Below are 57671 nucleotides of genomic sequence, written 5' to 3' on the forward strand. Positions count from 1 at the left end.
ATCCGGTTGTTCTGCAACGGCGTGCCCACCGTAACCGGTTTGCCAAGATCGTCGGCGCGCAGCACACCCAGAATATTGATGTCGCTGATCTCGGTCAGGCCATAGATGTTGACGACCTGGACCTGCGGCCCAAGCTGGCCGAAGACGGATTGCAGGAGCCGCTGCTCGATCTTCTCGCCGCCGATCAGCAGATAGCGCAGCGCGTTCGGTGGTTGCTGCGGCGCGACCTCGTTCAGCACCGCGTGCATGTAGGAGGGCACCGCGTCGAGCAGATGCACCTGCTGCTCGTGCAAGTAGCGCAGCAGGGCGCGGCTGTCGAACTTGACCGCATCAGGAATAATGTGCAGCGTGCGGCCAAAAAAGAGCGTCGGGAAGATCTGGTTGACCGAGATGTCGAAGCTGATCGAGGTGATCAGGCCGGTTGTTTGGACGGCGGGATCGGCGAAGTAGGCGCGCAGGCCATAGACCAGATTGACCAGCCCGCGCTGTGTGACCATCACGCCCTTTGGTCGGCCCGTCGAGCCGGAGGTGAAGATGATATAGGCCAGGTGCTCCGGCAGCACCGTGCGCGGCGGGTTGGTCGTCGGCTGCTGCGCCAGGGTGTGCCAATCGGCATCCAGGCAGAAGACCTGCGCCTGATGTTCCGGTAAACGTTCGACGAGCACGGCCTGGGTCAGGAGCACTGGCGCGCGACTGTGACTGAGCATGTAGTGCAAGCGCTCGGCGGGATAGGTGGGATCGAGCGGCAGGTACGCGCCGCCCGCCTTGAGGATGGCGAGGATGCCGACGATCATCTCCAGCGAGCGCTCGACGCACAGCGCCACCAGCACATCCGGGCCGACGCCCTGGCCTCGGAGGTGGTGCGCCAGTTGATTGGCGCGGGCGTTCAGCTCCGCGTACGTCAGCGCTTGCCCCGCGAAGACGATCGCGGAAGCATTGGGCGTGCGCGCGGCCTGGGCCTCGATCAGCGCATGCACAGCGGCAGCGCGCGGATACTCCGCCTCGGAGCGGTTCCAGTCGACAAGCATCTGCTGCTGTTCGGCCTCCGTCAGCAGCGGCAGCTCGGCGATCGGCACATCGGGATTCGTCACCATCCTCTCAAGCAATGCCTGAAAGTGTCCAGCCAGGCGCGCGATCGTCGCGGCCTCGAACAGGTCGGTGTTGTACTCAAGCAGACCGACTAGCTCGTTCTGACGCGGGATGAGATCCAGCTTCAGATCGAACTGCGCTGCCGCCCGATCGATGTCTAATATCTGTAGCGCCAGGCCGCGCGGCTGTTCGTCGGGCAACGGCATATTCTGCAAAACGAATGCGACCTGGAACAACGGATGTCGGCTCGGATCGCGCTGGGGCTGAAGCACTTCTACCAGCCGCTCGAACGGAAGCGTGTGGTGCTCATACGCGCCGAGCACGACGCTCCACAGCCGCCTGAGCACGGTGCGGACGCTGGGATTACCTGAGAGATCGCCACGGAACACCAGCACATTGGCGAACGACCCGACCAATCGCTCCAGCTCGGCGTGGTTGCGCTGAGCGATGGGGCTGCCGACAACGATGTCGGTCTGGCCGGTATACCGCGCCAGCAAGACCTGAAATGCCGCCAGCAGCGTCGTGAAGAGCGTCACGCCCTCCCGCTGGCCGAGCGCTTCTAACGCTTGACGCAGCCTGTCCGGCACCGTAAACCTGTGCCGTGCGCCCTGAAAGGTCTGAACTGCCGGGCGCGGTCGGTCGGTGGGCAGTTCGAGAACCGGCAGTGGAGTATTCTCTGGCTGAAGCTGCTGCTTCCAGTAGGCTAGCTCTGCGCTGGCCGCCTCCGATTGGAGCCACTGCCGCTGCCAGGCCGCGAAGTCGACGTACTGGACGGTGAGATCGGGCAGCGGGCTTGGAAGCTGCTGGCTGAAGGCATTGTAGAGCGCCAGCAGCTCACGGAAGATCACGCCCATCGACCAGCCATCGGCAACGCTGTGATGCACGACCAGCAGCAGCACATGGCTATGTACATCCAGTTGCAGCAGCGTCGCGCGGATCAACGGGCCGCGCGCGAGATCGAATGCCTGCCGCGCTACTTGTTGCAGCCGCCGCTCGACCTCGATCATCCGCTCGGCCTCAGGCGTGGCGCGCAGGTCGTCGCTCGACAATGGGATGTGCAGCGTCGGCAAGATTCGTTGGTGCGGCACGCCATCGATCAGCATGAAGATCGTCCGCAGCGCCTCGTGCCGCCTGACGATCTCATCGAGGCTTTGCTCCAGCGCCGCAGCATCGAGCTGACCGGACAGATCAGCGGCGGCGGCGATCACATGTGCCGGATTTCCCGGCGTGATCTGCTCCAGAAACCAGAACTGCGCCTGCGCTGACGAGAGCGGATAGTGATCGGTCGGCTGTCGATCGGCGATCAGCGGAAGCGCTGAGGCGTGGCGTCCCGCCGCAACCTGATCGAGGATCGCGGTTGCAAGGTCCGCGATCCTCTGGTCTTTCAGAAACGCCGTCAGCGGCAGATCGATGCCCAGGTCGACCTCGAAGCGATGCTTTAGCTCGATCGCCATCACCGAGTCGAAGCCCAGGCTATTGATTGGCGTTGTGTCTGCGACCAGCGCCGGCGCTTGTCGCAGCACCTCGGCGGTCGATCGCCGTAGATACGCTGCCAGCATCTCGTATCGCGCTTCAGGCTCGACCGCCAGCAATGCCGCGCGGGTTAGAGCCGTCTCGGCGTCGAGTGCCTGGGCTTCGTCGAGTACGCTGCTGGCGAGGGCATCGAGCGTTCCCGCCAGGAACGCCTGACGGCACTGCTGCCGCTGGATCTTGCCGCTTGAGGTCTTCGGAATGCGCGCGGGCTTGAGCAGAACAACCGCATAGACCTGAAGCTCGTGCTGCTCGATCACCGCTTGGCGGATTGCCCCGGCAATCGCAGCGACATCGGGCTGCCGCTCCTGCCGCTCGATCTCTTGCACGACGACCAGGCGCTCTTCGTCGGCAACCTCGACCGAAAATGCCGCGCCACAGCCAGGCCGTAGGGCGGCATGGCTCTGCTCCACAGTTAGCTCGATGTCTTGCGGGTAGTGATTACGCCCCCGGATGATGATCACATCTTTGAGGCGGCCCGTGATAAAGACCTCGCCATCCTGCACAAAGCCGAGATCGCCGGTGCGGAGGAATGGCCCGGCATCTGAGTCTGCCAGATACGCCCGAAAGGTCTGGCGCGTCTCGTCTGGCCGATCCCAATATCCTTGTGCAACACTCGGCCCGGCGATCCAGACTTCGCCGACCTGCCCAGGGCCGCACTGCGTCAGATCGACCGGATCGGCGATCACAAGCTGCTGATCGCCAAGTGGCTGCCCGCATCCAGCGAGCGTCCGGCTATCTCCACGCGCTTCCGGCACCTCGACCACCTGATGATACTCAAGGGCGGCGCTGGCAAATGTGCGGATGACCGGCGGTGCGGAGGCAGCGCTGCCCGAAACCATCAGCGTTGCCTCCGCCAGGCCGTAGCACGGATGCCAGGCTTCGCGGCGAAATCCACACGGCCCAAAGGTCGTCTCGAAGCGCGTCAGCGTCTCGGCACGGATCGGCTCCGCGCCAGTGAACGCGACCGTCCAACTGCTGAGGTCGAGCGCGGCACGCTGCTCTGGCGTGATTTTGCGGGTACAAAGATCATAGGCGAAGTTCGGGCCGCCGCTGGTCGTGGCCTTCGTTCTTGAGATCGCCTCCAGCCAGCGGATAGGACGCTGTAAGAAATGCACGGGCGACATCAGCGTCACTGGAAAGCCGCCATAGAGCGGCTGCAAAATGCCGCCGATCAAGCCCATATCATGGTATGGAGGCAGCCAGATCACGCCGCGACTGGTAGAAGTATGCGCAAAGGCGTTGTGGATCACTCCGAGATTATGCAGCAGATTGCCGTGAGTCAGCATCACCCCTTTGGGTGCGGCGGTCGATCCCGACGTGTATTGCAAGAAGGCCAGCGTCGTGCTGTCGAGCTCCGGTGGCCGCCATGCGCCTGCTGTCGCGCGAGCGATCGTATCCGTCTCGATCCAGCGCAGCGCATGAAACGCCGATTCCTGCGCGTCGAGCCGATCGATTGCGGAGCGCAGCGTCGCCGGGATCAAGGCTACCGTAGGACGTGCATCTCGGATGATCGCTTGCAGCCGCGCAAACGTCTGATTCGGTCGGGTGAGGTTGGGCAGATAGGTGGGGACGGCAATCACACGAGCGTACAGGCAGCCAAAGAATGCTGCAATATAGTCAAGGCCGGGCGGGAACATGAGCAAGGCGCGCTCGCCGGGAGCCACCAGGCTTTGGAGATGCGCGCCGATCGCGCGCGCCCTGTCATCGATCTCCTGATACGTCAGCGTTGCTTCGGTCGTCTCTCCATCTATCAGAAAGGTGTAGGCCGTACGATCGGGTGTCTCCGCTGATCTCAGGCGTAGCACTTCAACTAAGGTTGTGATCTCGTGAGGAGAACTCTCTACCCTATCACTCATGAGCGCCCTGCATCTAATCGGCTGGTCGGAGGAGGTTAAGCGAGGCTACGACAACGGTTGTGACATATGCTGATTCGTCGACCAACGATTTAGAAGTCGCATATGTAAATTTTTGTAAACTTGTGAGGTATGTTAGACGACGGTCGGAGGAATGTCAAGTAACGCGAGTACCATCTTCCGCATCGCCAGGGTAGCGCAGCCGCGTCGTCCGACACGAGCAGGAGGGCTGGCGCGGTGGTGGCTACTCGTGGGCTGACCGTCGATGACATCTGGCCGTCGACCGTCTTGGTCTGGCGTGCGCCGGTCGTGTAGTTAATGCAATTTTTTGTACGGTGGTCATAGCAACCGGGCAGACTTCCTCGCCTGGATATGCCGATTGGATCAAAAAGCCGCCGTGTCATCCGCCCTTAGACGTATGCGGAAACGCCGCGGCATTGGCTATACTCACCCTACAGCTCTGCATTCCTTCTAAAAGAAGCCACGAGACACAAACCCGGCAGCGTTGAGCAATGGTTGAGCGGCGCTTAGGCTGGCACCTGGATAGGGTTGCCTCCTATTCTTGCTGCTCACAACAGGATCGAAGGAGGTTCCGATGCAACGGATCGGTCGACATGCGGTGGTGATTGGCGCGAGCATGGGCGGTCTGCTTGCCGCGCGTGTGCTGGCAGACTACTACGAGGCCGTTACAGTAGTCGAGCGAGACACATTTCCAGCGGCGGGCGAGTCGCGCAAGGGCGTGCCGCAGGGCAGCCATGCGCATGGCCTGCACGCGCGCGGGCGCGCTGTCATCGAGCAGTTGATGCCCGGCTTCACGCAGGAGATGGTGTCGCAGGGCGGGATCGTCCTCGACATCAGCCGCGATTTCCGCTGGTACGCCAACGGCGGCTTTCATCAGCCCACGGCCTGTGGCCTGGAAGGGCTGCTGGTGAGTCGTCCACAGCTCGAAGCCGGGGTACAAGCGCGCGTGCTGGCGCTGCCCAACGTCCACGCTATCGAGCAGTGCTCCGTGCCGGGCCTGGCGACATCCGAGGATCGCGCCCGCGTGACCGGTGTTCGGCTGGTGCGCCACGCCAGCGGCGGCGCTGAGGACGTGCTGGTGGCTGATCTGGTCGTGGATGCGACCGGTCGCGGCTCGCGCACGCCTGCCTGGCTGGCCGAGATGGGCTACGAGCAGCCAGAGGAGGAGCGGGTACGTGTTGATCTGGGCTACGCAACCCGACAGTATCGCCGCACGCCGGACCAACTGCCGGGCCGCAGGGGCATGGCTATCGCGGGCGCGCCGCCCGATGGTCGCAACGGGGTTGTGCTTGCGCAGGAAAAGGACCGCTGGATCGTGACGCTCGGCGGCTATAACGGCGATTTCGCGTCCCTCGATCCGGCAGGCTTTGTAGATTTTGCCCGGCGCTTGCCCACGCAGGAGATCTATAACCTGATCAAAGATGCCGAGCCGCTCACCGACCCGGTGCCCTACCGCTTTCCCGCAAACCAGCGCCGCCGCTACGAGCGTCTCACACGTTTCCCGGAGGGCTATCTGGTGTTCGGCGACGCGATCTGTAGCTTCAATCCGGTCTATGGGCAGGGCATGACGGTCGCGGCGAACGAAGCGATGGTCCTCAATGATTGCCTCGCTCAGGGCAGCGCGAATCTTGCGCGGCGCTTCTTCGCCGGAGTGCGTCCGGTTGTGGATGCGCCCTGGAGCGTGGCGGTCGGCAACGATTTGCAGCTTCCGCATGTCGAAGGGCGGCGCACGCGGATGGACAACTTCGTCAACTGGTATATCGGCAAGCTGCACACTGCTGCGCGACATGACGCCGCGCTCTCGGTGGCGTTCCTGCGGGTGGTGAACATGATGGCCCCCGCTACGAGCCTCCTGCATCCGGGCATGGCCCTGCGGGTGCTGCGCGGCAACCTCGCGCGCGGCCTTGGCCGAACGGCGGATGCGCTGCCCGCTGCTCCGGTCCCGCTCGACGCATAGCGCCGGGCTTGTGCTCCGTCGCACAGTCTCAGCCCCACGGCTGCGATGTGGGCAGCATGTGTGGTTGCAACCAGATCGATCCGGTGCTATCCTCGCTGTGCTGCCCTTTGCTACGTCGAAAGGAGAGACTCGTGCCCTCGTTTGATCTGCACGACAAAGTCGCAATTATCACGGGCGGATCGCGCGGCATAGGCGAGGCAATCGCCCATGCCTTTGCGGAAGCTGGCGCAAAGGTCGTTGTCGCAAGCCGCAAGCTGGAAAACGTGCAGCCGGTCGCCGATGCGATCAGCGCGGCGGGCGGCCACGCGCTGGCGCTGGCCTGTCACACGGGCGATCGGGCGCAGGTGCAGGATCTCGTGCGGCGTACCGTGGAGCGGTTCGGCACCGTCGATATTGCCGTCAACAACGCGGCGACTAACCCGCACTTTGGCTCGCTGCTGGAAGCGACCGACGAAATGTGGGACAAGACGCTCCAGGTCAATATCAAGGGCTACTTTGCCCTGTGCCAGGCGGTCGCGCCGATCATGCTGGCGCGCGGATCGGGCAAAATCATCAACGTCGCCTCGGTGGCGGGGCTGACGCCGGGGGCGGGCATGGGCCTGTACAGCGTCACCAAGGCCGCCGTGCTGATGCTCACACAATCGCTGGCGCAGGAGCTTGGCCCGCGCGGCATCCAGGTCAACGCCATCGCGCCGGGCGTGATCAAGACCAAATTCAGCACGGCGCTGTGGAGCAACGAGCGGCTTGTCAGCGGCATCGAGCGACGCGCCGGGCGGCTGGGCGAGCCCGATGATGTTGCTGGCAGCGCGCTGTTCCTGGCATCGTCCGCGTCCGACTATGTGAACGGCGCGGTGCTGGTAGTCGATGGCGGCCTTCAAGCTTCCAGCACGATCTGATCGTCGTGGATAGCCCAATCATTTCGAGGCGATCCCGAACTGCTAGCGTAGGTGTCGAAGGAGGCTATCATGGCGGCTGAGGCCGAAGAGCGCATCGGCGTGCTGCTGGATCGGATTCGCGGCTTCATGCGCGACGAAGTGTATCCGCTTGAGTCGCGGCTGCTGCGCGAAGGCTTTGGCGCGCTGCTGCCGACGCTGCGCGAACAACGGCAATCGGTCAAAGCGCGGGGGCTGTGGGCGCCGCATCTGCCGCCGGAGTATGGCGGCCTGGGATTGACGCTATCCCAGTTCGGGCGAGTCAGCGAGGTGCTGGGCACCAGCCCGCTCGGACACTACCTCTTCAACTGTCAGGCTCCCGACATCGGCAACATGGAGATCCTGATCGAGCACGGCACGGCCCGGCAGAAGGCGCACTACCTTGAGCCGCTGGCTCGCGGCGATATTCGTAGCTGCTTCGCCATGACCGAGCCGGAGCATCCGGGCTCTAATCCGGTCTGGCTGAGCACCGCCGCCGTCAAGGATGGCGACGACTATGTCATCAGCGGCCACAAGTGGTTTGCCTCATCGGCGGACGGCGCGGCCTTTGCGATCGTGATGGCCGTGACGAACCCCGACGCTCCCCGCCACGAGCGCGCCAGCCAGATTATCGTGCCGACGGACACGCCCGGCTTTCGGATCGTCCGCAACATCTCCGTCATGGGCGACGCCGGGCAAGACCACGCGAGTCACGCCGAGATTCTGCTGGAGAGCTGCCGCGTGCCGCAATCCAACCGGATCGGCGCGGAAGGCCACGGCTTTGCGCTGGCCCAGATGCGCCTCGGCCCTGGCCGGATTCATCATTGTATGCGCTGGATCGGCATCTGTGAGCGCGCCTTCGACCTGCTGTGTCGGCGGGCTGCGACGCGCGAGCTAGCGCCGGGCAAGCCCCTGGCGACGCGCCAGGCGATCCAGCACTGGATCGCCGAAAGCCGCGCCGAGATTAATGCATCGCGGCTGATGGTGCTGGATGCCGCAGCCAGGATCGATCGTGAGGGAGCGTCGGCGGCGCGCGTCGATATTTCCTTGATCAAGTTCTTTGTGGCGAACGTGCTGCAACGTGTGCTGGATCGGGCGATCCAGGTGCATGGCGCGCTCGGCATGACCGACGACACGCTGCTCTCGTTCTGGTATCGCCACGAGCGCGGCGCGCGCATCTATGACGGCGCTGACGAAGTTCACAAATCGGTTGTGGCGCGGCAGATTTTGAAGCAGTATGGTGTTGATATATCGCTGTAGCCTTCGACCATCCAGCTACGACTCCGGAGGGGTAGATCTATGCCGAATGGCACATCAGAGAGCGCGTTGCCCAACGATCAGGCGATCGATCAGCCCGCAGCGGTGCGTCCCGGCGAGATGCTGGATACCGAGCGGCTTTATGCGTTTCTGCGCGACCATCTGCCGGATGCGCGAGCGCCGCTACACGTCGAGCAGTTTCCCAGCGGCTTCTCCAATCTGACCTACCTGCTGCGGCTCGGCGAGCGCGAGCTGGTGCTGCGGCGGCCACCGTTCGGCGCGAATATCAAGTCCGGCCACGACATGGGCCGCGAGTATCGCATCCTGAGCGCTTTGAGCAAGACCTATCCCAAGGTGCCCCGTCCGCTCGTCTACGCCGAAGACCCGGCGATCATTGGCGCGCCATTCTACATCATGGAGCGGGTCAGTGGCGTGATTCTGCGCGCGCGGCTGCCGCAGGGCTTGAAGCTGGAGCCTGAGCTGATGCGCCGCATCTGCCACTCGCTGATCGATACGCTGGTCGAGCTGCATCGCCTCGATTACGCGGCGGCGGGACTCGCTGATCTGGGCAGGCCGGAGGGCTATGTCGAGCGGCAGGTCGGCGGCTGGGCGGCCCGCTACGCCAACGCGCGCACCGACGACGTACCGGCGATGGAGCATGCGGCGGCCTGGCTCCAGGGTCATCTTCCGCCCACCTCCGGCGCGGCGCTGATCCACAACGATTACAAGTACGACAACGTGGTGCTCGACCCGACCGATCCGACGCGGATCAAGGCGATTCTCGACTGGGAGATGGCGACGCTTGGCGATCCGCTGACCGATGTCGGAACGACGCTCGCGTACTGGGCCGAGCCGGATGATCCGCTCGCGCTCAGGCAGTTTGGCCTGACCACGCTGCCCGGCAACCTTGATCGGCAGCAGTGGGTCGAGCGCTACGCCGCGCGGAGCGGTCGCGATGTCGGGAATATCCTGTTCTACTATGTGTATGGCCTGTTCAAGAATGGCGTGATCGTCCAGCAGATCTACTACCGTTATCGCCAGGGCCACACCCACGACGAGCGCTTCGCCAGGCTGATCGATCTGGTACGATTGCATGGCGACATGGCAATGCGCGCGATCGAGCAGGAGCGCATCCATCACCTGTTTGCTTGACGGAAGAAGCTACGCAGGTCGATGCAGAGATTCGCGGACTGGGCTGTAGTATCCGGCTCGGCCCGCGCTCCACCTGCGTTCAATCAGCCGCGATCAGGGCTTTTCAGCGGTCAGGATGCTGAACAGGCGCATATACGGGCGTCTGCGGATGTTGAGCATGCCGTTCTTGCGCAACACGTCTTCGGATTCGCCTAGCACCGCCGTCAGGTCGCAAATGGCAATGCTGCCGCCGGGCTTCAGGATGCGAATGATCTCCGAGGTCGCGCGCTGGCGATCCTGCGCCGCGCCGACATGGTGCATCGCCAGACTCGACACCACCACGTCGAACATCTCGTCTGTGAAAGTCATCCGGCGTGCATCGACGTTCAGCAGCTCGACGCGGTCGGCGATGCCTTCGGCGCGCGCGTTGCGCCAGAAGATCTCCGCCGAGCCGCCGCCCGCGTTCGGATCGTAGATATCGATGCCGGTGGCCGTGCCGGTGCGCAGATGTTTGGCGCAGGCAAACAGCAGAATCCCGCTGCCCGTACCCACGTCGAGCACGCGCTCGTCGCCGCGCCAGCTCACCCCCTCGACGATGGTGTCGCGCAGACGATCACGGGCGGTCTGGAGGAGGTGGACGAAGCCGACGAGGGCAAGCGTCGGGACGAGGACGGCGGACCCGGCTCCGATGAGCGAGCCGGTGATCTTGCGATTGGCCGATGTGCCCACACGGGAGCCGACGCCCAGCGCGACCGCCGCGCCGCCTGCGGCAAGCGTGTAGTGAACGGAGCGCGGCATGCGCAGCCGGTAATCGGCGATCCACGGCTGGCGATGAACGTGTACCATAGCGCTGTATCCTTTCTACCTGAGCAACAGCGATCGTGTGCTGCCTCGCAGAAGATGAACCGATTATTCGATTTGGAACACACTGTTCGTTTTCTGTTATACTGTTCGTCAGCGCGGAGGTCAACAACCAATCACCGGTCGATTGTTCAAAATCGAACAGTCACGCGCAAACTGTGCTGAACAAGGAGGGCTGCCGATGGCGACGAAGGCACCAGACCGGCGGATACAACGCACGCGCAAGCTATTGCAGGAGGCGCTCTTTGCTCTGATTCTGGAGAAGGGCTACGAGGCGGTGACGGTTCAGGACATCATCGACCGGGCCAATGTCGGGCGCTCGACCTTCTACGCCCACTTTCTGGACAAGCAGCAGCTATTTCTCAGCGGATTCGAGCAACTGCATAGTTTTCTGGCGCAGCAGCGTGCGGCGGCAACGGCGTCGGGCGCGCGCAAGCTGAGCTTCAGCCTGGGAATGTTCGAGCACGTGCAGGGCCATCTGCCCCTGTATCGGGCGCTGGTCGGCAAGCAGAGCGGCGCGGTGATGGTGCAGCGCATGCAGCAGATGATCACCGACCTCGTACGCGACGAGCTGAACATGCTGGCAGCGGACAATGCCGCGCCGATCCCGCGCGAGCTGGTGGTGCAGTACACGGTGGGCGCGTTCATGGGCCTGCTGATCTGGTGGGCTGATCACGAGGCTCCGTACACTGCTGAGCAGATGGATGCGATCTTTCAGCAGTTGGCACTGCCGGGGGCGTTCGCCGCGCTAGAGGGCTAGGGGTAGCGGCGGGCTGGGGCAGCCACAAGGGCTGCCCGAACCATATGCAGGAGGCCAGGCGGGTCATCCTTTCCAGCGGGCGGGATGGTCGGCGATGTCTTGCCTGATGCGGTTGAGAGCGGTTTCGTTGCGGATGATGCGCTCATAATCATTTCGTTGCCACAATCGTCCCGAAAATAGCGTCCATCCGCGTGTTTTTACGCCGTGGATGTAATCCACGGTGATCCGTGATTTGAGCGCGCCGACCATATCGTGCCGAGTCACGGTGGGTGCGCATCGCGCCACCTCGCCCGAAACCTCGCGCGCGGGCACCCTGCGCACATACAAATTGCGGAGCACGTCAGCGGCAACGTCGCGGATAAAGCTCGCGATCCAATGGATCTGTGCTGATTGGCGGTACTCACGGATTCGATCAGGGCGTTTCAAAGATATACGTGTCCAGAAACGCATTGCGGAACTTGCCATCAGGATCGTAGGAGCGGAGGAGCTGCTGAAAGTCGGGCAGCTTCGGGTAAAGTGATAGCAACTGTCGCGACGACATCGTAAACAGCTTACCCCAGTGAGGGCGGGCATCGAGCGGCGCCAGGCGCGCCTCGATCAGCGGAAGCACCTGACTGACCGCATGCCAGTTCTTTTGCCAGGTAAAGTGAATTGCGACACAGTCCTGCTGGTAGCAGGGACTCATCCACAGGTTGTCGGCGGCAATCGTGCGTACCTCGGAAATCTGCACCAGGGGAGCGACGTATTCCCGCAAGCCGTGGATCGCCCGAAGTGCCGCGCATGCGTGCCGCCGTGGGACAAGATACTCGGCTTGCAGCTCCTCGCCGCTGCTGGGCGTGTAGTTCATGCGAAAGTGCGGCAAGCGCTCATGCCACGGGCCTGGAAGGCCCATCTGCTCGGTGCAATGTTCCGGTGGAAGCCCGGCGATGGGATGCAACTGGCGTCGTGCGAGCGTCGCCTCGAACAGCTTCGGCTCAGCCTCGTAAGCGGTGTCGTCCGTCACGCGCCGCTTTAGCCAGACCTGGCTAAACTGCGCGCTGCGCCAGTCGGTGAATAAGCTGACGCTATAGGCACTCCCCACGATCTCATCGAAGCGGTCTTCAAGGCGTGCCAGCGGCAGGTCTTCGTAAATATCCTGGCGCATCGCAAAGGCCGGAACGATGTCGAGCGTAAGCTTTGTGACCACGCCAAGACTGCCGAGTCCGACGACCGCTCCCGGAAACTGCTCGTCCTGGTCATCACGCGATATGACGACTATCGCGCCGTCGGCTGTCACCAGCTCCATTGCGGCGATAGCCGTAGCCAGATTTCCATGGCTATCGCCCGATCCGTGCGTCGCCGTTGCACACGCGCCCGCGACCGAAATATGCGGTAGCGAGGCCAGGTTATGCAGCGCGTATCCTGCGCGGTAAAGCTCCTGGCAGAGCTGACCATACTTAATGCCCGCCTCGACTGTCACCCTTCGGCGCTCATGGTCGATTGCAATCACGCGATTGAAATGCTCAAGCGAGATCAGATCTTCGGACGAGTCCGCGATGCCATTGAATGAGTGACGTGTTCCCAGTGCCTTGAGCTTGCGGCAGCCGACGACTAGCTCCTGAACCTGCTCCACGGTTGCGGGTTGGTGTAATCTGGCGGCGCTGTAGGTGTAGTTGCCCGCCCAATTGTGTTGACGCGCGATCATCAGTTTGCTCCTCTCGAGTCGAGTATAAACCGACTGGCAAGCCGATCCAGGAGGCTGAGCTATAGCGAGACGAGCGTAGTCTGGCGGGATGGCGATGCCGCATTGCCCACAGACGAGCTTGTAGGAGATTGTCGTCTGTCTCGCCGCTCCTCGTAGTGACAGGAGCGTCCTGGGACACGCGCATGTTGCAAGGTATCTGATAGATCGCTGTGCTACCCTCTAACATATGGCTTTCTATGGTTGCGTAGCTGCTCCCCGTGAACCACGGCGGTCAGCGGCACGTCGCCCTGGTGGATAATCAGCGGCAGCACCGCAAAGGAGGGGCATATGCCCAACCAGCTCGAATGGCGCTTTTGCAACAAATGCAACGCGATGTTCTTCAACGGGTTTCCCAACAAAGGGCGCTGCCCGGCGGGCGGCGGTCATCGCGCCCAGGGCCACAACTTCTTCCTGCCGCACGATGTTCCTGAATCGGCTCATACCCAGGGAGCCTGGCGTTTCTGCAACAAATGCAGCGCGATGTTCTTCGACGGGTTTCCCAGCAAAGGCCGCTGCGCTGCCGGAGCCGAACATGTAGCACAAGGCTTTAACTTTGTTCTGCCGCATGATACCCAGGTAGCGGGACCGGCCCAGAGGGACTGGCGCTTCTGCAACAAATGCAACGCGATGTTCTTCGACGGGTTTCCCAGCAAAGGCCGCTGCGCTGCGGGGGGCGGACATGTGGCACAAGGCTTCAATTTCGCCCTGCGATTTCGGGGAAACCTGGAGGATGATGTCGAACTCAATCCGGTCAGCGACTAACGCTCGCCGGTGAGCAGGTCGCTGTAGCTTGATCACTCGGTAGGAGCAGGACCGTCACACCAGCGTGACGGTCCTGCTGGTGTGTCTGGCAGGCGACGGCACCCAGCCGACCCGATCCACCGCTTCCAGACAGCGCCTCATTTGACAATCGAGATTGGTAATGGCAAAGTGTGAGACATGACGCAGCGCCAGTAGCCAGCCTTTGGGAGGAGCTATGATTCACACACCTCTCTGCGATCTACTCAAGATTGATCATCCGATCCTCAATGCGCCGATGGGCGGCACCGCTACCGCCAGACTAGCTGCGGCAGTTTCAGCGGCAGGCGGGTTTGGCATGATCGGCGGCACGAGCGGCGCGGGGCCGGACTGGCTGCGGGCACAGATTCGGGCCGTTCGCGAGCACACGACGCGCCCCTTCGGCGTCGGATTCATCTCTTCGTTTCCCAGCATCGACGATCTCGTTCAGGTCGCGCTTGATGAGAAGGTTACGGCGATCAACCACTCGTTCGCCGACCCAACACCGTATGTTGCCGCCGCGCACGCGCTGGGAGTCAAGGTCTTTGCACAGGTCCAGACGGTTGCCCAGGCAGCCGCAGCGGCACAGGCGGGCGTTGATCTGATTGTGGCGCAGGGAACCGAGGCAGGAGGCCATACCGGCAGCGCCGGTACGCTGGCGCTGCTGCCTGCCGTCGTCGATGCAGTGGGCGAGATCCCAGTCGTGGCTGCGGGCGGCATCGCCGACGGGCGTGGCCTCGCGGCGGTCTTGATGCTTGGGGCGGTCGGGGCATGGCTGGGAACGCGCTTCGTCGCCAGCCACGAGTGGGGCGGCCAGCCCTGGGAGCAGCGCGCAGTTGTCGCGGCGACGGCAGACGACACGATGCGCACGAGCGTCTACGATGAGGTGCGTGAGGCTCCATTCCCCGCCGGGATTGCGGATCGCGTGCTGCGCAACAGGTTCGTCGAAGAATGGCAGGGACGCGACGCCGAGATCCGCCAGCACCGCCGCGATCTTCAGCGGCAGCTCGAAGAAGCTGCTCAACGCGGAGATGCCCAGGTGATGGACATCAGCGCAGGCGTAGCCAGCGGCTTGATCCGCTCAGTAGAATCGGCTGGCGACATCATTCAGCGGCTCGTGCAGGAGGCCGAGCGTACCATGCGCGAACGGCTCAGGACAACGCTAGGAACAAACGAATAAAGGAACAAAGAACAAAGAACGGGTGCCATGCCCAGAGGGCACCCGGCACACAAAGGATAATCAAGAACCGAGAACCCAAGCTTCCCCTCGCCTATGCCGCGAAGGCGGAAGCCCGCCTGAGCGTAGGGAAGGGGGTGGCGCGCCAGCGCCGGGGGTGAGGGCCTTGAAACTCAGAACTCGAAACCCGTAACAAGGAGTTGATCACGATGTACACACGCCTGCAACCAGTGCTCAACGTGCAAGATGTCGATGCGGAGAAAGCGTTTTACACCGCATTAGGCTTCCGTATCGACTACGAGGCGGATGATTTTAAAGCGCTGGCGTATGGCGAGGCCATCTTATTTGGTCTGCAAGCTGCGCCACAGAGCGATCCGGCGCAGCTCGATCAGCAGTTGATCTGGCAAATTGGAACGTCGAGCGTGCAGGCCGTGGCGCAGCGATGCGCTGAGCATGCAATCCCAGTTATTCAGCCAGCCACCCTGCAAGAGTGGGGCGAGTGGACGTTGATTGTTCGCTCGCCCAATGGGTATCGCGTGATATTTGAAGGCCCGCTTGATGGATAGCCCGTCGCCAGGCTGGGCCGATTCGGCATCGCGCGGCATGTTCTTTGAAAGAGCGCAATCCAGAAGAAGATTTCTGGAAATAGCAATTCAGGATAAGCAATCGACGACTGGCTCCATTATCATTCTCTCATCAGTCAAAACATCTTAACCAACGTCCAGGCACGTACGACTGCTTCATTCAGCGAATACTGGCGGTAATTGGAATACTGCTCTGTGGAAGGCGATGGTACTGTCCACGTGGCTAGGAAAGGACTGAAACCACATGTCACAAGAGGCCCCCAAATTTACGGGCGGCGCGAACATTGCGCTCAAAATTCCGAAATTCCGCTTCGAGGAAACCCTACGATTTTACAGAGATACCTTGCGGCTTCCCTACCTGGGAGAGCATCGCGGAGCGCATATGTTTCAGTTCGGACCGATGTGCCTCTGGCTGGATCTGGTTGAAAACTATAGCCAGGCCGACGTGTGGCTGGAGCTGTACACCGACGACCCGGAGGGCGCGGCTGCCTACCTGGCCGACACCGGGGTCCCAATTCGGGACGAGATCGAGCCACTGAATGGCCTCACGGCTCATTGGATCTCAGACCCGGCTGGCATCATCCACCTCATCTCCAAGACCGGGGAATAATATCTAGCCTGCGTAGCTGCTGTCTAGGACTATCACGCACGCGGTTGCTCGGTTCGATCCAGGCGGTCGCTTATCGATCGCCTGCCGAACGGCAGCCTATAAGAACCTGCATCTTTTCCTAATGACCGACGGTCATTTAGTGAAGGGGGAGCACATGACACCTCTGGAATTGATTCGAGCGATCCGAGACACGAAAGCGCGCGCAGGGTCGCAGGCAGAAAGTCTGGCAGTACTATCGCAGGCATTGGTCGCTTTTGTGTCGGAGCCAGCCAACCAGCACGTGAACTTCGCCACGACGACCACGGGGCTCTACACGCGGATTCTGCTCAACGCCTTCGAGGACGATTTTCAAATCGTGGTGGTGCTCTGGGGTCCGCACAGCCGCAGCCCGATCCACGACCACAGCGGAACCGTAGGGGCGGTCGCGGCGCTGGTAGGCAGCACCAAAGAAACAAAATACCAGGTGATGCACACCAAGTCAGGCACGGCCTACCTCAAGAAGCTGAAGACGACCAGCTTGAGTGGCAACCAGGTCACGCCGATCCTGCCCGACGAGGCCACTCAGCTTCACGATATGGTCAATGATACCGACGAGTGGGCGGCGACGGTGCATACCTACCTCACGCCAGTCAACCAATTTTACATCTACGAGCCGCAGCAGGACGGCTCATTCGAGATGATCACCAAGGATCTCTGGTTCGATGTCGACAATGCCTGGAAATCCTGGTATTCGCCTGCGGTACCTGCCAGCGAGGTCGTGCCTCAGCCGCAAGATTTAGCCTACGAGTACGGCCAGTCCTTGAACGTATAGTCGCGATCAGGCTCACACCCCCCACCAAACCCCATAAGCCGAGAGGTGCTATGAATCACGGTGGGATCGCTACTCTATCCCCGGTGGATAGCTTACGAACATCGACAACCACCGCGCAGCGCGAGGCTGTCCGAGAGGTCATCGAGGTGATGCGGCAGAACTTATCGGCTTCTATCTCGCTCAACGACATGGCCGAGATCGCCCATTTCAGTCCCTGCTACTTCAACCAGTTGTTTTGCTCGATTACAGGTATCCCCCCTAGCCGATTCTTGACGGCCCTGCGCCTGGAAGCCGCCAAGCGCCTACTCCTCGATACCAACCTGCGGATCGTCGATGTCTGCTACGAAGTAGGCTATAACAGCCTGGGCACGTTTAGCTCTCGCTTTACGCAACTGGTGGGCGTGTCTCCGCACGGCTTCCGCGAGCTGGCCCGCCCGGATAACTGGCGGCACCTGGATGCGTTCCTGGGCGCGATGGATCGCCCGTTTCCACCGGTATTTCGCTCGCATAAGCAGACGGCGGTCGGCAGAATCCATGTTCCATCATCGCTGCCGACAGATACAGCGTTCGGCTTTCCTGCACGGCGGCGCTCGCTATCGCCGGTCTTTATCGGCCTCTACACGCTGCCGATGCCGCAGGGCAAGCCCGTCGCGTACACCGTGGCGCTCGAATCGCCGATCTACATGCTGCCCCGCGTGCCGGATGGCCGCTACTACGTCTTTGCCACGTCCTTCCAGTGGTCGGAAGATCCGAAGTCCTATTTGCTGCTGGATGGCAAACGGGATGACCTGCTGGTTGGTAGAGGCGATCGGCCCTTAGTCGTGCGCAATGGCCGCTACCAGAACCACAGCGATCTCCACATGCGCTCGCTTCAGCCGACTGATCCGCCGCTCCTGACGACGCTGTTCTATTTCATGCTGCAATCACGTCAGATGATCAATCTTTTAGCCCAAAGGAGTTAACCGATGAGCCGCCCAGCAACCAACGGCACTACACCGGAACGGAACGGCACCCAGCGCCAGCTTCAAGAGCCTGAGCAGCCAACCACGTTCCAGGGATTACCGACGGTGCAGCAAAACCAGTACGCGATCTCAGTCCTGACCGCCGACTCGTCGGCAAACGCGCTGTCCACGATTCAGAAGCAGATTGTGTCGGCGATCCATGTTCATGGACTAGCCAGTCTGCCGACGCTCCACAACATTGTGGACACGCTGTTCATCGTGACGGCCCATAGCCCGACCGCCCTCGAATCAGGCGATCTGCTCGTCACCGATCAGTCCAGCAACCGGATCATGCTGGTCCGTGAGGGCCAGAGTCGGCCCTATCTGGACGTGTCGAGCTGGTGCAACGCGCACCTGTGGGACACCGCCACCAACTCCGATCGCAGCCGCCTCTACGTCTCGATGAGCGGCATGCGCGGTCCCACGGCGAACCATATCGGCGTGGCGGGTACCGCAGCGGTTCTCGAAATCGATACTACGACCGGCAATCTGCTGCGCGCGTTCACCGCCTACGATGCCGTCTCCGGTCTGCCGTATCAAGATCGGATGCTCGACCTGGCCGGCCTGGTCGTTACGCCTGACGACAAGCGGGTGCTGGTCTGCGATTTCAACAACTGGCAGGGCAACGGCAAAGTGATCGCGATCGATCTGGGCAGCGGCGATATTTCGATCCTGACCGATGGCCTCGATCAGCCCTCAACGCTCAGCGTAGACGGGCCGGATCATGTGCTCGTCGCCAACACGCGCCAGCCGCACGGCAAGGCCAGCGGCGGCCAGATCATCCGCGTCAACATCCACACCGGCGAGAAAGAAGAGATCGCGGAGATCACCGGCGTCGATGCCTCGCTGATCGGCGTTGTGCGCCTGCCCGACGGCTCGTTTGCCGGTACGATGAGCGAGGGCACGCAGGAGAAGTGCGTCGTCGTCCACGTGGATAGCCAGGGCAATCATCGCACCATCTGGCATCCGCAGCCTGGCTTCCTGGGCTCCGGCATCTCCAGCGACGGCAGCTCGCTGTGGGTGGCCGAAACGCTGCGCAGCCGGGTCTATCAGCTCAACTTCGACGGCTCGATCAAGCAGCATTTCCAGGTGTACGACGGCATCGATCAGAATAATCTGGAGTTTATGTTCCGTGGCTTCGACACGCTGGAGAGCGTGAAAGTCGTCGCCTGAGGCAGATCGGCATACGCACAGCGCTTGTCCGAGAGTCGTGGTGTGCGTGAGCCGTTTAGCGCCTACGCTGACCTGAACCGCTACCCGGCGCGCGGCACGTTGAGCCAGGCGCGGTCCAACAGGTTAGCATGGCCGACCCGGTGGCGGGTAAGCTGGCGAACACAGAGATCTACGTCGCGTTCTGCGGAAAACCGGGCGACATAAGCGACGATGGCGTCGCCGACACCGATCCGGGCATCCCGCAGGCCCAAATCCAGCCAAGGGAGAGGCCGCTGCTGAAGTAGCGCGGCGGCCTCTCACCCGCCGTGCTGCAATGATACTGGGGTACACAGACTATGATGGACGATCCATTTGAACGTCTCAACCCAAAGGCACAGCACATCCTTCTGCTCGCGCAAGAGGAAGCACGTAGCCTCAAGCATAGCTTCTTGGGACCCGAACATCTGCTGTTGGGATTGCTGCGGCAGGAGAATGGCATAGGAGCCAGGGCGCTGCAAGAGCTGGGATTTTTTCACTCCCAGGCCCGGCAGATCGTTCAGACGATGATGACGCCGCACGCGCGGGATGACGATCGTCTGACGCCCGCGTACCTGCCTCTGGCGCCGCATACCAAAAAGCTGCTGCAAGCGGCAGCCAGGGAGGCCGATCAGCTCAAGGATCAGCAGGTTGGGCCAGAGCATCTGCTCTTAGCGCTGGCTCACGAGGAAAAAGGCTTTGTGCCCTACATTCTGGCACGGGCCGGAATCAACGGTAGCATCGTCTGTGAGGCCGTACACGAAACCTTGAAAAGCACAACCGGCCCCGCGAAGCAGGGCAATCCGTCGGGCGATTCACTGCTCGCGCAGCTTGGGATCAACCTGACCCAGGAGGCGCGCGATGGACATCTCGATCCGGTGATCGGTCGCTACCAGGAGATCGAGCGCACGATCCAGATTCTACGCCGCCGGACGAAAAACAATGTGGTGCTGATCGGCGAGCCCGGCGTGGGTAAGACCGCGATCGTCGAGGGGCTGGCGCAGCAGCTGGCGAAGGGCGAGATCCCATCGTTCAAGGACACGGCGGTCTGGTCGCTGGATGTCGGCTCGCTGCTGGCAGGCGCGATCTACCGTGGGCAGTTCGAGGAGCGCCTGAAAAACGTGATCGATGAGATCACGCGCGAAGACGCGATCCTTTTCATCGACGAGCTGCACATGATCGTCGGGGCGGGCGCGACAGAAAATACCGTCGACGCGGCCAACATTCTGAAACCGGCTCTGGCGCGCGGCAAGCTCAAAGTGATCGGCGCGACCACCTTCGAGGAGTACAGCCAGCACATCGAAAAAGACAGCGCGCTCAAACGTCGCTTCCAGCCGATCATCGTCGAGGAGCCGAGCATCGAGGACAGCGTGCATATCCTGCGCGGGATTCGCTCACGGTATGAGGAGCATCACGAGCTGCGCCTGAGCGACGAGGCGCTGCACTGCGCGGCTCGCCTGGCCGCCCAGTATATCCCGGACTTGTACCTGCCCGGCAAAGCGATCGACCTGCTGGACGAGGCCGCCAGCCGCGTCTGGTATCGCCAGCAGAAGAGCAAAGCTGGCAACGAGCAGACCAGTCAGCCCGGCCCGGCTGAGGCCGAAGCCGCTGTCACCGGCAGAGATGTCGCGCAGGTTCTATCGATGCAGACCGGCATTCCCATCTCGCAGATGCTGGCCGAGGAGCCGAAGCGCGTGCAGGACGTGGAGCAGGTCTTGAGCAAGCGCATCATCGGCCAGCGCCAGGCGATCCAGGCCGTGAGCAAAGCCATTCAGCGCGCATTTGCCGGCCTGAAGGCAAAGAAGCAGCCGATCGGCGCGCTGCTCCTGGCAGGCCCTCCGGGTGTGGGCAAGACCGAGCTGGGCCGCGTGTTGGCCGAATACCTGCTTGGCAGCGACAAAGCGCTGGTGCGGCTGGATATGAGCGAGTACATGGAGGCGCATAGTATCAGCCGACTGATTGGCGCGCCGCCAGGCTACATCGGCTACGATCGCGGCGGGCAACTGACCGAGGCAATCCGCCGTCGGCCCTACTGCGTCGTGCTGCTCGACAATATCGATAAAGCCCATCCTGACGTGCTGAACATCTTCGTCCAGATCCTTGAAGAGGGCTATGTGACGGATGCGCGAGGCCGCTACGTCGATTTCCGCAACACCATTATTTTGATGACGGCCAGCTTTGGAGGCGAACTGTTCAAGCGCCAGTCCGTCCTGGGCTTCAAGGTGGGCGCGGACGGCGCTGAGCTGCCCGACCAGTACGAGCAGCTGAAGCAGCGCTACCTGGATAAGCTTAAGCTCTTCTTAAGCCCTGAGTTTATCCATCGTCTCAACGACATCATCGTCTTCCAGCCGCTCCAGCAGGCCCATGTCGAGCAGTTGGTCGATCTCGCGCTCCAAGATCTGCGTCAGCTCCTAGCCGATCAACAGATTGGGCTGGAGGTGACAGAGGCCGCCCGGTCGTACCTGGCCGAGAAAGGTTACGACATCGAGCGCGGTGTGCGGCTGCTGCGCCAGATCATCCAAGAGCACGTGGTCGACCCGATCAGCGATGGGCTGGTGCGCGGTCGCTACTGGGCAGGCGACATCATCCAGATCGAAAAAGCGGCTGCCGGAGGCATCAGCCTGCGGATAGCTCATCGTAACCTTGTGTCGATCTCTGCCACATAGCGGCTGATGGTGCAGGTTGGCACGCCCGGCGATTGTTGCAGCGGCGCGCGCGGACAGGCCGTGCGCGCTGCGATACGCAGCGACATACACTCCCCCTGCGGTATGGTTCGCCCGGATAACACGGTGGTTGCCTGGCTAGCGCATATCTGTTTCGTTGGATGCAACCGATCGAAGAATATCCATGGGTCCATACGCCGTTCTCGTAGAAACAATCGACGCTCATGCTCACCCCCCTCTCTACGAGCGGTCATCATCATGTACAAGGTTCGATAGCGGCTCGTGAGCCATCCTTATAGAGATGCGCTCAGGAGCGAGTGTGCGTGGAGCACCGATCTAGGCAGCGCCTTGCGTCATCCAAGGCGGGATGCATGCAGGCGCGGCGTGTTTGGTCAGCGGGCGTCTTGCACTGCTGCCATTCTCGCTGTCTGCTCATGCGTGCTCTGCGGGGCGGGTGCGTCCGGAATCGCTGCTATCACGATCGTTTGCTTTGTAGCTAAAGGATCATCGTTATGGGAGCCATCGGGAGTTCGATGCGCACGATCGTCTTCGGCATTTCGCCTCGTGAAGTCACCTGCCTGCGGCGTGGCTTCCAGCCCAAGACATCAATGGTCTGTGCTCGGCTGGAGCAGATCGGCACCACCTTTCTAGCGGGCTACCATACCGTCCTGCGTGATCCGCGTGTGATCGAGGTCGAGCGCCAGCTCAACCGCATCGACCTCGAAGTACGCGGCTTTGCCTTTGAAGGAGCGGCGATGGCGTTCACGCTGCTGGATGTTTTGATGCCCCAGCGGTCATCGCGCTTCCTTCAATTTGTTCAGGGACCGGCGGCGGATCACGTCTATATGAGCTACGTCGGCGCTGGCTGGGCGCATGCCCGTCTTCACCGGCGTTTCGATCGTCTGCGCAGCGCGGGCGATCCCCTGCTGGGCTGGCTCGCCGTCGACGGCTACGGCTTTCACGAGGGGTACTTTCATGGTCGACGCTACCTCACGACTCAGCACTGGCCGCGACGGCTGGCGGGCTACGAGCGGCGGGTTTTCGACCAGGGCTTTGGACGCAGCCTGTGGTTCGTCAAGGCGATGGACGTTGAGGTGATCGCACAGACGATCGCCGCGTTTGCGCCTGGGCGTCACTCCGATCTATGGAGCGGCGTTGGCCTGGCCTGTGCCTACGCTGGCGGCGTCGACCAGTCGACGCTAATCGCGCTGCGCGACGCGGCTGGCCCGTGCGTGCCGCAGGTTGCGCAGGGAGTGGCCTTCGCCGCCAAAACACGCAAGCGCGCCGGGCATCTGCCGGAGCATACCGAGAGCGCCGCGCGCATCCTGTGCGGCATGTCGGCTCACCAGGCGGCTGCCATCACCGATCAATCCCTCAAAGACCTTGCTGCCGAGCGCGATACTCCCGCTTATGAGATATGGCGTCAACGTATTCAATCATGCTTTGGAGGTGCTATCGCCTACGAACGTTGAAGCTGCAATGAGCAAACGCATAGCGGAAGGAGGACTCTCACATGGCGCTGTTGTTCAATTTCCTCACAGGACAGGCGAGTCGCATCGTCGCGATCGTGCTTATCTTTTTCAGCTACCAGATGGCTCGTCTGCCTGAGCTGCCCGACGCTGAGCGAGCAGCGCTACGCAGCCGGTTTGCGTTTAAGACCAGCACGCTGCCTGAATTGAGCGGCTATCCCTCGCGCACGCTGCGCAGCGTCCATCCCGGCCTTGCGCGCAATGTCGCCTGGATCTCGACGGTCGGGGCGGCGGTAGCGCTGCATGATCTGGATGGCGATGGCCTGCCCAACGATGTGTGCTACGTCGATACACGGATCAATCAGGTGGTGATTGCCGCAGCGCCAGGTACGCCGCCCCGCTATCAGCCTTTCGCGCTCGATCCCGCGCCCTTAGCGTATGACGCCGCAACGACCGCGCCGATGGGCTGCTTACCCGGCGATTTCAACGAGGATAGCGCCGCCGATCTGCTCGTCTATTACTGGGGCCGCACGCCGATCCTGTTCCTCAAGCAGGGCCAGGCGACCGGCGACGCGCTCAGCAGCGCCAGCTACGCCCGCCGCGAGCTGACGACCAGCAGAGAGATCTGGAATACCAACGCCGCCTCGCTGGCCGATGTCGACGGCGACGGACATGTCGATATTCTGATCGGCAACTACTTCCCCGACGGCATGCGCGTGCTCGATCACAGCGCGACCGACGGCGCGGAGATGCAGCGCTCGATGTCGCGCGCCTACAACGGCGGTCGTAATCGGCTGTTCCTGTGGGCTGGCGCGACCGCCACGGAGCAGCCCGATGCGCGCTTCAAGGAGCAGGTCGGCGCGTTCGACGACTACGGCGGCTCCGGCTGGACGCTGGCGCTGGGCGCTGCCGATCTCGACGGCGATCTGCTGCCGGAGATCTATATCGCCAACGACTTCGGCCCCGATCGGCTGCTGCATAACCGCTCGCAGCCGGGCGCGCCCGCCTTCGCCTTGCTTGAGGGCAAGCGCACCTTGACCACACCTCACTCCAAGGTGCTTGGCCGCGACTCGTTCAAAGGCATGGGTGTTGATTTCGGCGATATGAACGGCGATGGCTTGCTCGATATTTATGTCAGCAATATCGCCGCCGAGTTCGCGCTGGAAGAAAGCCATTTTCTCTACGCCAGCACCGGCAAGCTCGATCAGATGAAGCAGGGGATCGCGCCCTACGAGGATCAGAGCGAGCCGCTGGGACTGTCGCGGAGCGGCTGGGGCTGGGATTCGCGGCTGGACGACTTCGACAACGACGGCACGCTTGAGGCGCTCCAGGCGACCGGCTTCCTCAAAGGAACGGTCAACCGCTGGCCGGAGCTGCACGAGCTGGCAATGTCGAACGATACGCTGCTGGACAAGACGCGGCACTGGCCGGAGTTCCATCCCGGCGACGATCTGAGCGGACACCAGCATGATCCGTTCTTTGTGCGCGCCTCCGATGGCCGCTACTACGATCTGGCCGAAGATATTGGCATCGCTCGTCCGGTCGTCAGTCGCGGCATCGCGACCGCCGATGTGGACGGCGACGGCAGGCAAGATTACGCCGTCGCGCACCAGTGGGCCGCCTCATCGTTCTACCACAATCGAAGTGCAAGCGGCGATCAGTTCCTTGGGCTGCATCTGCGCCTGCCCGTCGAGCCTATGAGCACAACCGTCACACCGGGGCACCTTCAGGCGGCGGGACGCCCGGCGATCGGCGCGGAGGCAACCGTGTATCTGCCGGACGGGCGCACGCTCGTGGAGCAGGTCGACGGCGGCAACGGTCACTCCGGCAAGCGCAGCCCGGATCTGCACTTCGGCCTGGGACAGCTCACGCCCGATACGCCCGTGCGCGTCGATCTGCGCTGGCGCACGCCGCGCGGCGAGACGCGCAGCGAGACGCTGACGCTCACGCCGGGCTGGCATACCGTGCAACTTGGTTGGTAGCGTATGTTGTAGAACAAAGGAACACACGGAGAACCAAAGACTCCCCCTCGCCTATCGAGGGTGCCCTCTGGGCTTGGAGAGGGGTGGCCCGGCAGGGCCGGGGTGAGGGCCAGAACTCGAAACTTGTTCCTTTGATTCTGCACTAGGAGGATTCAGATCATGATGCAACAGAGTCAGGCCAAGCGCTTAGGTGGCCTTCGCCGCTTTGCGATCTCGATCACGGTCTTTAATATCATTGGTCGTCTACTGCTCGGCTTCGAGCAATCCTGGGCACAGATGGTCGCGGCGGTGCTCACCGCCTATTTCGTCGAGCTTCTGCTGGAGACGATCACCGCCTGGTGTGTCGGACGAGCGCCCAGCTACAGCGGCGGCTTCCGCAAGCTGGTTGATTTCCTGCTGCCCGCGCATATCGCGGCGATGGCGATCTCGATGCTGCTCTACAGCAACGATCGCGTCGCCCCGATCGTCTTTGCCGTCGTCGTCGCGATTGCCTCCAAGAGCGTGCTGCGGCTGCGGATCAATGGAACAAGCCGTCACTTCTTCAATCCGTCGAACCTGGGCATCGCAACGACGCTGATCGTCTTTCCGTGGGTTGGCATCGCGCCGCCCTACCACTTCACCGAGAATCTCAGCGGCATCGGCGACTGGATCTTACCCGTGCTGATCACGCTGGCGGGAACGATGCTCAACGCCAAGTTTACCAACAAGATCCCGCTGATCACCGCCTGGCTTGGCACCTTCGCCCTGCAAGCGATTGGCCGCAGCCTGGTGCTCGACACGCCGATCGTGCCTGCGCTGGGACCCATGACCGGCGTGGCCTTTATTCTATTTACGTTTTATATGATCACCGACCCCAGCACCAGCCCGGTCGCGCCACGCGCGCAGGTGCTCTTCGGCGCGGCCATCGCGCTCACCTATATGCTCCTGGTGCTGTCGCATATCGTGTTCGGCCTCTTTTTCGCTCTGACGATCGTTTGTGGTCTGCGCGGCCTTGGCCTGTACCTGCAAGCACAGCTCGCACGCTTTGCCCGCCGTAAAGTTGTCGTCGCGCCGCAAACCGTTCTTGAGACGGGGAACACGTTATGACGAACACGATTGCGATCGTCGGGATGGCCTGCCAGTATCCCGATGCTGCGACACCCCATGAGCTATGGGAGAATGTGCTGTCACAGCGCCGCGCGTTTCGCCGCATGCCAGCGGAGCGCCTGAATCTGGACGATTATTGGTCGCCTGATCGCGCCACGCCTGATCGCACCTACGCGCATCAGGCAGCGGTGATCGAGGGCTACGATTTCGATCGGGTCAAGTTCCGCGTCGTCGGCTCGACCTTTCGATCGGCGGATCTGGCCCACTGGCTCGCGCTCGATGTCGCCAGCCGCGCATTGACCGACGCGGGCTTTCCCGATGGCTCAGGCTTGCCGTGCTCCACGACGGGCGTGCTCCTGGGCAACACGCTGACCGGCGAGTTTTCGCGCGCTAATGTGCTGCGGCTGCGCTGGCCCTACGTCCAGCGGGTGCTCGACGCGGCGCTGCGTGACGAGGGCTGGACAGCAGAGCAGCGACAGAGCTTCTACGCGCGGCTGGAGCAGCTTTACAAAGCGCCGTTCCCGCCGATCGGCGAGGAAAGTCTGTCGGGCGGCCTGTCCAACACGATCGCGGGCCGCATCTGCAACTACTTCGATCTGCACGGCGGCGGCTATACGATCGACGGCGCGTGCTCCTCGTCGCTGCTGGCGATCTCGTCAAGCTGCTCCGCGCTGGTAGCCGGGGATCTGGATGTGGCGCTGGCCGGTGGCGTCGATCTGAGCCTCGATCCGTTCGAGCTGATCGGCTTTGCCAAGACTGGCGCGCTGGCAAGCGATATGATGCGCGTCTACAGCGCACAGTCGGCTGGCTTCTGGCCCGGTGAGGGCTGCGGCATCGTGGTGCTGATGCGCGAAGAGGACGCCATCGCTCAGCAGCGGCGGATCTATGCCACGATTCGCGGCTGGGGCATCTCGTCCGACGGCAACGGCGGCATTACGCGGCCTGAGGTCGACGGGCAACTGCTGGCGATTCGCCGCGCCTACAGCCGCGCCAGGATCGGCATCGAGACGGTGGCCTACTTCGAGGGCCACGGCACCGGCACCGCTGTCGGCGATGCGACCGAGCTGCGCGCGCTGAGCCAGGCCCGCCGCGAGGCGGCTAACGATCGGCAGCCCGCCTTCATCGGCTCGATCAAGGCCAATATCGGCCATACCAAGGCCGCTGCTGGCGTCGCCGGTCTGATCAAAGCGACCATGGCGCTCTACACGCAGACGATCCCGCCGAGCGTCGGCTGCGAGCCGCCACATCCTGAGCTGATGGGCGACGCGCCCGCGCTGCGGGTGAGTACCAGCGGTCAGCTCTGGCCTGAGGGGCAGCCGCTGCGCGCTGGCGTTAGCTCGATGGGCTTCGGCGGGATCAACACCCATCTGGTGCTTGAGGGCAGCAGCGCCGAGCGCCGTACCACGCTTACGCCGACCGAGCGGATGGCGCTGATGACGGCGCAAGATGCCGAGCTATTTGTGTTTAGCGCATCCGATCCTCAATCGCTGCGGCAGCAGGTGGAGCGCGTGCTGCAACGAGCGCCGCAGATCTCGTACGCCGAGATGGCCGATCTGGCCGCCGAGCTGGCGCGCTCGCTCACGCTCGGTATCCTGCGCGCCTCGGTGATCGCCGCGTCGCCTGCGGAGCTGACAGCGCGCCTGGAAACGCTCCAATCCTGGCTGGCTGCCGACCGCACCAGCGCCACCGACGCCGATGGACATGTCTGGCTCGACGCTCCCACCCGGCCACCTCGGATCGGGTTTTTGTTCCCCGGCCAGGGCTCGCCGTCGTACCTGGATGGCGGCGCGCTGCGTCGGCGGTTTGCGCTCGTCGATGAGCTGTACGCCAACCTCCCGCCGCCGAGCGGCGATGCCGTGAATACTGCTGTGGCGCAGCCCGCGATCGTGCGATCCTCGATTGCCGCGCTGCGCGTGCTTCGTCAGCTTGACATAAGCGCACAGATGGCGGTCGGCCATAGCCTGGGAGAGCTGACCGCGCTGTACTGGGCGGGCGCGCTGGATGCCCAGGCGCTCCTGCGCGTGGCGACTGTGCGCGGCCAGGCGATGGCCGAGCTGGGCGCTCCGACCGGCGCGATGGCGAGCATCGGCGCTGATCGGCAGACGATCGCCGCGCTGATCGGCGACGCGCCCGTGGTGATCGCGGGGCTGAACTCGCCAGCGCAGACGGTGATCGCGGGCGATGCCCAGGCCGTGCAGGCGGTCGTCGAGCGGGCGCGCGCGCAGCAGGTGCGAGCCACGCTGCTGCCGGTTTCCCATGCCTTTCACTCGCCGCTGGTCGAGGCTGCGGCCACACCGCTGGCGGCGCATCTGGCGACCGAGCAATTTCGTCCGCCTCAGCGCACAGTGGTTTCGACGGTGACAGGCGCGGCGCTTGACCATAATGCCGATCTGCGCGACCTGCTCTACCGGCAGGTGACGCAGCCGGTACGCTTCATGGAGGCCAGCGCGGCGGCGAGCCATCTCTGCGATCTGTTCGTCGAGGTTGGTCCGGGCCAGGTATTAAGCTATCTGGTCGGCGATTTTCTGCCGGTGCCCGCGCTGCCGATCGATGCAGGCGGGCCGTCGCTCCAGGGCTTGCTGCGCGTGGTCGGCGCTGCCTTCGTCAAGGGCGCGCCCGTTCGCGTCCGCGAGCTTTTCGCTGATCGGCTGATCCGTCCGTTCGATCTCGATCAGCAGCCGCGCTTCTTCACCAATCCCTGCGAGCTTGCGCCACGCATGGATCAGGCGCTGCCACTGCTTGAGCTTGCCGCTCCCGGCCAGGCAACGATCCCGCCGACCAGCGCGATCACCGAAGGCGCGAGCGGCTCCTCCACGCTGGAGGTGCTGAGCCGACTGATCGCGCAGCGGGCCGAGCTTCCGCCTAAGGCGATTCGCCAGGAGCATCATCTGCTCAACGATCTGCACCTCAACTCGATCTCGGCCAGCCAGATCGTCGTCGAAGCTGCCCGCGCGCTGGGATGCCAGCCGCCGGTCGCGCCCACCGACTACGCCAACGCTACAGTCGGGCAGGTCGCGGAGGCATTGGACGAGCTACGCGCGACGAATGGCGCGTCATCCACGGCGACCGATCACACGCCGGAGGGCGTCGATCTGTGGATTCGGCCCTTCCAGGTGGCGCTCGCCGAACGACCGCGCCGGGCCGCGACGTCCCAGGCGGCGGGAAGCTGGACGATCCTGGCACCGAGCGGGTATCCGCTGGCGGAGGCGCTTGAGCAGGCATTCGCTCAGGCGCGACACGGCCAGGGTATTGTCGTCTGCCTGCCGCCCGATCCAGAGGAGTGGCATATCGGGCTGCTGCTCAAGGGCGCGCAGAAGATGCTGGCCGAGCGCTCCGGTACCTTTGTGGTCGTGCAGCACGGCGGCGGCGCTGCTCCGCTGGCCCGCACGCTGCACCTGGAAGCGCCTGCGATCGATACCTGCGTCGTCGATGTGCCTGTCGATCAGCCGACGGCCTGCGACTGGATCGTCGCCGAGGCGCTGGCTGCCAGCGGCTACACCGAAGCCCACTACGACACGGATGGTCGCCGGAGAGAGCCGCTGTTGCAGCTCCTCCCACTGCCGACGACGCCTGAGGTGCTGCCGCTCGATCCGAGCGATGTGCTGCTAGTGACCGGCGGTGGCAAGGGCATTACCGCCGAGTGCGCGCTGGCGCTGGCGCAGGAGACGGGCGCGAAGCTAGCGCTGCTGGGACGCTCGAAGCCGGATAGCGATCATGAGCTGATGATCAACATCCAGCGCATGCGCGAGGCCGGGCTTGAGGTTCACTATGTCGCCGTCGATATTACCGACGCCGAGGCCGTGGCTGCGGCAGTGCGCGAGTGCGAGGCTGCACTGGGACCGATCAGCGGTATTCTGCACGGCGCGGCCCGCAACGAGCCGCAGCTTATTCATCAGCTTGACCAGACGATGATCCGGCGGACGTTCGCGCCCAAAGTGGACGGCCTGCACCATCTGCTGGCGTCGGTCGATGCCGATCGGCTGCGGGTGCTGATCACCTTCGGCTCGATCATTGCCCGCACTGGTCTGCGCGGCGAGGCCGATTACGCGCTGGCGAACGATTGGCTGGTACGTCTCACCGAGCGCTTCGCGGCGGAGCATCCCGCCTGCCGCTGCCTGGCCGTCGAGTGGTCGGTCTGGTCCGGCGTTGGCATGGGCGAGCGTCTGGGACGTGTGGCGGCGCTGCGCCGCGATGGGATCACGCCGATCCCGCCCGATGTGGGCATCGATCTGCTGCTGCGCCTGCTGGCACGGCCACTGCCGACGGTCGCGGTGGTTGTCACCGGGCGCTTCGGCGAGCTGCCGACGCTCCAGGTCGAGCAGCCGGAGCTGCCACTCCTGCGCTTCCTAGAGCAGCCGCAGGTCGTGATCGGCGGTGTGGAGCTGATCGTTGACGCCACGCTTTCCAGCCAGACCGATCCCTACCTGGAAGATCACGTGTTCCGTGGCGAGCGGCTGCTGCCTGCCGTGATGGGCATGGAAGCGATGGCCCAGGCTGTCGCCGCGCTGACAGGCTCCCACCGACCGCCGCTGTTTGAAGATGTCGAGCTTGAGCGCCCGATCGTGGTTCCGGCGCACGGCAGCTCGACGATCAGAATCGCCGCCCTGGTCCGCCAGGCCGGACTGGTCGATGTGGCGATTCGCAGCGAGGAGACGGGCTTCCGCGTCGATCATTTCCGCGCGCGCTGCCACGTCGTCGATGAGCTACCGGCGGATCATGGCTTCAATCCGCTGCTGACGGGCCAATCGGGGCTAACGCCCGTGCCGCTCGATCCCGATCGCGATCTGTATGGCGGCCTGTTCTTCCATAGCGGTCGCTTCCAGCGGCTTCGAGCCTATCGGCAGCTCAGCGCCAAGACCTGTGTCGCGGATATTGGCGTGGATCGTCGCATGCCGTGGTTTGGGCGCTACCTGCCCCAGACGACCTTGCTCGGCGACGCGGGCGCGCGCGACGCGACGCTCCATACGATCCAGGGATGTATTCCCCACGCGGTGATCCTGCCGATCGGCGTCGATCGTCTGGTGGTATACCCGGACGTGATCGCGGATAGCTGGATCTCCACGGCGCGCGAGCGCTCCCGCGATGATCTGACCTTCACCTACGATGTCGAGGTGCGTACCGCAGACGGCGTGCTGCGCGAGCGCTGGGAGGGTCTGCGGCTGCGGATCGTGGACGAGACGCGGCAGGGCGATGAATGGCTGCCTGCGCTGTTCGGGCCATATCTTGAGCGGCGGCTCGAAGAGCTTGGGCTGCATCCGACTCCGGCGGTCGCGCTTGAGCTGAACGCGGCGATCGATCGGCGGCAGCGTGGCGAGCAGGCGATCCAGCGGTTGTTGGGACGGCCCATCACGATCCATCGCCGTCGGGACGGCAAGCCGCTGCTGATCGACGGGCCAGCCGTCTCCTTCGCGCATGGCGAGCCGCTGACCCTTGCCGTTGTTGGAGCGGCACCGCTGGCCTGCGATCTTGAGCCCGTGCAGCAGCGCGGCCTGGATCTGTGGCAATCGCTGCTCGGCGTGGATCGCTTTGCCCTGATTCAGCAGCTTGTCCACGCCACGGTCGACGACGAGTCTACGGCGGCAACCCGGCTCTGGGCCGCTGGCGAATGTTTGATCAAGGCTGGCCTGCCGGTTGAAACACGGCTGCGCTTCGCAAAGCAAACCGCCGACGGCTGGGTTCTGTTTGCGTCAGAGACGCTGACGATCGCGACGGTGGTGGTGACGCTCAGGGGCTACAGCGCTCCGGTTGTCCTGGCTGTGCTGCGCGATCGGCAGGACGTGCGCGAGCGCGGTGCGGCTCTGGCAGGCGCGCTCACCGCCGCGCCCTCCGTCCGTGGCGGGCGGCCTTTGGGTCCGGGCGTTCCCCAATAATTCGCGTGCTAGTGCAGAATCGGCTGCTTCACGCCGATGCGGCTGATTCTGCACAGCATACCTGGTATGAGGATCGACGATGCGGATATTCGAGTATCATCATGTGGTCGGCTTTGAAGAGACGAATCTTGTCGGCAATGTCTATTACGCCAACCATGTGCGCTGGCAGGGCCGCTGCCGTGAGATGTTTCTCCGCGAGCACGCGCCCGATGTGCTGGAAGAACTTCAGCGCGGCCTGGCGCTGGTGACGACCAGAGTGTCCTGTGAGTATTTTGGCGAACTCTTCGCCTTTGATGAGGTGATCATTCGCATGGCACTGCGCGCAATTCAGCAGAATCGGGTGACGATGAGCTTTGAGTATTGGCGCAACAACGGCGGAGCGGAGGAGCTGGTCGCGCGCGGCGAGCAGCAGATCGCGTGTATGCGCCACAGCGAGGGACAGTTAGTGCCGACGCCCGTACCGGCCTCGCTGAGAGAAGCGCTGCACGCCTATGTGCAGGCGTCAGCCGGAGGAATCGGGATCCGGGAAGCGCGCCGACAACCTCCGGCGCGTGCTTGACGTTAGTAAAAATACGGAGTACAACCGTTCTGTACGGCAGATGTATTCCGAGCGCTCTTGGTAGCGCTCGCGGTCATCGACGTGAGCGCGGAACTTTGAGGTTATCGCAGATTATATCATGCTGAAGCGCACCCCCCAATCGTTCAAGGAGTACTTCATCATGAGCCTGGCACAGAACACTCAATCACGGCCAACGCACCCCTCGGCGAAGCTGCTCGATCGCCTGAACGGAGCATGGCATCGGCGGGCGCTTCTGATGTATATGGTGGTGGTTCTCGCCCACTGGGCGGAACACATCCTCCAGGCGATGCAGGTCTATCTGCTCGGATGGCCGAGGCCCACCGCGCATGGAGCGCTCGGCCTGGCGATGCCCTGGCTGATAACATCGGAATGGCTGCACTACAGCTACGCGCTGGTCATGCTGATCGGGCTGATCGTCCTGCGGCGATCGTTCGTGGGGCGCGCTGGCGCGTGGTGGTCGCTCGCGCTCTGGCTTCAGGTCTGGCACCACTTTGAGCACGGGCTGCTCCTGAGCCAGGCGTTGCTCCAGACGAACCTGTTTGGTTTCGCAGCACCCGTCAGCATTCTTCAGCTTGTCTTCCCCCGTATGGAACTTCACCTGTTTTACAATGCGGTCGTCTTCGTGCCGATGATCATCGCGATGTGGCTGCATCTCCATCCTCTGGAAGCCGAGGCGCGTCATGCTTCCTGTACCTGCGCTCGGCGGCAGCGGCTCGAACCGCTGGAAATCTAAGACCTGGTTCGCGCGTCTTGGAGTTTTCATGGCGGTGTCCGGCAGCTATGAGGTAGCCAAGGAGTTGCTATGTCCACGAATATTCGATCATATCCTGTGATGAGCCAAGCCCAGACATTTCCTCGATTCTTGCGACTCTCGGAGCCAGCAGAGGCGGCGGTAGCGCGGCGCGATAGCACGATCGCAACCTACTACCATGCTGTCGAGCGCGTGATCGCGGCGATGCATCAGCGATTGGAGGAGCCGCTCACGCTGCCGGATATGGCCGAGATTGCCCTGCTCAGCCCGTATCATTTCAACAGAATCTTTCGGTATATCACCGGCATTCCGCCGCTGAAATTTCAGGCCGCCCTGCGCCTGCAAGCGGCCAAGCGGCTGCTCGTGACAACCGATCTGAGCGTCACCGAAATCTGCTTTGCGGTCGGGTACAACAGCCTGGCCTCGTTTACCAGGAACTTTACCGAGCTGGTCGGGCTGTCACCGCGTCAGCTTCGCTGCCTGGCCGATGAGCTGCACGTCGACGATCTCCAGTCGCTCGACGTTTCGACGGATCTCAGCGATGAGCAGCCATCTGCCTGCGCCGGGTGGACGCTCCGGGGAGCCGTGACGACCGTGGTTCCATTCAGCGGGCTGATCATGATCGGTCTGTTTGCCGCGCCAATCCCTGAGAGTCTACCGGTCGGGTGTGCGGTGCTGTCGGAGCCAGGCTCCTTTCAGATCCATGATGTGCCCGGCGGCGAGTACTACCTGCTCGCCGCCGCCTTCGATCGATCGGAGCAGGGCCTTGCCGGGCTGCTTCAGGATACGCCGACGTTGGTCGGCATGGCGCACACGGCGATTGAGGTGCCCGCGTCGGGTCCTGTGGTCGACGCCGATGTCCTGCTGCGGCCTGTCCATCCCACCGACCCGCCGATCCTGGTCGCGCTGCCGTTTCTGCTCAACGAGCGAATCAAAACATGTATTGTCGACGACGACGAGCTTGATAGGCTGAGCTGACACGACGTACACAGTCGGGCTGCCACGGGCGCACATCAAGGCTGCGGCAGCTCACGCTGATCCAACGCCAAACGCGGGGCTCAGAGCCCCGCGTTTGATATGTTGGGCGCGACCCCGGATATTGCTTCGGGTCGCGCCATAGGTTATGAGCAAGAGTCGAGTTCAGCAGATGACGAGCAGGAGCCGAGTTTAACTGGATGCAAGCTGCTGCTCAGGTGCGCGGCGCACCGCGAGGGCCACGGCCAGCCAGGTCGTCAAGAAGCCACACACCCCGACGAGCAGCATCGCAAGCCGCAGCGAGGTGAACTCAGCGGCCCAGCCATAGACCGGCGGGGCAACCAGCAGCGCGGCATAGGCCGACATCATCACCGCTGCGGCGACCGCGCCGCTGTTGCGCGCAAGCGGCGCCGACGCGCTGAGCACGGTCGGCTGCACGCCCGCCACGGCCAGGCCCAGCAGCACGAAGGCGACCACGGCCACCGATATGCTGCTGAACAGCAGCAGGAGCGCCGCCGCTACGGTGATGCCGATCCCGGAGATCAGCAGCGAAACCCGCGTTCCCAGGCGGGCGACGAGCGGCGCGTTCAAGAAACGTCCGATCAGCATGGCGGCGTTGAACAGCGCAAACGTGGCACCGCTGATCGCGATCGGCGCTTCCAGGCCGCGCAGATAGATCACCGCCCATACGGTGGCAATCGCTTCGGCGGCACTGCCCATGAAGCAGATCGCGGCCAGCATGATGAAGAGCGCCTGTCGCAGGAACGAGCCTCCCGCTGCATCGGCGCTCTCGCTCTCGCCCTGACCGGCAGGCGGGTAGCGTACCGGCAGCGTGAGCAGGATGAACGGCACGCAGATCAGCGCTGAGAGCAGCAGGATCAAGCTGTAGGTCCAGCCAGCCTCCAGCAGAATGCCCGTGAGGAACGCGCCGAGCATGACGCCGCCGCTTGAAATGCCGTGCAGCACATTCATTACATGCTGCCCGGTCGCCTGTTCCAGATCGATGCCAGCGCTGTTGGTCGCCGCGTCGAGCATGGCGAAGCCCGCTCCGGCCAGCATCAGCGAGACGACCAGGCCCCAGAGATGATCGGCAGCGGCGAGCACCAGCATCGCGCTAGCCAGGAGGAGCAGGCTGAGGATCGACTGGCGCTTGTTGCCGAGCCGAAGGTAGAGCTGTCCGTTGAACAGGAGCACCACGAAGCCGACGAGCGGCAGCGTGAACTGCGCCGTCCCGAAGACGCCCTCGCTCAACGAAAGCGCTACCATCACTTCCGCCCACACGACGCCCTGCACCCCCAGCACCAGCCCGAAGATCGCGAACTGCCCTACGAGCAACAGTTTAAGCGCCCCAGGGCGCCACTCACCTACAGCGGATGGAGTTGTTTCGCTCACGAGTGGTTGACTCATAGTTCCTCACTTCTGGATGGAGACGTTCAAACGGATCGGCGGTCCTCTGGCTGTGTCCGCGACACACCAGAGGATCTTTCTTGCTGATGCAGGCGAAACGCGCTGCAAGAATTGCTGACGGTGTAGCTCCTGTGAATGAGTAACCTGAAAGGCGGACGAGGCGGCTCTTGCACCATAGAGCCGCCTCCGCTCCGCATTGGTCTTGTTCGTCGAGCTTACGCCTGCGGGATGCGCGGATCGCTGTCGGCGATGCCGTCGAGGTTCAGGTCAAGCTCGCCGTCCAGCGTGCCGTGGCACGGGATCAGGTTGACGTCCAGGGTGCCGTCGCCGTTCAGGTCGCCCAGCTTGCCACGGAACGTGCCGTAGATCACGGTGTTCGCCATCTTGCCGACGACCGGGTCCGCCGTGCTGACCAGCTGGACCGTGCCGGGCTCGATCGTGCCGCTCGCCAGGTAGCGGTTGAGGTCGGTGTAGGCCCAGCCCCAGAACCGGCCACGAACGCTGCGAACGATACCGCCCTCGCGCAGCCGCTGTCCACGCGCGCCTTCCTCGCCGTCCGCTGCCGAGATGTCGATGTTCGCCAGGTTCTTCGGTCGCAGCCGCTCGGTTCCCGCCGCGCGGGCCAGCGCCACAGGCGTCATCACCGGAACGCCCTCTTTGACCTTGCCGGAGTGATAGAACGGGCGCATCGTGTTCGACTCGTAGATGTGCTGCGTGACCGTCTCGCTCACGGGGTAGGAAGCGCCACGGAACATGAACGTCTCGTAGTGCGGGGTGCCGTCCTCGTGATAGTTCACGATCTCTTTCTCGATGACGAGGTCGGTCATGAAGCTTTCGACGTTCGTGCATGCCATGACCCGACCGAGGATCGAGGCAAACCACTGCGGCGAGAGCCGTGCCTGGACCCAGCCCATGCCGGGTAGGCGCACGTCGGCGAAGCCGGCGATCTGAAGCGGCAGAGTCTGGTCGAAGTTGCCGCTGTTGTGGTACTGGAGGCTGTTGTAGATCGTCGGGTACTGCTCGCCCGTCAGCTCTTCCAGGAACAGGGTCGCCCAGTCGCGGACTTCGCGGTCGGGATCGTTCAGCGCGTCGTGGAGCACGGGCACCACGGCGGCGGCGTCAGCCGACTTGACCATCAGCCAGAGCAGGTTCCAGCGGACCGAGGCATCAGTCTCGATCTTGAAGTGCTGGGCCAGGACGGGCAGCGCCGCTGCCTGGTTGCGGTGGGCGTACTCCCAAAGGGCGCGCTCGCGCTCCAGGGCGGAGGTGTGCTCGGCAGCCGTCTGCAACAACTGGGCGTCGCTGCGCTGGTCGAAGTTGGCAAGCTGGGCGCTCGCGGGGGCGCCAAAGCGGAAGCGCTCGGCAATATCCTGGAATGCCTGGTTGCCGATCAGGTTGTTGAGGTTGGAAGCGCCGCTGTCGGTGATGACGTTCGGATCGATCAACATGGTCGGTCTCCTTAGAGTGGGGTCCCGAACGGTGGGACCGATGAACCAATCCCTTCGTGTAGCTCGAGCTACGCATAGTATGCCCTGTCGCAGCAGACGAGGTTTCTTTGAAATTTCGATCTCCGCGACGAATGTTTTGCAGACTCGATGCTCGGTATCGCAAAGCAGCCCGGCAACCGCGCCTGCCGTGGTCTTAAAGGCATGATGTGGGGCACGTCCTCTACGATTCGATCCCGATCATGTTGGACAGGTTCATTCGATCCGATCGCGATTATGTCTGAGGCCGACAATGGCTCGTATTATGCTCGGCGATTGGCAAGCTGCGAACGATCTGATCAGCGCTTGCAGGAGCGCTCATCCGTCCGCCGCTTCAACCCGTGGACGCCGCGCTCCAGGCCCGGCGACGTCTACCCGCACCGCGAAAGGAGTTTGTGATGCCTAAGATCACGTTCATTGGTGCCGGAAGTACCGTCTTTGCCAGAAACTTACTCAGTGACATTTTTCTGTTTCCTGAGCTATCCGATGCGACGATCACGCTCTTCGACATCGATGCTGCCCGGCTGGAAACATCCGAGATCGTCGCGCGGAGAGTGGCCCAGGCGCGTGGCGCTCAGCCGGTGATCGAATCGACGACCGATCGCCGCCGCGCGCTTGAGGGTGCCGATTATGCGATCTGTATGATCCAGGTGGCTGGTTACAAGCCCGGCACGGTCATCGATTTTGAGATCCCCAAGAAGTACGGCCTGCGCCAGACCATCGCCGATACGCTAGGCATCGGCGGGATTATGCGCGGCCTGCGGACGGTTCCCGTGCTGCTCGATATGTGCCGCGATATGGAGGAGCTGTGTCCCGACGTGACCTTTCTCAACTACGTCAATCCGATGGCGATCAACTGCTGGGCGCTCAGCCGTGCAAGCTCGATCAAGACAGTTGGCCTGTGTCACAGCGTGCAGCATACCGCCTCGGAGCTTGCCCGCGACATCGATGTGCCGGTGGAAGAGATCAACTATCTGTGTGCCGGGATTAATCATGTGGCCTTTTACCTGCGGTTCGAGCGCGCAGGGCAGGATCTCTATCCGCTGATCCATCAGGTTGCCGCCGAGGGACGAGTGCCCGCCGGGAATCGCGTGCGCTATGAGATGCTCAGGCGAACCGGCTATTTCGTGACCGAGTCGAGCGAGCATTTCAGCGAGTATGTGCCCTGGTTCATTAAGCGCGACCGGCCCGATCTGATCGAGCGCTTCAATATTCCGCTCGACGAATACATCACCCGCTGTGAGGTGCAGATCGCCGACTGGGACGGGATGCGGGCCGCGCTCGAAGATCCCGATCCTCACGCTATCGCGCGCTATGAGCGGGCGAAGCTGGAGGAGCAGATGAAGCGTCGTGCGCAGCACGATCCGCGTGCGGCTGAGCAGGCCCGCGCGCTGCTGGAGACGCCACAGCAGATCCCAGCGGCGCGGCACTCAGGCGAGTACGGCTCGCTGATTATCCACTCGCTCGAAACCAACCAGCCGCGTGTGATCTATGGAAACGTGCCCAATCACGGCCTGATTGACAATCTGCCGCAGGGCTGCTGCGTGGAAGTGCCGTGTCTGGTCGATAAGAACGGCGTGCAGCCGACCAGGATCGGCACGATCCCGCCGCATCTGGCGGCGATCATGCAGACCAATATCAATGTTCAGTCGCTCACGGTTGAGGCCGCACTGACGGGCAGGCGCGAGCACATCTACCATGCTGCTATGCTCGATCCGCACACGGCGGCAGAGCTGGACCTGGATCAGATTTGGAGCCTGGTGGATGAGCTGCTCGAAGCGCATGGCGAGTGGCTGCCAGCCTACGCATCATCGAGCAGGTGAGGTCCACCAATGTGGTGCCGCGCCAAGGCCGCCCGACGAGACGGCTGATGCGCGGCACCGGTCACTCAAATTGACAAACAGAAGATGTTACCATAGTATACGACCGCTCTATTTCCTAGAATAATCAAGATAGAAGGTATCTTTCATGACAACCATATTAATTACCGGTGTTGCGGGATTTATTGGTAGTAATTTTGCACATTACATTGCAGAAAACTATCCTAATTACCGGATTATTGGTATTGATAAACTCAGCGCGTATTCTAATCGTGCAAACGTTGCAAGCCTGGAGTCGCTTGAAAAGATGAGGTTTTTTCAGGCGGATATTACCAGTCGCGATCAAATGGAACATATTTATCAGGAGTATCATCCTGATTATATTGTTAATTTTGCTGCCGAAAGCCACAACGATCGCGCGATTAAGCATCCTACGGTTTTCGTTGAGTCAAACACGCTTGGCGCACAGGTGCTTCTGGAGCTTTCGCGCGAGTATGGCATGCGGCGTCATATTCATATTTCGACGATCGAGGTCTATGGTGAGCAAGCGCCGGATGTGCCCTACTTCACCGAGTCGAGCCCGCTGAATGCGAAGACGCCCTACTCCGCTGCCAAAGCGGCCGGCGACCTGATCGTCCGCGCGTATATGCAGACGTACACTGCTATGGATATTTGCATCACGCACTGCGCAAATAACTATGGCCCGTATCAGTTTCCGGAGAAGCTCATTCCGCTGGCGATCACGAATGTATTGCGCGGCAAGAAAGTGCCGCTGTACGGCGACGGCGCGCAGCGGCGAGACTGGCTGCATGTGCTCGATCACTGCCGGGGCATCGATCTCGTGCTGCATCAGCCCAACAAGCCCTCCTTCAATCCGTCGGAGGCGGCGATTGATTCGGGCAAGCTGCCGATCTACGATTTTTCGGCGCGGCAGGAGATGTCAAATATCGAGATCATCAGCCGAGTGCTTGAGGAGCTTAAGCTGAATCCTGAGGAGTGGATTGAGTTTGTCGCCGACCGGCCCAATCACGACCGCAGGTATCTGATCAATCCGGAAAAAGTCGAGCGCGAGCTGGGCTTCAAGCCCTCGATCAAAATCGAGGACGGCATTGCCCAGACGGTGCGCTGGTATGTCGACAACCGCTCGTGGTGGGAGGATATTCTCGCCCGTGCGGGCTCGCTCCAGATCGACTGGAGCAAGCGGTAGATCGGTGCGTGTGCGTAGAGAGGCGATCAGCGAGTGCTGATCGTCTCTCTACCCGTTAATGCTTCCACGAATCCCGCCGGGCAGCCTCGCCACTGGGGATCGTGCCGCGCACGTCACGCAGCAGCGAGGATTCCTGCACGCGCTATCTGCCCCTTGCCGATCGGTCGTGCGCTGTGCTATGATGGCTGTGTCACAGTGTTAGCTTACCTAGAAAGTCGTTACCTGATGCACACCAGCGCGACGCATCCGGCTCGTCCGCCCTGTTGATCGCGAGCCGCTTCCGCAAGCCTTTCCTCTAGCAGCCTCCAGGTCCTTGCACCTGCGGGGCATGTTTTGATTCCTCCCGGTTTTTCGCAGCACAAGCCAGCTCCCGATGATCTCGACGGCACCTGACGCCGGCGGACGGGCACTATGTCCGTCCGCCAATCGAGCCGTGCGCCGCCTGTGCCTTTCTTTGTTGCGCCATCAAGTTAGCCCTCAAAGAAAGGACACGGCATATGGAGCTTATACACGGCAAACAGACATCGAGAATCGATCCGGCTACATTCGCCGCGCGGCTGGTCGGCTATCGTGAGGTGACGATCGACATCGGCACGGGCGACGGGCTCTACGTCGCGTATCTGGCGAAGACTCATCCGGCGCGGCTGGTGATCGGCATTGATGCGTGCCGCGAGCAACTGCGCACGATCTCGCGGCGCGCGCCGCAGAACGTGCTGTTCGTGGTCGCGAATGCGCTGGCACTGCCCGACGAGCTTGCAGGTAGGGCCAGCGCGCTGGCGATTAACTTCCCGTGGGGCAGCCTGCTGGTCGGCTTGCTCAACGGCGATCCGGCGCTGCTTGACGGGCTGTACCGCATCGCCCAGCCGGGTGCCACGCTTGAGCTGCGCCTGAACGCGGGCGCGTGTATCGAGGCGGGCACGTCGTTGCTGGAAGGCGGCGCGCTGGTGCGACAGGCGTTGTGCGATCGAGGATTTCGCGCCGGTTCGCTTCAGCAGATGGACGCAGACGCGCTGCGCGCCTGCCCGACCACGTGGTCCAGGCGTCTGGCATTTGGCCGAGATCCGCACGCGCTCTACCTGCGCGCCAGCGTACCGATCAGCAGGCAGCTCCATTCAGCGCAGCCACCTGACCAGCCGCCGGTTTAGTGGGGTGTGCAGAACGCGCGCTACGAGAGCGCAAGACCATACGTACTGCCCGCGTACGGCCCATTGCGCTCGCATGCATCCCCTCTGCTACGACAGCAGGGGGGATGATCTAATCCCGTTGGAGCAGGCGTCGATAGCCATGGGGACTATCCACAAAAGGACCTCTGACCTGTTTCTCCGATCCGCTTCCAGTCCTATATTTATTTTTACGAATTGGAGAAGGAATCTTGACCGTACCCTACCCATCCGCGCATCTCGTTCGCTCTCCGTGCCCCGCCGCGCGCTGGCTGTGAGCCGAGTTCTCAGGCTGTTCCACGGCATCGCCAGCATCCTCCTCCTCGCGATCCGCCTGTGCCGACACCACATCTATTCATGCGTCTAACCCTTGGCGTCTCGATGCCTGTTCTCCACCTGCGAAAGAGTATGAGGTAATCCGTCAGCTATGCGCCACCACACCTCGCGTCGCTTTGCCGCCGTCCTGCTTGCGCTGTACGTTCTGAGCGCCCTCCCGTTTGTCACGTCGGGCTCTGCCCAAACCCTGGATGACGCCGAAGCTCGCTTCTGGCAGCAGCGACAGAATATCCCAGGCCGCCGCGAGCTGCCAGCGTCAGTCGGGCAGAATCCCGTCAGCGCCGCTTCCGTCACCGTCGATCAGGCCAAGCGCCTCGATCAGCTTCGTGCGCGCTGGGCCAGCCAGCAGACGCGCGATCTGCCGCCGCCGCGCACGACGGAGCCAAGCCAGATCTTTCTTCCCGGCGTGGTGCAGAACACCTCGGTCGCGACGGTCGAGGAGCCTGCCGTGCCCGTCGAAGTCGCCGCGTATCGCACCGCCACCAGCAAGGTTTACAGCCTGCCCAACGGCACGTGGCAGGCGCAGATCTATGCCCAGCCGGTCCACTACCGCGATGCACTGGGACAGTGGTTGGCGTACGCGCCGACGCTCCAGCCGCTCACCCGCACCGATGCGGCGCTGCCGGGCTATCGCGTCGCCGGAACCGACCTTGACCTCCGCTTTGCCACGCCAACCGACGCGCATCCGCTGCCATCGGGAGCGCATCTGGTCGAGCTTCGTCAGGAGCAGCTAAGGCTCGGATTTACGCCGCAGCACGCCGATCTGACCCAGGCCCGCACCGATGGCCCGTCGATCACCTACGCCGATGCGTTTCCCGGCGCCGATCTACGCTACACCGCGACCGGGCCAGGCGTGAAAGAAGAGCTGATCTTCCGCCGCCCACCCCCCGCCGATGCCGCCCTGCGCTTCGCGGTGCAGGTCCAGGGCGGCACGCTCGATCAGCGCGGCTCGGCGATCGTGGTCCGTGACGCCGCCGGTCGGACCACCTGGACGATCACGCCGCCGTTCATGGTCGATCGGCAGGGCACGACGAGCCACGCGGTGGAGGTGCGCCTTGATCGCGCCGCCGACGGATCGTACACGCTGAGCTACACGCCCGACGCCGCCTGGCTGGCCGATCCGGCGCGCGTCTATCCCATTGTGCTCGATCCGACACTCACCGCCACGGTCAGCGGCGATACCTATGCCGCATCCAGCGACAGCGCCACCGACCAGCATCACGGCGAGAATGGCATGCTGCTCGGCAACGCGCCGACGAGCACCGAGCGACGCCGCCTCTATATTCAGTTCACGCTGCCCTGGCTGCCCGCGGGAGTGACCGCCGCCGATATTACCAATGCGACGCTGCGCCTGTACCAGTATCAGGACGATCATGGCGGCAGCTACTCCACGCGGCTGCATCGCACCGTCGATCCCTGGATCGAGGCCAACGTGAACTGGCCGAATCAGCCCGGCTGGGAAGCAACGCCCAGCCCGATCGGCGCGACGGTCAGCGCGGGCCGTGGCTTTAAGTCGTTCAATGTGACGACGATCGCGCGGGCCTGGTATGCCAATCCCCAGCCGAGCGGGGAAAAGGGTCTGGCCGTAGTTATGGCCGACGAGACGCAGGCGGGCGGTCGCTTTGCCACCGCGCAATGTGCGCCCGGCGACTCGCCCTGCCACGACGGGACGACCGGCGAGGTCCGACCGCAGCTCACGATCGACTATGAGGCCGTGGCGCGGCGCAACGAACTGTACCTGACCCAGAGCTTGCAGTTCGCGCCCAGCCCACGCTCCGCGCGCGGCACCGATGTCACGGCGACGTTCAGCGTGAAAAACACCGGCAGCCGTCAGATCTTCGTTCCGGCCTTCCGCGTTAACCTGACCAGGCTCTCGACGGGCGCGGCCTATCCTTTCCCGACGGCGGCTGGCATTCGCCTCGCGCCGGGCGAAAGCTACAGCTACAGCCAGACCCAAACGCTCACCGAGGCCGGACGGTATAAAGGCGAGGCGCAGTTTTTCAACGGTACGACGTGGTATCGCATCTATATTCCATCCGGCAGCACGCTGACCAACGTCCGCGAGCACATTGTCCAGGCACCAAAGCCGCCCCGCCACGCGCGGACGCTCGGCACGCGCGGCAAGAATGGTCGTGCGGGCGAGCCCGTCAACACCTCGACCGGCAACTTCTCGTCGACGGCGATCGACGCGACGCTGCCCGATGTTGGCCTCTCGCTGAGCTTTGGCCGGACCTTCAACAGCCTGGATACCGCGACGATCGGCAGCTTCGGGCCGGGCTGGGCCGCGACCTACGACGAGCGCCTGCTCTGGTACGAGGATGAGTCAGTGGTCTACGTCGGCGACGACGGCCAGCAGGTCTACTTCGAGGCCGGCTTTGACGAGGTCGTCTCGACCGAGCCCGAAGACCCGGATGGCGACATCGGCACGATCGAGTATCGGCCAAACGGCACCTACATCGCCGAGGACGGCTTCGATCTGACGCTGGCCCGCGATCTCAGCACCGGGGCCTGGACGCTCACCGACGCCGACTTTACGACGACGACCTTCGACGCGAGCGGACGCTGGCAGACGATCGCCGACCGCTACAGCGCGACGCTGACCGCCAGCTACACCGGCGCGCAGCTTGCCTCAGTCCGCTCCGCGAATCACACCTGCGCCGTTGCGTGGACCAATGGCCGGATCACGACGATCGCCTGCCCGACCGGCACGCTGCGCTACAGCTACAGCGCCGAAAACGATCTCCAGAGCGTGACCGATCTCAACGGCGCGACGATCACCTACGCCTACGATGCGCTGCACCGGCTGACGCGCATCACCGACGGCGACGGACGCCTGGTGGTCGAGAACGTCTATGACGCCGAGGGGCGCGTCGTGACCCAGCGCGAGGGCATTACCACCTGGACGACCTTCAACTACGATACCGGGACGCGCGTCACGACCTACGTCGACGCCAACGGTCGCACGCTGACCGACACCTACGACGAGCGCGACCGGCTGCTTCAGCGGGTGGATGCGCTGGGCAATACCGAGCGCTACACCTACGACGCCGACGATCGGCTGCTGAGCTACACCAACCCGCTCGGCGCGACCTGGCGCTCCACCTACGATGAGCGCGGCAATCTGCTGACCGAAGCCGATCCGCTGAATGCCACCTGGACCTACACCTACAACGAGCGCAACCAGCGCCTCACCGCAACCGACCCGCTGGGCCATACCACGCGCTATGAGTACGCGGGAGAGCTGCTTCAGCGCAGGCAGAACGCGCTCGGCGGCCAGCAGAGCTATAGCTCAACGCCGGAGGGCCTGATCCTGGCCGAAACCGACGAGCTGGGCCGGACCAGGCGCCGCACCTACACCGGCAGCGGCCAGATCGCCACCGAAACCGATCCGAGCGGCGCGACGACGACCTATGAGTACGACGCGGCGGGCGATCAGACGGCGGTGATCGACGCGCTCGGCCAGCGCACGCGCTATCAGTACGACGCGCAGCACCGGCTGACGCGCATCGACCACGCCGACGGCAGCGTCGAGCGGCTGGCCTACGATACGCTCGGCAATCTGATCAGCCAGACCAACGGCCTGGGCGCGACCCGGCAGATGTTCTACGACGGCAATAACCGGCTGATCGGCGAGACGGATTTTACCGGAGCCGTCACCGAGTATTTCTATGACGGCGTTGGCAACCGCGTGCGCGTGGTCGATGCGCTCGGCCAGGAGACGACCTTCGCCTACGATGCGATCGGGCAGTTGATCGCCCAGACCGACCGCACCGGCGCGACCTGGCGCTACACCTACGATCCGGCGGGTCGGCTGCTGACCGAGACGGACCCGCTGGGCCGCGTGATCACGCACGAGTACGACGCGGCGGGCCGTGAGATTCGCACCGTGGACGCGCGCGGCAATGCCGTGCGCCGCAGCTATGACGCACTCGACCGCCCGACCGCCGAGACGGACCTCCTGGGCGCGACGACGACCGTGAGCTACGACGCGCTGGGCCGCCTGAGCAGCCGCACTGACCCGCTGGGCCGGGTCACGCGCTACGAGTACGATGCCGTCGGCAATCTGCTCGCGACGATCGATGCGCTCGGCCAGCGCGCGACGGTCACGTACGACGCCAGCAATCGGCCTGTCACGCTCACCGATCGCACCGGCGCGGTCAGCCGCTCCCGCTACGATGCGCTCGGACGCTTGATCGCGCGCACCGATCAGCGCGGCGCGACGACGACCACCGAGTACGATCCGCGCGACCGCCCGATTCGTGTCACCGATGGCCTCGGCAATCGCACCGCGACGACCTACGATGCCGCTGGTCGCATGCTGCGCCAGATCGACGCGCGCGGCTTTTCCCAGACCTGGACCTACGACGCCGAAGGCCGCGAGCGCACCGCGACCGATCGCGTGGGCGCGACGACGACGACCGCGTACGATGCGCTCGGACGTGTGGCGCGGGTGATCGATGCGCTGGGCGGCGTGCAGACCACGCAGTACGACGCCGAGGGCCGCGTGATCGCCGAGACGAACGCGCTCGGCCAGACCCGACGCATCACCTACGACGCGGTCGGCAATCCGATCCGCGTCACCGACGCGCGCGGCTTTGTGACGACCACCGAGTACGACGCCAACGATAATCCGGTGCGCATGATCGATCCGCTCGGCAACGTCAGCCGCTTCGTCTATAACGCGGCCAACCAGCCGACGCAGGAGATCGACGCGCGCGGCAACGTCCATACCACCCAGTACGACAGCCTGGGCCGCGTGGTCGCCACCCGCGATCCCTACGGCGCGACAACGACCACAGCCTACGATCCGCTCGACCGGGTGGCGCGCACCACCGATCCACGCGGCGCGACGACGACATTCGCGTACGACGCCGAGGGCCGCGCGATCACCACCACCGATGCGCTCGGCAGCGTGACCACCACGAGCTACGACGCCGCTGGCGCTCCGCTGATCGTCACCAATCCCAAGGGCCATCGCACGCGCACGCAGTACGATCCGCTGGGCCGTCCGGTCAAAGCGATCGATGCGCTGGGCAGCGTGACGACCACGAGCTACGACGCCGCCGGAAATGTTGCCGCGATCACCGATCCGCGCGGCGCGACGACCACGTTCGCGTACGACGCCGAGGGTCGCCAGACCGCGCGCATTGATGCGCTGGGGCATGCCTGGCGCACCGAGTACGACCTGCTGGGCCGCGCCGTCCGCACGATCGATCCGCTCGGCAACGCGACGACAACGGCCTACGATGCGCTCGGCAATGTCACGCGCATCGTCCGGCCCGGCGGAGAGACTCAAAAGCGGATCTACGACGCGGCCAATAATCTGATCGCGCAGGCCGACGCGCGCGGCTTTGTGACGACCACCGAGTACGACGCGCTCAATCGTCCGATCGCGACCAAAGATCCGCTCGGTTACACGACGCGCCAGCAGTACGACGCAGCGGGGAATCTGGTGGCGACGATCGACGGCAAGGGCCAGATCACGCGCATGGTCTACGATAAGGCCGATCGGCTGAGCAGCGTCGTCGATCCGCTGGGCCAGACGGTCCAGCTACGCTACGATCCGGCGGGCTCGCCGATCGAGGTGCTCGACGGCAACGGCCATCGCACCCGCGCCGAGTACGATCTGCTGGGCCGCCAGACGGCGCGGATCGATGCGCTCGGCCATCGTACCGCCACCAGCTACGACGCGACGGATAATCCGACGATCGAGCAGCGGCCCAATGGCACGCGCGTCACTACCAAGTACGACGCGCTCGATCGTCCGGTCACGGTGAGGCTGTCGACGGGCGAGACGGAGACGACGGCCTATGATCGCGGCGGCAAGATCATCGCCCGTACCGCCGCCGCCGGGCAGCAGACGATCGCCTACGATCTGCTGGGGCGGCCCGTGCGCTCCACCGATAGCGCCGGACAGACCGTGAGCTGGCAGTACGATGCCGCCGGTCGCCGCACGGCCACGATCTATCCTGATGGGCGCTCCGTGGCGACGAGCTACAACAGCAACGGCTTGCCGACGCGGATCACGGATCGGCTGGGCAATCCGATCGATGTCGCCTACGACGCCGACGGTCGGCTGCTCGATCTCACGTATCCGGCCTCGGCGCAGCGCTGGGCCTACGATAGCGCGGGCCGACTGACGGCGGTGCTCAACGAGGGCAATAACGGCGCGTTCGCGGCCTACGAGTACACGCTCGACGCCAACGCCAATCGCGTCCAAGAACGGATCTCGGCGCTGACGCTGGGCGGTCTGATCACGCTTGAGGAGACGGCCTACAGCTACGATGCCGCCGATCGCATGATCCGTAGCCAGCGCTCCGGCCCGACCAGCACCGCGCTCGATCAGCGCATCACCTACGACGCGGCGGGCAATCGCACCTTGGTCAGCGCGACCGAGGCGGGCGTGAGCTGGACGCAGCAGATGCGCTACGATGCCGCCGACCGGCTGCTTGAGCTGAGCGACTCGCGCACAGGCACGACGACCCTCAGCTACGACGCCGCAGGGCAGCGCGTCAGCGCCACGAGCGGCCAGCGCCAGCAGCGCTACGCCTACGATGCGCGGGGCAGGCTCACGACCGTGACGCTGCTCGACACGGCGGGCACGACGATCAGCACGCAGACCGCGACCTACGACGCGCTGAGCCGCCGGATCGTGCAGCAGGAGCGCGCCGCCGACGGCACGCTGCTCGGCAGCGAGCGCACGCTCTACGACGGCGACGAGTGGAACGTGCTCGGCCATACGAGCGCCGACGGCGCGCAGACCTGGCTCGTGACGCAGCCGCAGGGCCTCGATCATCTGAGCGTCGAGGCGGGCGGTGTTGCGCGCTTCGCCCACGCCGACGGCCTCGGCAGCTACGTCGCCTACACCGATAGTCGCGGCGCTCCGCAGGGCGGCACGCCAGCACGCTACGGCGATTGGGGCGCGATCGAAAGCAGCGCGGCGAACCTGTCGAGCGGCTACGGCTACACCGGCCATCGTCAGGATGCGAGCGGCCTGCTCTATGCGCGCCACCGCTTCTACGATCCGATCACCGCAACCTGGCTGACGTCCGATCCGTTTCCGGCGGACGAAACCGCGCCGGGCAGCCTGAACCGCTACAGCTACGTGCGCGGCAATCCAATCTCGCGGACCGATCCGCTCGGCCTCTACGACACCGATCTGGACGTTGCCGACGGCAGCGCCAGCAGCGCGGAGGCCATGAGCATGGCGATCGAAGGGGACGTGCCGGAGACGGAGATTACCTCGGCGGCCACGCATGCGCAGCAGCAGCACGACAGCGCGGTAGCGCATGGGACCAGCGGCGCGCGCTGTGCCTCGCGCTGCGGCACGACCTACACCGTCAAGCGCGGCGACACGCTGAGCCGGATCGCGGCCCGCTTCCAGGTGCCGTGGAAGCGCATCGCCAGGGCCAACCGCCAGGTGATCGGCGCGAACCCGCATCTGATCCGATCCGGTCAAAGGTTGAAGATCCCCTGTGATGATTCGCGGGGGAGTAGTGGCGGGCGTCATGCGCAAGGCAGCGAGCCGGTTGCTGCGATAAGTGCCGCCAGGTGGAGGAAAGCCAACGCTTCGTCATATGGCCCTGGGCTGTGGGGCAACCGTACCGCCTGCGGCCAGACTCTCACCCGCAGCACGGTTGGCGTTGCGCACAAGACGATGCGCTGCGGCACGCTCCTTAAGTTCAAGGGCAAAAATGGCGTGATCGTCAAGGCGAGAGTCATCGATCGCGGGCCGTACGCCCACGGGCGCACGTTTGACCTGACCGAGGCGACGGTGCGGAAGATGGGCTATGCCAGTGCCGCCGCGTTCGGTGTGCGTACCGTCTATTGGAACTATGCCTCCAGCAGCGGCAGCAGCGCCACCGCGTACGCCGCTGGCGATGGTGGCACCGGCGGCGCCGAATACCCTGGCAGCGGCGGCAGCGGCACCAAGGGCTACTCCCTGCCCCTACCCAGGAGCGCCGCGCGCCGTAGCGCGTACACGAAACCGCACCATGATTATCCAGCCATCGACGTGCTCGTCGGAACGGGTACGCGGATCTACGCCGTCCGGGGTGGCAGCGTGACCCGCTTCAGCCAGCCCGGCGGCTGCGGCAACGGGTACCAGATTGACGCCAGCGACGGTGGCTCCTATGTCTACTGCCACCTGAGCAGATTCTCGGCAAAGAACGGCTCCATTAAGACCGGGCAGCTCCTGGGCTACTCCGGCAACACTGGTCGGTCGACCGCCCCGCATCTGCACCTCCAGATTAAATACGGCGGTGTCAAGCGCTGTCCGCAGCGATTACTCCTGGCGATCTATGACGGTAAGAAAGCCCCATCGTTGTCACGCCTGCCGACGAGCGGCTGCTCCTACTAATACTCCTGGAAATAAAGGAACTCTCATGCGTCGAATCATCTCGTTCATCCTGCCGCTCCTCGCCGTCGCCACGGCGGGAGCGGCAACACCGCCGCGCGGCCCGCTCCACCACAAAAGCACCGATGGCCTGATGCCCGCCGCCTATCTCGCGTCCGACTCCTCGGCGCGGCTCTCTGCCTCCGCTAACAGCGGCGTGCTGGAGCCCTACGCGGTGCTCCCACTTGAAAAATCTGCCGCTGCTTCGGCTGGTCGCGCCGGTCTTGCGGCGATCGGTGCCGACTCCAGCTTGCTCCGTCTTGGCTGGAATGATGGCCTGACCGTCGCCCAAACGCTGCCCGCGCTCGCCAGCCCTTCGGCGCTCGCCGTCGGCGATCTTACCGGCGATCTGCGCCCCGACCTGGCCGCGTTGCAGCGTCCCGCTAACCGGCTGGCGCTGGCGACCGCCTCGGCAAACGGCTCGCTCGCATCGCCAGGCCAGCGCGCACTGAGCGCTGACGCCGAGGCGCTGCTGGCCGATGATCTGAACGCCGATTGTTTGACCGACCTGGCCTACACGACGCTGGATGGAACCGTGAGCGTGCTGCCGCAGCTCGCCGACCATGCGCTAGGCGCGGCGCGGGCGGCGCTCTTTCCCAACGGCGGCGCGACCGATCTGACGACCGGCGATCTCAACCACGACGGCCAGCTCGATCTCGCGGCGCTGCGCGGCACCGGCAATCCCAGCAATCACGTCAGCCTCTACACCCTCGCCGCCGATACGCTGATCTCAACGGGGCATCGGCGCGCGCAGGACGGCGACTTCGCGGCCCATGCGGTCGCCAGCGGCGATGTCACCGGCGATGGACGCGCGGATCTGGTCGTCGGCGCGGGCGGCAACGATCCCGACGCCTATATCAATATCTTTCCGCAGCAGGCCGATCGGCTGCTGGCCTCGGTGCCCGTGACGATGACCGCCTGGCATATTCCGGAGTCGGTCGCGGTCGCCGATCTCACCCACGACGGACGCAACGACGTGGTCGCGCTGCATAGCGGCTGGCTCGCGCTGACGCTCTACCGGGGCCAGCCCGATGGCACGCTCGCGCCCTACGAATCCTATCCCCTGCCCTACAGCGCGGCCTACCGCCCTGAGACGCTCACGCTCACCGATCTCGACGGCGATGGCGGCCTCGACGTGCTGATCGCCGACGGCAGCCGGGGCGCGACCTATCTCCGCAACAGCGCGGGCGCTCCCACCGCGACGATCGCCGCGCCGGGTCCCTGCGCCAGGATGCTGGGCCAAACGCTCGCGCTCAGCGGCACCGTCAGCGCGGGCGCTGCGGTCGAGATCAGCCTGGACGGCGGCGCGACCTGGGATGCGGCGACGGTGACGGGCACGAGCTGGACCTACACGGCGGATCTGACCGATCGCGCAATCTACAAGCGCGTGATGGCCCGCGCGCGCAGCGGCGAGCGGGTGCAGGCGCCGGTGGCCGAGCAGTATCTCACGATCTACAACTATCAGACGTTCCTGCCGTCCGCACAGAAGTAGCGGCACGTCCCGAAAGGAGCCTGTATGCCTCGACGTTTTTGGCTGTCGCTGGCCGTCGCGCTGAGCCTGCTGCTGACGAGCCTGATTCCGGCGCAGGCCGCGCCGCAGCGCGTGTTCTATAGCGGCCTGCAATCCTGCTACGTGACCGGCAGCACGATCCCGAATTTCACGCTGACCGCCGAGGTCGCGACGACCGATGAGTACCGCATGACGCACACGGTAGCGCAGAGCGGCGGCCCTCCGGGCGTGCCGGAGACGGTCTACGAAGGTCCGATCGCCGCTGACAGCCCGCGCACGGTGACGATCACGGGCGGCAACGCGACGGTGCCCGGCAGCTACACGATCACGGGGCGGCTGTATCTGGTCAGCAGTGGTGTGCTGCTCGCGCAGGTGCAGGCGTCGGTGCTGATCGCCGATCCCTGCCCCACGCCCACGCCCGATCCGCCCGATACGATCGCCGCACCTGCTGACGTGCTCTGGTCGGAGGCGGCGCTGCCGTCACGCGGCGCGACCCCCGGAGCGATTGTCACCGTCAGCGTGCGGGCCTTCAATGCCGGACGCGGCGCGGGCGCCAGCAGCGCGCGGCTCTCGTACGATCCCGCCGTGCTCGACGTGCTGGATGCGCAGCCGCAGCGCGCCGACGATTGGATTCGTGCCCGCGACGATCGCGGCGGCACGCTGACGATCGCGGTCGGCGCGCTGCGACCCCAGGAGCAGACGGTGGTGCCGATCCGCTTCCGAGTGGCAGGTGCGGCCCCGACGACGACGCTGCGCCTGGTGCGCGACGATGGCCTCGACCTCGGCAATCCGCTCTTTCTGACGATCGGCAGGCGGCTCGACGGGCCGCTGGAGCTTCAGGCCGAGCGCCACGGAACGGTGCTCGGCGTGACCGGGCGCGGCTTCAAGCCGGGCGAGGTGCTCTCGGTGTGGGGCAATCGCGCCGACGGCTCGGCGGTGGCGCTCGGCGGCGGGCGTACCCATGACGATCGGGATGGCACGATCACGCTCAACGTCCAGGCTCCGGCGGCAGGTGTCACGTCGATCGTGGTGGTTGGCCGGATCAGCGGTGTGACGGGCTTGCTCGATCTGCGCTCTGCCGCTCAAGACGGTGTGAAGCCCCGGACAGCGCACAGACCGCTGCGCTGAGATTAGCCGCGATCGCATCCAACTGCCCCGGCCCAGATCTGATGACTGGTGCCGGGGCAGTTTGTATTGTTTGCAAAATTCAAGCAAATCTATGTAAGATCTGGTACATCTCCGGGCATCTGTATACAAACGCTCTCGGATAGAGGAGTTCCATTGAGTTAACTTCGTAACTCCTGGTAGATAAAGGTATGGTTTGGTGCATACACAGACTTCCTCCACCGCCACGGTTTTACATAACATAAGCGACAGCGATCACGCGCGGCTGGTACGGCTGTGCGCGCATCTCACGGGCGATCGACACGCCGCCGAAGACTTAGCTCAGGAAGCGCTGCTGGTCGCGTGGCGGCTGCGCGATCGTCTCGTCGATCCGGCAGGGGTCCACGCCTGGCTCTGGGCAATCGCCCGCAACGTGTGCCGACACTGGCAGCGCAGCCAGCGTCGAGAAGGCGCGCACCTCGTGCAGCCGCCCGCCGCCGATCCGCAAGCTACGGACTGGGACGCGCAGGTCGTCGATCCGTTCGATCTTGAGGTCGCGCTGGAGCGCGCCGAGCTAGCAACGCTGCTCGACCAGGCGCTTGCGCTGCTGCCTGCGGAGACACGCGCCGTGCTGGTGCAGAAGTACATCGAGGAATCGCCGCACGCCGCGATTGCCGAGCACCTGGGATTGTCGGAGAACGCTGTGGCTGTTCGGGTGCATCGCGGCAAGCTCGCGTTTCGGCGTATTCTCAGCACGCAGCTCCGCTCGGCGGCGGAGCCGTTCGGTGTGGTACATGACGCCGCCTATCGTCAGACGCGCATCTGGTGCCCGATCTGTGGCCTGCATAAGCTGGTGGGCACCTACGATCAGGCGCTGGGCATGCTCGATGTGCGCTGCCCGCACTGCTGCCAGTCCGCCGATCCCTCGATCTGGTTCACCGACTCGTGGGATGCGTTCGGTGGGGCAAGGCAGATTCGGACGGCGCTGCTGCGCGGCATGAGCGCAGCCTATGGATCGTATCGCGAGGGCCTGGCACACGGCGGCATCTTGTGCGCGGGCTGTGGCCGAACGATGCCGCTCCGCATCGGCGTGCCCGGCGGAAAGCTGGGCGCTCCCTATCCAACGCGGCGGGGCATTCACGTCTGGTGTGAGTCGTGCGGCGGTGGAACAAGCTCCAGCCTGCGCATGTTTGTGCAATCGTCGCCCGAAGTGCGCGCATTCTGGGAGCGTCATCCCAGGATGCGCACGCTGCCCGAACGCGAGATCGAGATTGCGGGCGCTCCGGCAGTGCTGATCAGCTTCCAGAGCGTGACGAACGCCGCGCGCATCGATGTGGTGGTTGCCGACGATTCGCTTGAATTTCTTGACGTGGCGTTACGCGACGCCTGACGATGATACGAGGGCAAGCCCATGCAGTACGAAACACCGCCGAATGGCTGGCGGACCTTTCTGATCCTCTGGTGTACCCAATCGCTGTCGGTGATCGGCAGCGCGCTGACATTCTTTGCGATCAATATCTGGGTCGTTCAGGTGTTGTATCCGCGCCCTGAGCAGAAGCCTGCGCTGGCGATTGCGCTCTCGGCGATGACCCTGGCGTTCGGCATTCCCACGATGATCTTTGCGCCGATTGCCGGAGCGTGGGCTGACCGCCACGATCGCAAGCTGACGATCATGCTCTCGGATCTAGGCAGCGGCCTGCTCAGCGTGCTGCTGATCGCGCTGATCCTAAGCCAGACGCTCCAGCTATGGAGCCTGCTGGTGGTGCTGGTCCTGGCGGCGATCTTCAACACGTTTCACGATTCCGCCTTCGACACGTCCTACGCGATGCTGGTGCCTGAGGAGCGCCTGCCACGGGCAAACGGCATGATGCAGACGATCTTCTCGCTCTCCGGTATTTTCTCGCCGCCGCTCGCCGCGATGATGATCGGGCTTCCGGCGCTGGCACGCCAGGGCTATAGCAGCATCCCGTTTGGCGCATCGATTGCCTGGTTGCAGGATGGCACGGTGCTGGCGATCGGGGTGGATGTGCTGACCTTTATGATCGCTTCCGCGACGCTGCTGTTTTTGCATGTGCCGTCGCCCAAGCGCGCCGATCTGCTGGTCGAAGCGGGCCAGTCCAGGCCCAGCATGTGGGACGATGTCAAGGAGGGCGCGCGCTATATCTGGCAGCGCCGCCCGATGCTGTGGCTGCTCGGCACCTTCACCGTCGCAAATTTCGTTGGCGCGCCGCTGGCCGTGCTGGAGCCGCTGATCGTAAAGTTCAATCTGGCAGCCGATTGGGCGGCGCGGGGCTACACCTACGAAACGGCAATCGCGCTGCTTGGCTCCGTAACCGGCATCGGCGGCCTGCTCGGCGGAATCGTCATGAGCACCTGGGGCGGCCTCAGGCGGCGGCGGGTCTATGGCGTGCTGCTGCCGATGATTATCTCAGGCAGCGCGATGATCGCGATCGGGTTCTCGCCGCTGCTGTACGTCACGGCAGCGCTGATCGGCGTGAACATTGGGATGATCCCTTTGATGAACGCGCACTCACAGGCGATCTGGCAGACCCAAACGCCGCGTGAGCTGCAAGGCCGCGTCTTTGCGGTGCGTCGGGTGATCGCTCAGTTTACCTTTCCGCTGGGTACGGCCTTCGCTGGACTGGCGGGCTTCTTCAACGTCGGGACGATGTTCGTGGTGCTGGGCGCGCTGCTCGTGCTCTTTTGCACCGCGCAGTTCTTCAATCCATCCCTGCTGCGCGTTGAAGATAAAGTCTATCTTGATCAGCTTGCAGCGTCGCCAGAAGATGTTGCGCCCGTCGCATGATCGGCGCGGCGGCTCAAGCGCTCCCACTTGAGCCGCCGTTTTTGCTACCGATATACGTCAAGCCCGCCGCGCGGCGGATGGCGTCTATGCTCCAACGGCCTGTGGCTGTCCGGTCGTCGCCGACTCGACCGCCGCGAACATCAGCGCGAGGCTGCCCAGGTTATCCCGACCGCTCGCCGACGGCTCCGCTCGATCGCGGATCGCCGCAGCAAACGCGGCAAGCGAGCCCGCGCGATCCCAGTATGGCAGATCCGGCTGTGGCACGCGGCGAGGGCGCTTGCCCCGCAGCCGGATCGTCACCGCATCGGCGTCGGTTGAGTTGTCGTCGCGGCTGGTCCAGGTGAGCGCGCCCTCCGCTCCCTCGATCTGCCAGTCTCCGGCCCAGGTGGTCGGCTCTGCGGTGCTGACCCAGCTTGCATGATAGTTGACGACCGCGCCGCCATCGAAGGTGATCGTGGCGCTCGCCGCCGCCGGATCGCCGAAGTTGCTCCAGGGCGGGTTCCAGGCGTGGCAGCTCACCACCTCCGGCTCCTGATTCAGCACGAAGCGCATCAGGTCGAAGTGATGGATCGACATGTCCATCAGCAGCGGATGCCGAATCACATAGTGCCGATGATTCCCCGGCGGCTCGGTGTTGGCGTACTTCCGAAACTGAACGCTCACAGCGCCTATCGGGCCAAGCACGCCCTCCCGGATCAGCGCTGCGGCGGTCTGCGCGGCGGGATAGAAGCGATAGTTCTGGCTGACCATCAGCACCCGCCCGTTGGCCGCCGCCAGCTCGACCGCCCGCTGCGCCTCGGCCAGCGACGGCGCGAACGGCTTTTCCACCAGCACATGCTTGCCCGCCTCAAGCGCGGCCAGCGCCACCGGCACATGCCCGTCGAGCGCCGTCGTCACAAGCACCGCATCGGCGTCGGTGGCCTCAAGCGCGGCATCCAGCGATGGAAAGCACGCGCCCGCCGCAACGCCGACATCGCTCTGAAGCCGCCGCAGCATGCCCGGCTCCACATCGACACACGCGACCACCTGGGCCAGGCTCGTGTGCCGCGCCAGCATCTTGGCCCAATCGCGGCCCCAGCCGCCCATCCCAACCTGAACTAATCGAATTGGTGTCATGCACTCCTGCTCCTGCACTGATAGGATACTCCTCAGGCGGGATCATAACGAAATATCGGAGCCGCCGCAATGTAGATCTATCAGCGAAAGAACAACAGAACCGGGTGCCCATGCCCAAAGGGCACCCGGCATGGCACCCGCCTGGCACGCGCAGGGGCACCCGGCACACCAGGGAGAACTCGGAACTCGGAACTTGAAACTTGAAACTCCGCCTACTGCTCGACCATCTTCAGGAAATAGCGGCAGTTTTCGACAATATCGGGGCTATGCTTGAGCAGCCCGCCGCCGATCAGAAAGATCACGTCACGCCCGTACAGCTCAAGCATCTCAGGAACGCGCTCCAGGCTCATGCCGCCGCCGGGCGTTGGCAGAATCGGCTTGATCGTGCCCATCGGCACCAGCGTTCCCTCGGCGATGCTCTGACAGATCTCGCGGCTAAAGGAGAAGCGCCCGCCATAGTTGGGATAGATCGTCGCGTCCGCGCCCGCCAGACGCGCAAGCTGCCCAAAGAGCACCGAGGGCGCGATGCCCTGATCGGGGCTGGTGACGAAGCTGCCTTGAAACGCGGGATGGCTCATGATCGGTAGCGCCAGCGCATCGTCGTCGGCCAGCAGACGCATCGAGTCCAGCCCGATCAGGCCGGGCGCGACCAGCAGCGCCCGCGCGCCGGCCTCTTTCGCAAAGCGTGCCCGCTCCACGACCTGAT

37 protein-coding genes (1 of these 37 running past the window's edge) are annotated in these 57671 nt (G+C 63.8%); 29 read left to right on the top strand and 8 right to left on the bottom strand.

The features are described from left to right. On the bottom strand, positions 1–4478 hold a 4478-nt coding region (locus tag VFZ66_26625), incomplete at its 3' end, for an AMP-binding protein (GenBank protein HEX6292788.1). A 592-nt stretch (positions 4479–5070) separates the two neighbouring features. Between VFZ66_26625 and VFZ66_26630 the strand changes: the two genes are divergently transcribed. From VFZ66_26630 to VFZ66_26645, 4 genes are all read left to right on the top strand, one after another. Beyond that, positions 5071–6453 carry an FAD-dependent oxidoreductase gene (locus VFZ66_26630; protein HEX6292789.1) on the top strand — a complete coding sequence of 461 codons (1383 nt, stop codon included), beginning with the start codon at positions 5071–5073 and terminating at the stop codon, positions 6451–6453. A 131-nt stretch (positions 6454–6584) separates the two neighbouring features. Further along, positions 6585–7349 carry a glucose 1-dehydrogenase gene (locus VFZ66_26635; protein ID HEX6292790.1) on the top strand — a complete coding sequence of 255 codons (765 nt, stop codon included), beginning with the start codon at positions 6585–6587 and terminating at the stop codon, positions 7347–7349. Between the two features lie 69 nt (positions 7350–7418). After that, complete coding sequence (locus tag VFZ66_26640) at positions 7419–8624, top strand: acyl-CoA dehydrogenase family protein (protein ID HEX6292791.1); 1206 nt, start codon at positions 7419–7421, stop codon at positions 8622–8624. 39 nt (positions 8625–8663) lie between these two features. Continuing rightward, on the top strand, positions 8664–9773 hold the full coding sequence (locus tag VFZ66_26645; protein HEX6292792.1) for a phosphotransferase family protein: 1110 nt from the start codon (positions 8664–8666) through the stop codon (positions 9771–9773). Between the two features lie 93 nt (positions 9774–9866). On the opposite strand, the gene VFZ66_26650 is transcribed toward VFZ66_26645, so the two are convergent. Continuing rightward, positions 9867–10598 (bottom strand): class I SAM-dependent methyltransferase, encoded by a 732-nt coding sequence (locus VFZ66_26650; protein HEX6292793.1) that lies wholly within the window; start codon positions 10596–10598, stop codon positions 9867–9869. 196 nt (positions 10599–10794) lie between these two features. Here VFZ66_26650 and VFZ66_26655 point away from each other — a divergent pair, with 196 nt between their 5' ends. Beyond that, a complete protein-coding gene (locus VFZ66_26655) occupies positions 10795–11373 on the top strand; it encodes a TetR/AcrR family transcriptional regulator (GenBank protein ID HEX6292794.1) in 579 nt (192 codons plus the stop codon). 63 nt (positions 11374–11436) lie between these two features. On the opposite strand, the gene VFZ66_26660 is transcribed toward VFZ66_26655, so the two are convergent. Both VFZ66_26660 and VFZ66_26665 read right to left on the bottom strand, forming a co-directional pair. Continuing rightward, on the bottom strand, positions 11437–11799 hold the full coding sequence (locus VFZ66_26660; GenBank protein HEX6292795.1) for a hypothetical protein: 363 nt from the start codon (positions 11797–11799) through the stop codon (positions 11437–11439). Continuing rightward, positions 11786–13057, bottom strand: a complete 1272-nt coding sequence (locus VFZ66_26665) for an FAD-binding protein (GenBank protein ID HEX6292796.1) — start codon at positions 13055–13057, stop codon at positions 11786–11788. The genes VFZ66_26660 and VFZ66_26665 overlap by 14 nt, the downstream gene beginning before the upstream one ends. A gap of 327 nt (positions 13058–13384) precedes the next feature. On the opposite strand from VFZ66_26665, the gene VFZ66_26670 reads away from it, so the two are divergent. From VFZ66_26670 to VFZ66_26745, 16 genes are all read left to right on the top strand, one after another. Next, positions 13385–13858: a hypothetical protein gene (locus tag VFZ66_26670; GenBank protein ID HEX6292797.1), complete on the top strand. Its 474-nt coding sequence runs from the start codon at positions 13385–13387 to the stop codon at positions 13856–13858. 214 nt (positions 13859–14072) lie between these two features. After that, positions 14073–15053, top strand: coding sequence for a nitronate monooxygenase (locus tag VFZ66_26675; GenBank protein HEX6292798.1), 981 nt, complete (start codon positions 14073–14075; stop codon positions 15051–15053). Between the two features lie 206 nt (positions 15054–15259). Further along, on the top strand, positions 15260–15616 hold the full coding sequence (locus tag VFZ66_26680) for a VOC family protein (protein ID HEX6292799.1): 357 nt from the start codon (positions 15260–15262) through the stop codon (positions 15614–15616). Positions 15617–15878: 262 nt separating this feature from the next. Then, positions 15879–16244, top strand: coding sequence for a hypothetical protein (locus tag VFZ66_26685; protein HEX6292800.1), 366 nt, complete (start codon positions 15879–15881; stop codon positions 16242–16244). A gap of 154 nt (positions 16245–16398) precedes the next feature. Next, positions 16399–17055 carry a cysteine dioxygenase family protein gene (locus tag VFZ66_26690; GenBank protein ID HEX6292801.1) on the top strand — a complete coding sequence of 219 codons (657 nt, stop codon included), beginning with the start codon at positions 16399–16401 and terminating at the stop codon, positions 17053–17055. Positions 17056–17204: 149 nt separating this feature from the next. Next, complete coding sequence (locus VFZ66_26695; protein HEX6292802.1) at positions 17205–18017, top strand: helix-turn-helix transcriptional regulator; 813 nt, start codon at positions 17205–17207, stop codon at positions 18015–18017. A gap of 3 nt (positions 18018–18020) precedes the next feature. Beyond that, positions 18021–19229, top strand: a complete 1209-nt coding sequence (locus tag VFZ66_26700) for a hypothetical protein (protein ID HEX6292803.1) — start codon at positions 18021–18023, stop codon at positions 19227–19229. 128 nt (positions 19230–19357) lie between these two features. Continuing rightward, positions 19358–19513: a hypothetical protein gene (locus tag VFZ66_26705; protein ID HEX6292804.1), complete on the top strand. Its 156-nt coding sequence runs from the start codon at positions 19358–19360 to the stop codon at positions 19511–19513. Between the two features lie 54 nt (positions 19514–19567). Beyond that, entirely contained in the window at positions 19568–21910 is a 2343-nt protein-coding gene (locus tag VFZ66_26710) for an ATP-dependent Clp protease ATP-binding subunit (GenBank protein HEX6292805.1), read from the top strand. Positions 21911–22419: 509 nt separating this feature from the next. Continuing rightward, positions 22420–23379: a DUF1702 family protein gene (locus tag VFZ66_26715; GenBank protein HEX6292806.1), complete on the top strand. Its 960-nt coding sequence runs from the start codon at positions 22420–22422 to the stop codon at positions 23377–23379. A 41-nt stretch (positions 23380–23420) separates the two neighbouring features. After that, positions 23421–25358 carry a CRTAC1 family protein gene (locus VFZ66_26720; GenBank protein ID HEX6292807.1) on the top strand — a complete coding sequence of 646 codons (1938 nt, stop codon included), beginning with the start codon at positions 23421–23423 and terminating at the stop codon, positions 25356–25358. 159 nt (positions 25359–25517) lie between these two features. Beyond that, positions 25518–26444 (top strand): enediyne biosynthesis protein UnbU, encoded by a 927-nt coding sequence (locus tag VFZ66_26725; GenBank protein ID HEX6292808.1) that lies wholly within the window; start codon positions 25518–25520, stop codon positions 26442–26444. Further along, entirely contained in the window at positions 26441–32314 is a 5874-nt protein-coding gene (locus tag VFZ66_26730) for a type I polyketide synthase (protein HEX6292809.1), read from the top strand. The genes VFZ66_26725 and VFZ66_26730 overlap by 4 nt, the downstream gene beginning before the upstream one ends. Positions 32315–32393: 79 nt before the next feature. Further along, positions 32394–32873: an acyl-CoA thioesterase gene (locus tag VFZ66_26735; GenBank protein HEX6292810.1), complete on the top strand. Its 480-nt coding sequence runs from the start codon at positions 32394–32396 to the stop codon at positions 32871–32873. A 160-nt stretch (positions 32874–33033) separates the two neighbouring features. After that, entirely contained in the window at positions 33034–33627 is a 594-nt protein-coding gene (locus VFZ66_26740; protein HEX6292811.1) for a hypothetical protein, read from the top strand. Positions 33628–33696: 69 nt separating this feature from the next. Next, a complete protein-coding gene (locus VFZ66_26745) occupies positions 33697–34623 on the top strand; it encodes a helix-turn-helix transcriptional regulator (GenBank protein ID HEX6292812.1) in 927 nt (308 codons plus the stop codon). 189 nt (positions 34624–34812) lie between these two features. Here the strand turns inward: VFZ66_26745 and VFZ66_26750 are convergent, their stop codons facing one another. Then, positions 34813–36027, bottom strand: coding sequence for an MFS transporter (locus VFZ66_26750; GenBank protein HEX6292813.1), 1215 nt, complete (start codon positions 36025–36027; stop codon positions 34813–34815). 215 nt (positions 36028–36242) lie between these two features. Further along, positions 36243–37475, bottom strand: a complete 1233-nt coding sequence (locus VFZ66_26755; protein HEX6292814.1) for a HEAT repeat domain-containing protein — start codon at positions 37473–37475, stop codon at positions 36243–36245. Positions 37476–37909: 434 nt separating this feature from the next. On the opposite strand from VFZ66_26755, the gene VFZ66_26760 reads away from it, so the two are divergent. The 8 genes from VFZ66_26760 (at position 37910) to VFZ66_26795 (ending at position 55849) form a co-directional block, all read left to right on the top strand. Continuing rightward, positions 37910–39334, top strand: coding sequence for an alpha-glucosidase/alpha-galactosidase (locus tag VFZ66_26760; GenBank protein ID HEX6292815.1), 1425 nt, complete (start codon positions 37910–37912; stop codon positions 39332–39334). Between the two features lie 145 nt (positions 39335–39479). Then, positions 39480–40538, top strand: a complete 1059-nt coding sequence (gene rfbB, locus VFZ66_26765) for a dTDP-glucose 4,6-dehydratase (protein HEX6292816.1) — start codon at positions 39480–39482, stop codon at positions 40536–40538. Between the two features lie 497 nt (positions 40539–41035). Beyond that, positions 41036–41683, top strand: a complete 648-nt coding sequence (locus VFZ66_26770) for a class I SAM-dependent methyltransferase (protein ID HEX6292817.1) — start codon at positions 41036–41038, stop codon at positions 41681–41683. Between the two features lie 442 nt (positions 41684–42125). Further along, positions 42126–50393, top strand: a complete 8268-nt coding sequence (locus VFZ66_26775) for a DNRLRE domain-containing protein (protein HEX6292818.1) — start codon at positions 42126–42128, stop codon at positions 50391–50393. Between the two features lie 25 nt (positions 50394–50418). Next, on the top strand, positions 50419–51921 hold the full coding sequence (locus tag VFZ66_26780) for an FG-GAP-like repeat-containing protein (protein ID HEX6292819.1): 1503 nt from the start codon (positions 50419–50421) through the stop codon (positions 51919–51921). A 24-nt stretch (positions 51922–51945) separates the two neighbouring features. Further along, positions 51946–53067 carry a hypothetical protein gene (locus VFZ66_26785; GenBank protein HEX6292820.1) on the top strand — a complete coding sequence of 374 codons (1122 nt, stop codon included), beginning with the start codon at positions 51946–51948 and terminating at the stop codon, positions 53065–53067. A gap of 196 nt (positions 53068–53263) precedes the next feature. Further along, on the top strand, positions 53264–54433 hold the full coding sequence (locus tag VFZ66_26790) for an RNA polymerase sigma factor (protein ID HEX6292821.1): 1170 nt from the start codon (positions 53264–53266) through the stop codon (positions 54431–54433). A 21-nt stretch (positions 54434–54454) separates the two neighbouring features. Continuing rightward, entirely contained in the window at positions 54455–55849 is a 1395-nt protein-coding gene (locus VFZ66_26795; GenBank protein ID HEX6292822.1) for an MFS transporter, read from the top strand. A gap of 84 nt (positions 55850–55933) precedes the next feature. On the opposite strand, the gene VFZ66_26800 is transcribed toward VFZ66_26795, so the two are convergent. Next, complete coding sequence (locus tag VFZ66_26800; protein ID HEX6292823.1) at positions 55934–56965, bottom strand: Gfo/Idh/MocA family oxidoreductase; 1032 nt, start codon at positions 56963–56965, stop codon at positions 55934–55936. Positions 56966–57177: 212 nt separating this feature from the next. After that, positions 57178–57671 carry the 3' end of a RuBisCO large subunit C-terminal-like domain-containing protein gene (locus VFZ66_26805; GenBank protein ID HEX6292824.1) on the bottom strand. Its footprint extends 646 nt past the window's final position, so only the last 494 of its 1140 coding nucleotides appear in the window; its start codon lies beyond the right edge, outside the window; its stop codon occupies positions 57178–57180.

This window comes from Herpetosiphonaceae bacterium (assembly GCA_036374795.1).
Classification (GTDB): Bacteria; Chloroflexota; Chloroflexia; order Chloroflexales; family Kallotenuaceae; genus LB3-1.

Coding starts and splice junctions, on each gene's coding strand:
- VFZ66_26630 (HEX6292789.1), top strand. CDS start 5,071: ATGCAACGGATCGGTCGACATGCGGTGGTGATTGGCGCGAGCATGGGC.
- VFZ66_26640 (HEX6292791.1), top strand. CDS start 7,419: ATGGCGGCTGAGGCCGAAGAGCGCATCGGCGTGCTGCTGGATCGGATT.
- VFZ66_26645 (HEX6292792.1), top strand. CDS start 8,664: ATGCCGAATGGCACATCAGAGAGCGCGTTGCCCAACGATCAGGCGATC.
- VFZ66_26650 (HEX6292793.1), bottom strand. CDS start 10,598: ATGGTACACGTTCATCGCCAGCCGTGGATCGCCGATTACCGGCTGCGC.
- VFZ66_26655 (HEX6292794.1), top strand. CDS start 10,795: ATGGCGACGAAGGCACCAGACCGGCGGATACAACGCACGCGCAAGCTA.
- VFZ66_26665 (HEX6292796.1), bottom strand. CDS start 13,057: ATGATCGCGCGTCAACACAATTGGGCGGGCAACTACACCTACAGCGCC.
- VFZ66_26670 (HEX6292797.1), top strand. CDS start 13,385: ATGCCCAACCAGCTCGAATGGCGCTTTTGCAACAAATGCAACGCGATG.
- VFZ66_26675 (HEX6292798.1), top strand. CDS start 14,073: ATGATTCACACACCTCTCTGCGATCTACTCAAGATTGATCATCCGATC.
- VFZ66_26680 (HEX6292799.1), top strand. CDS start 15,260: ATGTACACACGCCTGCAACCAGTGCTCAACGTGCAAGATGTCGATGCG.
- VFZ66_26685 (HEX6292800.1), top strand. CDS start 15,879: ATGTCACAAGAGGCCCCCAAATTTACGGGCGGCGCGAACATTGCGCTC.
- VFZ66_26690 (HEX6292801.1), top strand. CDS start 16,399: ATGACACCTCTGGAATTGATTCGAGCGATCCGAGACACGAAAGCGCGC.
- VFZ66_26695 (HEX6292802.1), top strand. CDS start 17,205: ATGCGGCAGAACTTATCGGCTTCTATCTCGCTCAACGACATGGCCGAG.
- VFZ66_26700 (HEX6292803.1), top strand. CDS start 18,021: ATGAGCCGCCCAGCAACCAACGGCACTACACCGGAACGGAACGGCACC.
- VFZ66_26705 (HEX6292804.1), top strand. CDS start 19,358: ATGGCCGACCCGGTGGCGGGTAAGCTGGCGAACACAGAGATCTACGTC.
- VFZ66_26710 (HEX6292805.1), top strand. CDS start 19,568: ATGGACGATCCATTTGAACGTCTCAACCCAAAGGCACAGCACATCCTT.
- VFZ66_26715 (HEX6292806.1), top strand. CDS start 22,420: ATGGGAGCCATCGGGAGTTCGATGCGCACGATCGTCTTCGGCATTTCG.
- VFZ66_26720 (HEX6292807.1), top strand. CDS start 23,421: ATGGCGCTGTTGTTCAATTTCCTCACAGGACAGGCGAGTCGCATCGTC.
- VFZ66_26725 (HEX6292808.1), top strand. CDS start 25,518: ATGATGCAACAGAGTCAGGCCAAGCGCTTAGGTGGCCTTCGCCGCTTT.
- VFZ66_26730 (HEX6292809.1), top strand. CDS start 26,441: ATGACGAACACGATTGCGATCGTCGGGATGGCCTGCCAGTATCCCGAT.
- VFZ66_26735 (HEX6292810.1), top strand. CDS start 32,394: ATGCGGATATTCGAGTATCATCATGTGGTCGGCTTTGAAGAGACGAAT.
- VFZ66_26740 (HEX6292811.1), top strand. CDS start 33,034: ATGAGCCTGGCACAGAACACTCAATCACGGCCAACGCACCCCTCGGCG.
- VFZ66_26745 (HEX6292812.1), top strand. CDS start 33,697: ATGTCCACGAATATTCGATCATATCCTGTGATGAGCCAAGCCCAGACA.
- VFZ66_26750 (HEX6292813.1), bottom strand. CDS start 36,027: ATGAGTCAACCACTCGTGAGCGAAACAACTCCATCCGCTGTAGGTGAG.
- VFZ66_26755 (HEX6292814.1), bottom strand. CDS start 37,475: ATGTTGATCGATCCGAACGTCATCACCGACAGCGGCGCTTCCAACCTC.
- VFZ66_26760 (HEX6292815.1), top strand. CDS start 37,910: ATGCCTAAGATCACGTTCATTGGTGCCGGAAGTACCGTCTTTGCCAGA.
- rfbB (HEX6292816.1), top strand. CDS start 39,480: ATGACAACCATATTAATTACCGGTGTTGCGGGATTTATTGGTAGTAAT.
- VFZ66_26770 (HEX6292817.1), top strand. CDS start 41,036: ATGGAGCTTATACACGGCAAACAGACATCGAGAATCGATCCGGCTACA.
- VFZ66_26775 (HEX6292818.1), top strand. CDS start 42,126: ATGCGCCACCACACCTCGCGTCGCTTTGCCGCCGTCCTGCTTGCGCTG.
- VFZ66_26780 (HEX6292819.1), top strand. CDS start 50,419: ATGCGTCGAATCATCTCGTTCATCCTGCCGCTCCTCGCCGTCGCCACG.
- VFZ66_26785 (HEX6292820.1), top strand. CDS start 51,946: ATGCCTCGACGTTTTTGGCTGTCGCTGGCCGTCGCGCTGAGCCTGCTG.
- VFZ66_26795 (HEX6292822.1), top strand. CDS start 54,455: ATGCAGTACGAAACACCGCCGAATGGCTGGCGGACCTTTCTGATCCTC.
- VFZ66_26800 (HEX6292823.1), bottom strand. CDS start 56,965: ATGACACCAATTCGATTAGTTCAGGTTGGGATGGGCGGCTGGGGCCGC.